This window comes from Spirosoma panaciterrae DSM 21099 (genome assembly GCF_000374025.1).
GTDB lineage: Bacteria > Bacteroidota > Bacteroidia > Cytophagales > Spirosomataceae > Spirosoma > Spirosoma panaciterrae.
The window spans coordinates 173,015-230,685 of record NZ_KB893172.1 but is presented as its reverse complement, the minus strand read 5'-3'; the positions used below and the strand labels follow the sequence as shown (position 1 = coordinate 230,685).

Genomic DNA, 57,671 nt, shown 5'->3' with positions numbered 1-57,671 from the left:
CCGGACGATTCTTCACCGACGCCGATACGCTGGGCTTCTCCAAAAAGATTCCATTTGAGCAACGCCGGTATGTCTTTGTAGCCAACGAAGCGCTTGCTAAATCGTTGGGGTATGCAAGCCCCGAAAAACTGCTGGGTCGCCGGGTAAAGATCGGCCTGAACGACATAACGGCTGAAATTGTGGGAGTTACCCGCGATTTTCACGCGAGCTCATTGCGCGAAACCATTCAGCCAGTCATCATGCTGAACTTCCCGGATTATTATTTTACTGCCGGTCTGAAATTGCAACCGACCAACCTCCCGACGACGTTGGCAGCCATTGAACGGGTCTACAAGCAGTATTTCCCCAACTCGCTCTTTGAAGCCGAATTCCTGGATCAGAGCCTGCAAAAGCTGTATGAAGAAGAGTCTCGTCAGTTTACGCTGCTCCGGGTCTTTGCGGGACTGGCCCTGATTATATGCTGCCTGGGGCTGTGGGGTCTGGCTACGTTCACCATCGAACGACGCACCAAGGAAATCGGCATCCGAAAGGTATTGGGTGCCTCAACGGCCAATGTCGTAACGCTCCTGTCAAAAGATTTTCTAAAGCTGGTACTGATAGCCCTGGTCGTTGCCTCACCCCTTGCCTGGTACGCCATGAACCAGTGGCTGGAAGATTTCGCCTATAAGATCAACATTGAATGGTGGATGTTTGCCCTGACGGGTGTACTGGCCGTAGCCATTGCCCTCCTGACGGTCAGTTTCCAAAGTGTCAAAGCTGCGTTGATGAATCCGGTTAAATCACTGAAAACGGAATAGGAGGGAGGAGAGGGAGTAAGGGGAGGAGGGGGAAGAAAGGGAAAAGAAGTTGGACCCCATAAATCCTTTCCTCCCTCTCTTCCCCTTACTCCCTCTCTTCCCCTTACTCCCCCTCCTCCCTTTCTTCCCCTTACTCCCTCTCCTCCCCTCTGCCCCATGCTTCGTAACTACCTCAAAATCGCTCTTCGCAATCTGGCGAAGCACAAAGTCAACACAGCCATTAATATGGCCGGTTTAGCGATTGGCATGGCCTGTTGCCTGCTGATCGTTCTGTATGTGACGGATGAACTGAGTTATGACCGACACTGGCCCAACGGTAACCGTATCTACCGCATGGCGCTGGAACGGATCTATCCGGGCCGCAGCACAAAATATGCGATCATTCCGCCTTCCTACGCACAGTCGGTGAAGAAGGAAATACCGGAAATTGAGCAGACGACACGGGTATTTACCTTCGGCAACAACCAGCCTACCTTACTCAAACTGAACGGGCGAACACTCGAAGAAAAAGGGTTTCTAGCGGTTGATTCTACATTTTTTCAGGTCTTCCAGATTCCGCTACTGCGGGGGCAGGCCGGGAAGGCGCTAAGCCGACCGAATACGGTTGTGCTGACCGAAAGCACCGCCAAACGGTTGTTTGGCTCAACAAATCCCATCGGGAAGATAGTTGAGATTGTGCAAGGGCCGAAACTCGAAGTGACGGGCATTTGTCCAGATCCTACGCACAATGCCCATTTTTCCTATAATTTCCTGTCGTCGACGCGCGGGTTCCCACTGGCCGAGCAGCCCAATCATATCAGTTTTGCCGCCCATACGTACCTGCTTCTGCGACCAAACACACGCCGGGAGGTTGTCCAGGCCAAGCTGCCTGCTGTCGTCGAGAAGTACGCGGCTGGCGAAATCGAACGCACTTTCGGGGTTTCGTATCGCGATTACGTGAAAGCTGGAAACGGGTATTATTATTTCCTGCAACCTGTTCCTTCCATTCACCTCGACTCACACCTGGAGGCCGAATACCAGCCCAATGGCAGTCGGTCGCTGGTGTCTATTTTCTCGATCATTGCCGCTTTTGTGCTGCTGATCGCCTGTATCAATTTCATGAATCTGGCCACGGCTCGGTCGTCGGAGCGGGCGCGGGAAGTCGGGATTCGTAAATCGTTGGGGTCAACTAAACAACAACTGGCCGCCCAATTCCTGACTGAATCCGTTTTACTGAGCTTATTTAGTCTGATCATTGCCGGATTACTGGTTTCTGCCCTGCTTACGCCATTTAATACCTTAGCAAGTAAGTCACTCACGTTAAGCTCGCTGGTACGCTGGGAAACATTACCCTTGTTGATCGGGGGCGCTGTTGCCGTAGGCTTATTGGCTGGCAGTTATCCGGCCGGAGTTTTATCGGCGTTTGAGCCAATCAAAGTGCTGAAAGGCAGGTTTTCATCAACCAAACAGGGACACTGGCTCCGAAATGGACTGGTCGTATTTCAGTTTGCCATTTCGGTACTCCTGATCGTCAGCACCATCGTGGTGTTCAGCCAGTTGAATTTTATTCAGCAGAAAGAGCTGGGCTTTACCAAAGAATCCGTCGTTACGATCAAAAGCGCCTTTTTTCTGGGCAACAATACCGAAGCCTTCAAACAGGAAGTTGCCAAACTGTCGGGCGTGGCCAGTGTGGGCGGTACCAGCAGCGCTCCGGGCGAAGAAGGCTTTTTCGGTATAACCTTCCGTAAGAATGGCGACAACGAGACCGTGACCGGAAAAGGTTGTGTGGTGGATGAACAGTATCTCCAGACCATGCAGATGACCCTACTGACCGGACGCCCATTCAGCCGACAGTTCGACGATTCGCTTTCGGTGATTCTCAATGAAGAAGCCGCCCGGCAGATGGGACTTTTCGACCCGATTGGCAAACAGATTACCAGCCCCGACAACTTCACCCAGCAGAATGGCCCACCCGTCACATATACCATCGTGGGTGTAGTCCGCAATTTCCACTTCGGATCACTGCACCAACGCATTAGCCCGCTATTTATTCTGAACAACCGGATTTTCCGCCGAACCGACAATCAGATGGCCGTCCGGGTCCGGGCCGATAATCCAGGCACCGTTGTTGGCCAGATTGAGCAGGTCTGGAAACACTACCTACCCGATCAGCCTTTTCATTACTCATACCTAACGGCCGACTGGAGCGACTTGTATAAATCGGAACAGGTAGCCCAGCGGATTTTTGGGGTGTTTGCCCTGCTCGCCATTTTCATCGCCTGCATGGGCTTGTTGGGGCTGGCGATGTACGTAATCCGGTTGCGGACCAAAGAAATCGGCATTCGGAAAGCACTGGGAGCGTCAACACCAGGGCTGGTTGCCTTACTCTCGAAAGATTTCCTGAAACTGGTCCTGATCGCCATTGTGATAGCATCGCCCATTGCCTGGTATGTAATGAATCGCTGGCTCCAGGAGTTTGCCTACAAAATCGATGTTGAATGGTGGATGTTCGTGGTAGCCGGACTGCTGGCCGTAGGTATTGCTGTACTTACTGTAAGTTTTCAGTCGATCAAAGCAGCGTTGGCGAATCCGATTACGTCTTTGCGGAGTGAATAAATATAATGGAGGAGCGGGAGGAATGGGGCAAAAGGGAGGAAGGATTTTCCAAATACCCTTTCGTCCCTCTTCTCCCCTTCCTCCCGCTCCTCCCTTTGCCTTATGCTTCAAAATTATTTCAAAATCGCCTGGCGGAATCTGGTCCGCAACAAAGCCTTTTCGGCTATCAATATTCTGGGACTGGCCATCGGCATTGCCGCCTGTGTGCTCATTCTGCAATATGTCTCGTTTGAACTGAGTTATGATGATTTTCATACCAGGGGCAACCGGATTTACCGTGTTCTGCAGGATCGGTACGACAAGGGCAAACTCAGTACGCAATGGGCGGGTGGTGCTCAGGCGGCTGGCAACTCGTTTAAGGCGGCCTTTGGGGAGGTTGAGGATTATGTAAAAGTGCTGAAACGTCGGGCAGTCATTGCCGACTATGGCGAGAAAAGTCTGAAGGTTGAGCGGGTCTTTATTGCCAGCGAATCGTTCTTCAAGATTTTTTCCTATCCGCTGATTGCTGGTGATGTGAATACCATACTGGCCGAACCGAATACCGTTGCTTTGTCGGAATCGGTCGCGCATCGGTTGTTCGGCAACGAAAATCCGATGGGCAAAACCATTCGCATCAATCAGGAGCGGGCCGTTAAGGTTACGGGTGTGTATCAGGATATGCCTGCCAACACACACCTCCATGCCGATCTGCTAATTCCGCACGTTACCTTCATCAAGGAGGTTGGCAAGGACAATAACCCCGACCAGGCCTGGATGTGGGACGGTGCGCTATCGTATCTGCTGCTTCGGCCCGATACTAACCCCAACGCCCTTGAAGCCAAATTTGCGCCCTATATTCAGAAAACTATTGGGGCTGAACTGAAGAAATACGATGCCGATGCGGTCTATAAACTTCAGCCCCTGCGCGACATCCATTTGTATTCTCATTTTATGGAAGAAGCCGAACCCAATGGCGACGGCAACACGGTCTATCTACTGCTGGGCATTGCGTTTTTCATCGTTGTCATTGCCTGGGTCAACTACATCAATCTGGCCACGGCACGCGCTATCAACCGGGCCAAAGAAGTGGGGGTTCGGAAAGCGGTAGGGTCGCTACGTGGTCAGCTCATTCGGCAGTTCATGACCGAATCGGTCTTACTCAATGGCCTGGCGGTGGTTTTGGCTTTGGGGATTGTTGCCGTATCGATCCCGCTATTCAATCAGGTATCGGGCCAGCAGATGTCGTTCTCCCTATTAGTGAGCCCCACCTTCTGGTTGCCTCTGATCGGACTGTTTCTCATCGGGGCTTTTCTTTCGGGACTGTATCCGGCGTTTGTGCTATCAGGATTTAAGCCCGTGGCGGTGCTGAAAGGGAAGGTTAGTACCTCATCGCAGGGTATTTTACTGCGTAAATCGCTGGTGGTGTTCCAGTTTGCGGCTTCCCTGTTTTTGCTGGTCGGTACGCTGGCCGTTTTTCATCAGATTCAATTCATGCGGGCGCAAAGCCTGGGCCTGAACATCGACCAGACGCTGGTCATTAACCCACCCATCGTCAAAACCGACTCTACCTTTATGCGACAGATGCTGGCGTTTAAAGATGAACTCCTGCGTCGTCCCGGTATTCAGTCCATTGCGGCTTCGACGGTAGTACCAGGTCAGGCTTCCGACTGGAATGCGGGCGGTATCCGGCTCAAGGGAACCGACGAAAGCAAAAGTCAACAATATCGGATTATTGGCGTCGACTATGATTTCCTGAAAACGTTCGATCTGAAATTACTGGCCGGACGCAACTTCGCCAAAGAGTTTGGCAGCGACCCCAAGGCACTCATCTTCAACAAAAAAGCTGCGCAACAACTGGGTTTCAACCGGCCCGAGGATGCCATTGGCAAACAGATTGAGTTTTGGGGCGAAACCTTTACGCTGGTCGGGGTTACGGACAATTTTCATCAGCAGTCGTTACGGGATGCCTACGAACCACTCATTCTCCGCCTGATTCCCGATGTGCGAGGCTATTTCTCCATCAAACTGGCTTCCAGCGAACTCAACAGCACCATCACCACCATTCGGACCGAGTGGAATCACTTTTTCCCCGGCAATCCGTTCGAATATTCGTTTCTGGATGAACGCTTTAACGAACAGTACCGAGCCGATCAGCGATTTGGGCAGGTATTCGGCTTGTTTACGGGACTGGCCATTCTGGTAGCCTGCCTGGGATTGTTCGGACTGGCTTCGTTCACTACTGCGCAACGCACCAAAGAAATCGGTATTCGGAAGGTACTGGGGGCTTCGGTCGCTGAGATTGTGCAGATGCTCTACCGCGAATTTGCCATCTTGATTTTGATTGCCTTTGTCGTGGCAACGCCGTTGGCCTGGTATGCGATCAGTCAATGGCTCCAGGGGTATGCGTTCCGAACAACGATCCAGTGGTGGCTGTTTGCCCTACCATTTGCCTTAGTGCTATTCATTGCGTTACTTACTGTAAGTTTCCAGAGTATCAAAGCTGCGTTGGTCAATCCCGTGAAATCACTTAAAACGGAATAGAGGGAGGAGCGGGAAGAAAGGGAGGAAAGGATTTTCGGGTCCAACTTTTTTTCCCTTACTCCCTTTCTTCCCCTTACCCCAAGCTCTCTGCCCCTTCCTCTTTGCCCTATGCTCCAGAACTACCTCAAAATCGCCTGGCGTGGATTACTAAAAAACCGCCTGTTCACTTCGTTGAACCTGCTTGGGCTGGCTACCGGATTAGCCGTTGCCCTGCTTCTTATGCTGTATGTGAAAGATGAACTTCTGTTCGACAAACACCACAGCAAAGCCGACCGAATTTTCCGGGTTGGATTAACGGCCACGTTCGATGGCAAAAGCATGAACTGGGCCAACGCGCCCAATGCCGTTGGTCCGGCACTTAAGGCCGACATTCCCACCGTTGAGCAACAGGTCCGCTTGCTGCGTCATAATTTCGGTGAGACGGCTTTCATCAAATCGGGCGATAAGAAATTTGCCGAAACTAATTTTTACTGGGCTGATGGAAGCCTGTTCGATATCTTCGACGTTGAGCTGACAAAAGGCAATCCCAAAACGGTGCTGGACGGCCCGCACAAGGTGGTGCTGAGCCAGTCAACGGCCGAACGGTATTTCGGCAGCGATAACCCGGTCGGAAAAATCCTGTACGTCGATAACCGAGACACGCTGGAAGTAACGGGGGTCTACAAAAACTTTCCTGGCACCTCGACGCTGGATGCCGACATGATCGGCTCGTTCAGCAGTGTGCGCTGGGCTCAAAATCCAAGCTGGAGCAATGCCAGTTTCGAAACCTATGTGCTACTCAGCCCGCAGGCCCAGGAAACCCAGGTCGAAGGTCAGATGGTGGGACTTGTGGACAAAAACGTACCCAAAGCCGAGCAATGGTACAAAATATGGCTCCAGCCGCTTACCGAAGTTCACCTGTACTCGGCCGATATGACCAATGCCAATACCACCCGCATCGGCGACCTGCGGCAGGTTAAAATTCTGCTTATTCTCGCCATCGTCATTCTGCTGATTGCGTCGATCAACTACATGAATCTGGCCACGGCCAAAGCACAGATTCGTTTCCGGGAAGTGGGTGTTATCAAAACGGTTGGGGCATCGGCAGGACATCTCATTACACGCTTTTATCTGGAAACTGGCCTGATGGTTACCCTGGCACTTACCCTGGCGATTGGCCTGGTTACCCTGGGGCTTCCGCTTTTCAATCAGATGACGGACAAGCAAATCCCTTTCGCGGCCCTGCTGACCCCCGAAGTGATTGTAGGTCTGTTGCTGATCGGTTTACTGATTACGCTCATTGCGGGCTCGTATCCCGCGTTCTACCTATCGTCGTTTTCGCCCAAATACCTGCTCAGCACCACCTTCCGCAACCAGTCGGGCGCGGGTTTGTTCCGGCGGTCGCTGGTCGTGATCCAGTTTGCTGCCTCGGTCATTCTGATGGTTTGTACGTTTATTTTCTATCAGCAGTTGCAGTTTATTCAGGCGCAGAAACTGGGGTATGAACCAACTCAGGTTGTGGCCGTCATGACCTCAGCCGCGAAGGACAAAACGCAGATCGACGCCCTCATGAACGATTACCGAAGCCTGAGCAGCGTGGTCGAAGTTTGTCGGGCGCAAACCTTTCCCGGACGCGGGGCAAGTGGCCGGACTCTCAGTCGGTCCGGCAGTTCGACTAATTCCAGCGAAGGCATGGCTATTCAGACCAATCGGGTTGGCAAGGAGTTTATGGATGTGCTGGGCCTAAAGCTTCTGGCCGGGCATACCTTACCAGCCATCAAAGATGAAAAAGATACCACTGTACAGGTTGTTCTGAACAAAAAAGCCGTCGACTACCTGGGCCTTACCCCACAGAAAGCCATCGGCCAGAAAGCCCATAATCTATTTGGCTGGGATCGGGCCGAAATCATCGGTGTTGTCGACGATTTTCACTTTCAGTCGCTGCATACGCCGATTGGTGCCTACGCCTTCCATAATGCCGATACCGAATCACGTCCGTATCTGCTGATTAAAACCCGTACGGCCCAATTGAGCCAGACCATGCGCCAGCTGGAAGCTGTTTTCCAGAAAGACATGCCCGATTCGGCTTTCGAATACACCTTCCTCGATGAGTTTCTGAATACGCTCTATCGGTCGGAGCAACGTACAGCCCAGGTGGTACTGGTATTTTCGGCACTGGCTATTCTGATTGCCTGCCTGGGTCTGTTTGGGCTGGCAGCTTTTACGGCCGAACAACGGACGAAAGAGATCGGTGTTCGGAAAGTGCTGGGGGCATCCGTTTCAAGTATCGTTACCCTCCTCTCGAAAGACTTCCTGAAGCCTGTACTAATCGCGATTCTGCTGGCCAGTCCCATTGCGTGGTGGGCCATGAATCAGTGGCTGGCAGATTTTGCCTACCGGGTCAACATTCAGTGGTGGGTCTTCGTGCTGGCAGGGTTACTTGCCATTGGCATTGCCCTTTTAACGGTCAGTTTCCAGAGTATCAAAGCCGCGTTGGTCAATCCCGTAAAATCACTTAAAACGGAATGAAGTGCATAGGGCATGGGGGTAAGGGTAAAGGGTCATTGCGACAACTACCCCCTTACCCTATGCCCCAGGCCCATCGCCCAATGCTCCACCTTGCTGTCCACCCCCGTACAAGACCTGTCCGATAGCGGACACCCCAAACAGGTTAACACACTACAAATCAGCAACTTAACTAGATGGCACAATCTTGGTAGTAGGTATTACAGCCTTACCTGTTGACGACAACCGAACGATGAAAGCACAACTAATCTTTCTTAGCCTCTTCCTAAAAGGATTATGTATGCTGTTGATTGCGGCACTTTGCTATCTGGTTAAACCACCTCAGGCAGATGATACGCAAAAAGCACAGTCCTGTTTAAGCCCTAAAAAGGGTGCACTGGCTTTAGATACCCAAAAGCACACTGGCCCGACGAAGATTAAATGTTAGCCAATCCGCTACCAACCATTCCTCCACTGTTTATGGGTATGCGTAACGTAACATTCATCATCGGCTTTCTGCTATACTCGCTGGTTTGTCGGGCACAACTCACAACGCCACCGATCGGCGGCAACAAAAAAGCATCGGTTTCTGAGCAAATCGGCCTCACGACTGTTACGGTCCATTATGATCGCCCTGGCGTAAAAGGCCGCGAAGGGAAGATCTGGGGAACGCCCATTGCACACTATGGTTTTCAGGACCTGGGTTATGGCCCCGGCAAACCGGCTCCCTGGCGGGCAGGTGCCAATGAAACCACAACGATTACGTTTTCCGACGATGTAAACGTGGAAGGCAAACCCCTCGCAGCCGGAACCTATGGACTGTTTATGAACCTGGGGGAGCAGGAAACCACGGTTATCTTTTCCAAAATCGTCGTTTCCTGGGGAAGTTTCTACTACGATCCGGCTCTGGACGTGCTTAAGGTTACGGTCAAAAATCAGTCGCTCGACCGATCCGTCGAATTACTCACCTATTCGTTCGTGAATCAGACCGATAGTTCGGCAGCCGTAGCGCTTTCGTGGGAAAAGCGGATGATTCCCTTTACCATCAGTGTCGATCTGGTGGGTCAGCAAATGGCGTCGTTCCGAAAAGAACTCCTATCGAAACCGGGCTTTACGTGGCCATCACTGGTGCAGGCGGCAACCTACTGTCTGGAAACCAGTCATGATCTGAATCAGGGCCTTATCTGGGCCGATCAGGCCATCAACGCCCGCTACATTGGCCAGAAAAACTTTCAAACACTGAGCACCAAAGCCGCTGTGCTGACGGCACTTAACAAACCTGACGAAGCCAAAGTGCTCATGACCGAAGCCATGCCGCTGGGCACCCTCAATGAATTGCACCAATACGGACGCAGTTTATTGGCCCAAAAGCGAAATCAGGAAGCCTATGCGGTCTTTAAAACCAACTACGACAAAAACCCAAATCAGTTTACCACAAATCTGGGCATGAGCCGGGCTTTGGTGGCTTTAGGAAAACCGAAAGATGCGTTACCCTATTTACAGGCCGCTCTGCCTCAGGCTCCTAATGCCCTGAACAAAACAAACGTGGAAGCCATGATCAAGGCCATCAACGAAGGCAAATCGAATTAAAAAGGAGCAGAGGGAGAAAAGGGAGGAGAGGGACGAAAGGGGGTGCTGAAGCAACTTTTTTCTCCCCTTCGTCCCTCTCCTCCCTCTCCTCCCCTTACTTCTGTTTCTTATGTTAACAAACTATCTCAAAATCGCCTGGCGGACCTTGCGCAAACAGCGGGGCTTTGCCTTTATCAACATCTTCGGATTGGCCGTTGGGCTGGGCTGCTGTCTGCTCATAACCCTCTATGTGCTGGATGAGCTTAGCTACGACCGTTACAATGAGAAAGCTGACCGGATTTACCGAATTCAGTCCGACATCAAATTTGGTGGCAACGACATGCGGTTTGCGGTTTCGCCCGACCCGGTAGGCCCCACGCTCAAAAAAGATTACCCACAGGTTGAACAATACGTTCGGCTGCACCAACGGGGTACGTGGCTGGTAAAACGAACAGGCGAAACCACCAATCTGCGCGAAGACAACGTCACATTTGCCGATTCTACGTTATTCGATGTGTTTACGCTGCCGCTTATTTCCGGCGATCCGAAACGGGCACTGGCAGAGCCCAATACGATTGTGATCAGCGAATCGGCGGCCAAACGACACTTTGGCAATCAGAACCCAATGGGCCAAACGCTACTGCTGGACAACCGGCTGACCTTTAAAGTATCGGGGGTCATGCGCGACATGCCGAAAAATGCCCATTTCCATGCCGACCTCATCCCAACCATGCTCAGCGACGAGTATCCGTGGGGGCAATGGTTGAGTAACAATCATCATACCTACATCCTGCTCCGACCCGGTACCGATCCAGCAACTGTTGACAGGAATTTCGATGCCGTTATCGAAAAATATGTGGGCCCACAGGTACAACAGATGATTGGCAAGAGTTTAGGCGAATTCCGGAAAGCAGGTAATAGTGTCCGGTACTGGCTGATGCCCCTGACCGACATTCACCTGCACTCAAAACAACAGATTGAGCTGGCTCCCAATGGCGATATCCAGTACGTGTATATTTTCTCGGCGGTAGCCTTATTTATTCTGCTGATCGCCTGCATCAATTTCATGAACCTGGCTACGGCTCGCTCGGCCATGCGGGCGCGTGAGGTAGGTGTGCGGAAAGTGATGGGATCGGAACGCCAGCAACTAGTCAGTCAATTTATGACCGAATCGGTACTGACATCGGTGCTGGCGATGGTGCTGGCGATCGGCATTGTCGCCCTGGCTTTACCCGGCTTCAACACGATTGCGGCTAAAGAACTAACCATTCATCAACTGACCTCGTCCTACCTGCTGCCTATACTGATACTGCTCCCCTTCGCAGTAGGTCTCTTTGCCGGGAGCTATCCTGCCTTTTTCCTGTCGTCGTTTCAGCCTATCAGAGTGCTGAAAGGCGGATTGTCGGCCCTGAAAACGGGAACAGGTTTTGGTGGTGCCAGTTTACGGAGCGGACTGGTCGTATTCCAGTTTATGATGTCGGTTATTCTGATTGTCGGAACCATCATCGTTTACCGGCAGATCACCTTTATCCAGACAAAAAACGTAGGATTTAACCGCGAACAGGTCTTGACGGTCAACGATGCCTATGCGATTGGCAAACAGGCCGAAACCTTTCGGCAGGAGGTGTTGCGGCTGCCCGGCGTACTGAATGGGAGTATATCAGGCTATTTGCCGACGCCATCCAACCGGAGCGACAATGCCTACTTTGCGGAAGGGCAGACCGATATGAACAAAGGGTTTAGCATGCAAACCTGGGGAGTCGATCACGATTACCTCAAAACGATGGGGATGCAACTGGTGAAAGGCCGTGAATTTTCGCGGCAGTTCGGTTCGGATTCGTCGGGCATTATTCTGAACGAAGCGGCCATAAAAATCCTGGGCTTTAAAGATCCTATTGGTAAGCGCGTCTGGCGATTCAATGATGGTGAAGGTAAAACCCGGAAGACGTACACGGTGATCGGGGTTGTTAAGAACTTCCATTTCGAATCGCTTCGTCGGAATATCGGGGCGTTGTCACTGGTGTTGGATTCAAACTCGGGGGCGGTATCCTTCCGGCTGAGTGGGGCTAATGTACCGGCGCTGGTTCGTCAGATTGAAGCAAAATGGAAGCAGTTGGCACCGGGTCAACCATTCAGCTATCAATTTATGAATCTAAGTTTCGACGAAATGTACCGAGCCGAACAGCGTGTTGGCACCATCGCCCTAACATTCGCGGCATTGGCCGTTCTGATCGCCTGTCTGGGTCTGTTTGGGCTAGCCGCTTTTATGGCCGAGCAACGCACGAAAGAAATTGGCGTTCGGAAAGTACTGGGAGCCAGCGTCACCAGCATTGTCGGTTTGCTCTCCAAAGATTTTCTGAAACTGGTGCTGGTGGCCATTCTGATCGCCAGCCCCATTGCGTGGTGGGCCATGAATCAGTGGCTGGCCGATTTTGCCTATAAAATCAACATCGAGTGGTGGATGTTTGCCCTGGCCGGGCTACTGGCCGTCGGTATTGCCCTGCTCACCGTCAGCTTTCAGTCGATCAAAGCTGCGTTGATGAATCCAGTGAAGAGTTTGCGGAGTGAATAAATAGCAAAGGGTATGGGGTGAGGGGCATAGGGTAAAGGGGAGTACTCCGTCTCGCTACCCTATGCCCCTCACCCCATACCCTTTGCCCTATACCCCATACCCCCAGGCTATCTACCGCCGAACGGGCAGATATACCCGAAAAGTGCTACCCTTACCGGGTTGGCTGCTAGCCGTGATCGTGCCGCCGTGCCGTTCCACAATTTTATGGCAGATAGCCAGCCCAATACCCGATCCGGTAAACTCACTACGCCCATGCAGCCGCTGGAATACCTGAAAAATCCGGTCCAGATATTTTTCATCGAAGCCAATACCGTTGTCGGCAATGGAAATCTCGACGAATCGAGCATCCGTTTTCTTCATTTTCACAGCCTTCCCGGAAGGTATCAATCCGACGGGGATGTCGGCTCCTTCAACCAGGCGGCCGCTTATATGCACACGGGGCATGGTGTCGTAGTAACAGAATTTGATGGCATTTGACAGCAGATTCTGGAAAAGCTGGCGCATCTGCAACTGATCGGCCGTAACGATTGGCAATTCTCCCAGATGAATCTCGGCTTTACGCTGATAAATCATTTCCCAAAGCTCATGTTCCTGCAACTCCTGAATCAAAGCGGCTATGTCTACAGGTTTAAATGAGTCCTGCCGGGTATCTACCTGCGAATACGCCAGCAGATCATGGATGAGTAAGCGCATGCGGATAGCCGATACATTGATCCGTCGAACAATATCAGCAGTCTCTTCGCTAAACTGACTGGCAGACTGCGTAGCCAGCATATCGGAAAAGGAAATGATTTTTCGTAGCGGTTCCTGCAAGTCGTGCGAAGCCACAAACGCAAACGACTGCAGGTTTTCGTTGGATCGTTTCAGTTCGCTATTGGCCTGTTCGAGCTGCTCCCAATACTGGTGAGCGGGGGTAATGTCCTGGGCGGCCAGCACGACCCCATCGCCAAACTTAACCACCGAAAAGTCATACCATCGATCAGCCCAGGGCACTTCCATCCGAATGGGTACGCCCGTTTCAATCACCTGCCTGCATTGCTCAAACAAAGGAGTTTCTACCGATCCAGGGATGTAGCGGGATACGCGCCGATATTGAATCTTGTCAATCGGATTTTGAAGAATATCGGCCGCCATCTGATTTAGCTTCATCATGCGCAGGTCAATAATTTCACCTGCTTCGTTCCGAATACTCCGATTCAGTACTATGGCTGCGGGCGTCATATTCATCACCTGCTCGAGCAGAGCCGCGTTCTGCTGCTGTTCCAGTTCAGCTTCCTTATAGGCCGTTACGTCGGTGTAGGTATACAGTATACAGCCATCTATACAGGTGAACGACCCATCAAACCAGCCCTTCATCCCATACGCTTCATAAAAGAAAACAATTCGTTGGGGCTGTTGGGTTTCGACCGCTTCGACATAGTATCGGAATAAATCTGACTCCTGCCAGCCTGGAAATAAATCGCCAACCAACGTTCCCGTCATCTCGGCCACCGACCGACCTGTCGTACGTGCATTGTATTCGTTGGTCAGGATGTACTGAAAGTCGATAATTTCGGCCTTTTCATTTCGAACAGGTCGAGCCAGTAATAAACCTGCCTGCGTATTGTCGACGACCTGCTGGTAAATGGTATCCCATTGCAACAAACTCCGCTGAGCCTGGTCTAAAGCGGTTGCTGCCGAAAGGTTTTCAATGCTTGCCGACTCAACAAATGGCGGCTGCTGTGTAGTCGTGCTTTCATACGTGACCCGAACGCCATCGTCCTGTTTCGTGACCCAAAGAGCATAGCTCTCCAGCTCGAACCGAACCGAACGTCCAAAATCAACAACCAGACCAAACTGCCGGATCAGGTATTGCCCAGTCGTTTCGGGTGCCAACCGGCTAATGAGTTGACCTACGCACTCGGATTGAGGAAGCTGCCACAACCCCGGCGCAGAACCGCTTACACGAACAAGTTGAAAATCGACAAGTTGCCCATTGGCATCGCGCTGAGTCCGATATATTTCTACGTAGGTAGCCGACGAACTCAAATCAGGATCCGTTGGCCGATTAGTCGGTGTAGAATAGGGTTCCATATCAAAAAGAGCAAGTTAACGGCAGATAAAGCGTAGGGTTGGCGTTGACAGAAAATTGGATAGCTATCTGGCTCACTACTTCTTACACACGTAAAGAAAACACCGTATAAATCTAACCTTTTTGGCTTATAACCTTGAAAACTTTATGAGGAGTGGAACTGAGTTCGTATAGAATGGCCTGAGCACCGTTTATTTTTACGCAGCAACCTCTACCCTTATTATTTCTGCAATCCATGTTCGTCAACTATGTCAAAATTGCCTGGCGGTCCATCCGTCAACACCGGCTGTATAGTCTCCTTAACATCATTGGCCTGGCCCTCGGTATGGCTACCTGCGGCTTGTTGATTCAATATATCCGATTTGAACAGAGTTACGACCGAAACCTGGCTACCGATAAGCCCGTTTATCGGGTAGAAAGCCTGTTTTATGGGGCAGGTCATAAAACCGATCACTGGGCAACCAGCACCAACGGCTGTGCGCCCGCCATGAAAGCCAATTTTCCGGAGGTGCAGGGCTACACCCGTATTTTCTGGCGGAATTCGGAGCGCGTGGTTCGGTACGAAAATCAGAAATACCGCGAACCGCACGTATGCCTGGTCGATTCCAATTTCTTTACCTTCTTCGATTATCCCGTTCTGCTGGGCGACCGCCGAACCTTTCTGAACGAGCCGAACACGGTGGTCCTGTCCGAATCGGCTGCTCGAAAATATTTTGGATCGCAGAATCCGCTTGGCAAGACACTCGAAATCAGCACACTGGCCAACAAGCAAACCTGTCAGGTTACGGGTGTTTTTGCCGACCTGCCGATCAACTCAACGATGCAGTTCGATATGCTGATCTCTGGCCGAACAGCTTCGGCCAAATTCTGGAATTTCTGGTATCAGCACGCCAGCTACACGTTTGTTCAGCTTAAGCCACAAGCCGATCCGACCCGGTTGGAAGCCAAATTCCCCGCCCTCGCTGAGAAGTACAAGACCGAGCCGACCATGAAAGATGTGACCTGGGGTATCAAACTGGTTCCGCTTCAGGATCTGCACCTTAACCCGGCTACACCCAACGAAATCGAAGCCAAAGGCAACCGAACGGTGGTCCGATTCCTGTCGATCATCGCGCTGGTTATTTTGCTGATTAGCTGGGTCAACTACAGCAACCTGACCACGGCCCGCATTCTGTATCGTGCCAAAGAAGCGGGCGTTCGGCGGTTGATCGGCTCCAGCAAACGAATGCTGCTGTTCCAATTCATTGTCGAATCATTGCTGGTACACGGCATAGCGTTATTGGTTGCCATTCCGATGTTGCTGCTGGCGATACAACTCCTGCCCGATTCGCTCCACCTGCACACAGCACAGGTTATCTGGGCGGCCCCCGTCGTTTGGGCTGGCCTTCTGGCCCTATGGGTAGCAGGAGTTCTGATTACAGGTATCTATCCGGGCTTTGTTCTGTTACGGCTTTCGCCCGTTTCGGTACTGAAAGGTCATTTCCGATTTTCCAGGGCCGAACAAACCATGCGGCAGTCGCTGGTGGTAATTCAGTTCGTTGTGTCGGTCATTCTGATGGTGAGTACGGTGGTCGTATATCGGCAAACCGCCTATATGATGCAGCAGCGGCCGGGCGTGCTTACCGAACAAGTCATTGTGCTTAAAGCCCCGGTCAATGCCCCCAATTATTACGACAAAGTAGAACGCTTTAAAAACCAGGTCAAAGCCCTGGCCAATGTATCGGGAGTGACGGGCTCGGGGGCCGTTCCGGGCAAAGAAGTGGGGCAGTTTCTGGCAAATCGACGGTTCGAAGCAGCCGAAGCCAGCAATCGGCTGTTCGAAATGCTGACCGTCGATTTCGACTTCATGCCTACCTACGGGCTCCAGTTGATCGCCGGACGAGGTTTCGATAAAAACCGCCCTGCTGATTCAACGGCACTGGTTCTGAACGAATCGGCCGTCAGGCAATTTGGGTTCACCTCGCCTGAGCAGGCCATTGGCCAAAAAATAGCTTTGGAAACAACGCCTAACCGCGCCAACGAAATTATCGGTGTGATAAAGGATTACCACCAACGCTCGCTCCACCAGCCCTTTACACCCATCGTTTTGTTTATGGACCCGGCCTTCCGCTGGATTCCGACGGAGTACTATTCGATCAAGTTTGAGACGGCCAATACCCCGGAATTAATGAAGCAGGTAAAGGGAATCTGGGAGAGTACCTTCCCCGAATCGTCGCTGGATTATTTCTTTCTGGATGAACTCTATGCCAGTCAGTATCAGGCCGATCAGCAATATGGATTACTGTTCAGCCTGTTTGCAGGACTGGCCATATTTATCGCCTGTCTGGGTTTGTTCGGCCTGGCCACCTTCAGTGCCCAGCAACGTACCAAAGAAATTGGCGTTCGGAAAGTGCTCGGCTCGTCGGTTACGGGCATCGTCGCCCTGCTTTCCAAAGACTTTCTGAAACTGGTGCTAATTGCCATTGTGATTGCCTCGCCCCTGGCGTGGTGGGTTATGAGCAACTGGCTGGTCGATTTCGCCTACAAAATCAACCTCGAATGGTGGATGTTTGCGCTGGCTGGGCTAGCGGCTATCCTAATAGCCCTGCTCACCATCAGTTTCCAAAGTATCAAAGCCGCCCTGGCCAACCCCGTAAAAAGCTTACGCAGCGAATAACGCGTTTTAGAAGGACTACGATTAGCATCGAAACCGTATTCTATTCATTGGCCTATTCCTCATTTTGTCATGGCGACGAAGGAGCCATCTTCGTAGAGGGCGTTTCCCGCCTGTTTCTGAAGATGGCTCCTTCGTCGCCATGACAAAAAAATATCGCTTAGGCCTGATCATCTTAAAAAACTGGTCATGATTTAGAATCAGGCTCATATTGTATTTGGAGTCAAGCCAACGCCTGTCGCCGACCAATACGAGCCTTTTGCCTGATTTTTATCATAGGTCACTGACCATCATCCGTCGTATCATTGCCACATACTAGCTGAACCGCAAGGACGCGAGGCCTATGTCTAAAAATCCTTGCGCCTTCGCGTCCTTGCGGTTCAATTTAATACTTGCCGTATCTAACGTTTACCGATTTGAATACCGTCGAAAAAACAGATGCTTTCTGGACGCAGACAACGGCTCACTGGTCGCAACAACTCAGCAGTTCCGAACAAGGGTTAACTGAACAGGCCGCTCAACAACGGCTAAAAGCAGCGATAGGAAAACAACCCGAATCGGCTCTACAAAAAGACATTCGACTGTTTGTTTCTCAGTTCAAAAGCCCCCTGATGCTCCTGCTCATTGGGGCCGTTCTGCTGTCTGCTTTTTTAGGCGACACCTCCGATGTATTGATTATCCTGTTCATCCTCCTATCGACGGGATTGATTAGTTTCTTTCAGGAACGGAATGCAGGGCGGGTCGTGGAAAAACTACAAGCGCTGATCACCATTAAAAGTACAGTTCTTCGCGATGGTCAGGAACAAGAAGTCCCCGCTTCGCAACTGGTACCGGGCGATGTCCTCCTGTTCAATGCGGGGGATGTGGTTCCGGCCGATTGCCTGCTCATCCAGGCGAATGAACTGCAAGCCAACGAAGCCAGCCTGACGGGCGAATCGTTTCCGGTACGCAAAGAGCCCTGTATTTCGGAAGCGAGCGCAGCTTTATCACAACGCCCGAATTGCCTGTGGGAAGGCAGTAGTATCGTCAGTGGCAGTGGCAAAGCTATGGTTATCCATACCGGACAGAATACCGTATTTGGTAACGTCGTTCAAAGCGCCAGTTCGGTAATCGAAACCTCGTTCGATAAAGGCTTGACGGATTTTGGGTTCATGCTCATGCGCATCACCCTAGCGTTGAGTGGATTCATACTGATCATTAACCTGGTCAATCAGAAGAGCCTGATCGAATCGGCACTGTTTGCGCTGGCGCTGGCCGTTGGCATGGCCCCCGAATTGTTACCGGCCATCACCACCATTGCGATGAGTGCCGGTGCCAAACGCCTGCTGGATAAGAAAGTGATCGTCAAAAAACTGAACTCCATTCAGAATCTTGGCGAAATCAACCTGCTCTGTACCGACAAAACAGGCACCATTACCGAAGGAGCGATTCAGATCAACGGCATTGTCGATGCGTGGGGGCAGTCCAGCGAGTTTGTCAAAACGAGGGTGCATTACAATGCCCTGTTCGAAACAGGTTACTCCAATCCCATCGACGAAGCCATACGCGCCATTGCCGTCGATACGCCCGTTGTGAAACCGACCAAACTTGGCGAAATCCCCTACGATTTTACCCGCAAACGGTTAAGCATTGCCATCGACATCGGCACCGAAAAGCAGCTCATCAGTAAAGGTGCCTTTACCGAATGCCTGGCCATCTGCACAACCGTACGAATGCCCAACGGATCCACCAAACCGATTACCGACTACCGACAAGCCATTGAGCAGCAGTTCGAGCAGTTTGGGCAAAACGGTATGCGAGCCATTGCGGTGTGCTACAAAAACAGCCAGCAGACCATCTTTACCAAAGCCGACGAAACGGATATGACGTTTGCGGGTTTCGTACTGATGAAAGACCCGATCAAAGCGGGCGTTGTGGAAGCCATCGATGCGTTAAAACAACTGAACATCGACTTTAAAATTATTTCGGGCGATAACCGAATCGTGGCCCAGGCCATCGGTCGGCAGATCGGCATCGATAATCCGGTCGTGATAACGGGTAACGAACTGCTCGGTATCGACGCTACCGAACTACCCCAAAAAGTCAAATCAGCGCATATTTTCTCGGAAGTTGAACCACAACAGAAAGAGCACATTATTCAGGCACTGCGGCACTCGTACACGGTGGCCTACATGGGCGATGGCATCAATGACGTACCTGCCATCAATGCCGCTGATGTAGGCATAAGCGTCGACAATGCGACCGATGTGGCTCGCGATGCCGCCGATTTTATTCTGCTCGAAAAAGACTTATCGGTTATTGCCGCGGGCATCAGCGAAGGTCGAAAAACGTTTGCAAACACGTTGAAATACATCTACATCAGCACAGGCTCCACGTTCGGCAATATGTGCAGTGTGGCGCTGGCTTCGCTGTTTCTGCCCTTCCTGCCGATGCTGCCCAAGCAGATTCTGCTCACTAACTTCCTGACTGACTTCCCCTTCCTGAGCATCCCATCCGACAATGTCGACCAGGAGCAACTTGCCAAACCCGGCAAGTGGAATATTCAACTAATCAAACGCTACATGCTGGTGTTCGGAATTCATAGTTCGTTGTTCGATGTTATCACGTTCAGTACGCTTCTGTTCGGATTCCACTTAAAAGAATCGGGGTTTCAATCGGGCTGGTTCATCGAGTCAATCCTGACTGAGCTGCTCATTTTCTTTATCATCCGTACTCGCAAAAATTTCTTCAGGAGCCAACCCGCCCGATGGATCAGTGTGCTTAGTATAGTATGTATTCTGATAACGGTATTTCTCCCCTATTCGCCCTTTTCGGCCACGTTTGGCCTAACTCCTCCCCCCTTGCACCAGCTCGCAGCTATCCTGCTGATTATCTTAGGGTATGTAGTTACCGCCGACATCCTGAAGGTCTGGTTTTTCCGACGCTATAAGGGGGAATGAAGGGGGGACAGGAACGAAAGGCAGGGACGGTAACTCTTCCCTTTATTCCTCCTCATCCCTCTCCTCCCTTTATTCCCCTTCCTCCCCCTCCTCCCTTTATTCCCCTTCCTCCCCCTCCTCCCTTTATTCCCCTCATCCCTCTCCTCCCTTTATTCCCCTTCCTCCCCCCTTAACATTTTTTAACAGCCTGTCAATCAGATAAAAAGACAAACAAAACACGATAGTCGATACCTTCACGGCATCAAATACCATGTCGCGCAAATCGTTTGTCTCATGCTCCAGAATTACCTTAAAATCGCCCTTCGCAATCTACGTCAGCGTCGGTTCTACGCGCTGGTTACGCTCCTCGGCCTCACGGTTGGTATAACATTTCTGCTCCTGATCGGCAACTACATTCAGGGCGAACTGGCCGTCAATAAAACCCTGCGGAATGTGGACCAGCAGTATCTGGTGAAGAGTCGCTGGAAGGAGGAAACGATGGGCATGGACATCACCAGTCTGGGGCTGCTGGGGCCGACGCTCAAGCAGCAATACCCCGATCTAGTCGCGAATTATTACCGTTTCTACGGCGTCACGGCGATTGTGTCGAATGGCGACAAGCACTTCCGGGAGGGTATTGAAGTTGGCGACTCGACGTTACTATCGATGTTTGGGTTTCCACTGGCCTATGGCGATTCGAAAACCGCTATGCTGGCCCCTAATTCGATCGTGATTACGGAAGCTATGGCGCAAAAACTGTTTGGCCGAACCAACGTTTTGCGGCAGCCGCTTACCGTTCAGACGCCCATCGGCGGCAAACAGATTTTTACGGTAACGGGTGTGTTGCAGGAACCGCCCCGCAATAGTGTCCTGGACTTACTACCCAATCGTGATCAGATTTTCATTCCGATGCGCGATGTGGGATATTTTACGCCCAAAGCCGGTATCGACTCCTGGCAAAACCAGTACATCCCAAACTATCTGGAACTCCAACCGGGCGTCACTGCCGATCAGCTCACAAAACCCCTTACGGATGTACTGGCCAACTATGCCCCAGCAGGTTTTAAGGAAAATCTTCATCCGTATCTGAGTCCACTGACTGTCCACTACCTGAAAGCCAACAACGGGCTGGTCGAGAAAATGGTATTGACCCTGACCCTGATTGGCGTATTTATTTTGCTGATGGCCGTAGTCAATTTCATAAACATCACCATTGGTATGTCGGCTACGCGCATCCGTGAAATCGGCGTCCGCAAGGCACTGGGTGGACTGAAAAACCAGTTGATTGGTCAGTTTCTGACCGAGTCGCTTTTACTTACCGCTGGTGCAACGATACTGGCGCTGGGCTGTCACGAAATTTTCCGGCCGATGTTTGCCAGCATTCTGGATCGACCTATTTCCTCATTCATTAGCTGGTCGCCATTGACATATGGGACACTTGTTGGGCTGGTGCTGTTCATTGCCCTACTGGCAGGTAGTTACCCAGCTTTTGTCCTGTCGAATCTTCCCTCAGTCGAATCTCTGAAAGGCAAGCTGACAGCATCGGTCCAGAAAGGGATTGGCCTGCGCCGGGCTCTGATCGTCTTTCAGTTTACGGTAGCCACTTTCGTGTTTGTCGGTGCGATGGTCGTCGGTCGGCAGGTGACGTATTTTTTCAAGAAAGACCTGGGCTATACCAAAGATCAGATCCTGACGGTGGCCTCGGTTCCGCGCGACTGGTCGCCAGCGGGTGTACAACGTATGGAAGGCATCCGCAATCAGTTGGCGCGTATTCCGGGCGTAAGCGATGTCAGTTTTTCATTCATCGTTCCCGATGGCCGAAGCAGTGGCAGCGGTCAGGTATTTCGGCATGGGCAGGACAGTACGAAAGCAGCAACCATAGAAGTCCTCACCTCCGACGAACGATTTGCTCAAACGTATGGGCTGAAACTCCACTCAGGCCAGTTTTTCAATGCCAGCGGTGGCGGCTATGACTCAACAGAAGTAGTCTTGAACGAGTCGGCGGTCAAAGCCCTGGGCTGGAACGATCCCGCCAAAGCCCTCGGCCAACTGGTACGGTTTTATGGGGGAAGCAATCCGTTACGGATAGGTGGCATACTCAAAGACTTTCATTTTAATTCGCTGCACCAAACGATCAAGCCCCTTATCTTCCTTAATGCTCGGTCGAACCCCGTCTACCGCTATTTTTCGTTCCGGCTCAAGCCGGGTCAACTACCCGAAACCGTAGCCGCCATTGGTCAGGAATGGGCTCGCTTATTTCCCGATGCGCCGTTTGAGTATTCGTTCATGGACGATACGCTTCAGAAGCTTTACCAGACTGAACTCCAATTACAGAAAGCGTCCCGATTAGCTACGACATTGGCTCTGATTATTGTGTTGCTGGGTGTACTGGGGCTGGTATCGCTCAATGTAACCCGCCGAACCAAAGAGATTGGCATTCGGAAGGTACTGGGTGCCAACACCATCGGCATCGTCAATCTGTTCATGAAGGAGTTTGTGCTGATTCTGCTGATTGCCAACCTGATTGCCTGGCCGCTGGCTTATTATCTTTTGCACAACTGGCTGACGCATTTCGCCTACCGCATCAACTTATCCTGGTCGCCATTTGCGCTGGTAGCGATTGCCCTGGCCTTGCTGACCGCGCTGGTCGTCAGTACACAAGCCATCCGGGCCGCCCTCGCCAATCCGGTAAAAAGTTTACGGAGTGAATAAATCTGAACCGGGATTTTTAGGATTTAACTGATTTGCAGGATTTTGCTAGGCTCTTCTTTGAAGCGAATTAATCCTAAAAACCAATCAAATCCTAAAAATCCCGGTTCAGACCAACTGATTAATAAGCAGTTGTAAAAATATATAGACAAAAATATACAAACCGTTTATGGTTCGCAATTACCTCAAAATCGCCCTTCGCAACCTACGCTCCCAACGCACCTATACGCTTCTGAACGTGGTAGGGCTGACCATTGGCATGGCGGGCGGGCTGCTCATTTTTCTGTTTGTCCGGCACCATATCAGCACTGACCGGCACCATACCAACTTCGACCGGATTTACCGAATTGTCCTGGATCTTCACCTCGACGATGGATCTGTAGAGCATTATCCTGAAGCGCCGTTGCCCATGGCCCAAGTGCTCCGAACCCATTACCCACAGGTGGAGCAGGCGGCTTTCCTGATGGTCAATCGCTCCTTAACGGTCAGCGTTCCACAGCCGGGTCTGGCCCCCAAACGGTTTCTGGAGCATGAAGGTACGGCTCTGGCCGAGGGTGAACTGTTTCAGATTTTCGATTACCAATGGCTAAACGGAGATGCGAAAACGGCCTTACGTGAACCGAATACGGTGGTCATGACCGAATCATGGGCCAAACGCTATTTTGGCACAAGTAATCCCATCGGTCGTACCCTCGAACTAGATCACAAGCTTACGGCCACCGTAACAGGTATTGTTGCTGATCCTGTTGAACCGACCGATACGCACATTGGCCTGTATATTTCCATGCCGACCATTCGGCAGTTTGACCCCGAGTTTAATGTGACCGAGTGGGGCCAACTGAACAGCAACTATCGGCTCTATTGCACCTTAAAAGACAATACACCAGCTACAGCGCAACGGGTTGAAGCTACTTTTTCGGACTTATCGAAAAAGCATTTCGGTGATGTAGCTCACGTTTTTCAATTTCATATTCAGCCACTGGCCGATGTCCATTTCGATGTCGACCGGGTGGGTGGCGTTATTCGGCCTTCATTGCTCTGGTCACTGGAGTTGATTGGCCTGTTTCTGGTGCTGACCGCCTGTATCAACTTTGTCAATCTGGCAACGGCACAGGCTTTTCGACGCGGCAAGGAGGTGGGCGTTCGGAAAACCCTGGGCAGTTCACGCCTTCAACTGGCCGGGCAGTTTCTGCTCGAAACAGGTTTAATTGTGACGGTAGCAACTGTACTGGCTATGCTGGTAGCCTGGCTGAGCTTGCCCTTATTCAACAACTGGGTACACATTCAACTTTCGGTTAAACCCGATGCTTCCATCCTGTTGTTTATTAGCCTGCTATCGCTGCTGGTCATCGTACTGGCGGGTGGGTATCCGGCGTTTGTTCTGTCGGGGTTCAGCCCTTGGGCCAGCCTGCGAGGTAAACTCACAGCGGCTTCGGTGGGAGGCTATTCGTTGCGGAAAGGCCTGGTTGTGCTGCAATTCATTGTGTGTCAGTCACTAGTGGTAGGTGCGCTGGTGGTCATGAAGCAAATGAACTTCGTTCGACAAACCGACCTCGGCTATCGGCAGGACAATATCCTGATTGTGAATCTGCCACTTTCGGAAAGGAAGTCGTGGGAAGCCTTCAAAAACGACCTGCATCAATATCCCGACATTAAATCGGTAACGTTGCAATACCGTCCGCCCTCCTCCAAGGTTATGAACGGCGGCTCCGTCAAATTCGGTGCTAAGAACGACTGGACTAACTTCCCGATTCGGGAACGACTCGCCGATGCCGATTACCTTAACACCTACAATTTACAGCTTGTAGCGGGTCGGAACATTACAGAGGGCGATTCCATCCGGGAGTATGTCATTAACGAAACCCTGCTCCATAAACTCGGTTTCCGCAATCCACAGGCCATTCTGGGCAAACGGATGCAGTATTACCTGTCGTCGGTGCCCCTGCCGATTGTAGGCGTGGTCAGGGATTTTCATATGAAATCGCTGCACGAAGTAATTGCCCCCTGCTTTATTGCCACCTACCCCAATATGTACAAACAGGCAGCTATTCGGCTATCCGGGCCTTCATCGGTCCAGACACTGGCACACATTCGGACGGTCTGGCAACGGCTGTATCCGAACGATGTATTTGAATACGAATTCCTGACCGACCAACTGGCGCAGTTCTACGAAACCGAAACGACCATTTCTAAACTCGTCAATACATTTGCGCTCATGGCGATGGTCATTTGTGGACTTGGCCTGTATGGACTGGTAGCCTTTACAGTTGGCCAGCGCACCAAAGAAATCGGCATTCGGAAGGTGCTGGGCGCATCCGTTGCGAGTATTGTGACCCTGCTCTCCAAAGATTTTCTGAAACTGGTGCTGGTGGCTATTCTGCTGGCTTCGCCCCTGGCCTGGTATGCTATGAACGAATGGTTATCCGGCTTTGCCTACAAGATCGACATTGCCTGGTGGGTCTTTGTGCTGGCGGGTACTTTCGCCATATGTCTTGCCTTACTCACCATCAGTTTTCAAAGCATCAAAGCCGCTCTCAGGAACCCGGTGAAGAGCTTGCGGTCAGAGTAGGCGAACGAATAATCGATCCCTCATCTTGCTATTCGCTGACAAAATAGAGCAGTAACCAAACAGAGCGACAGGTACTTACCCATCGCTCTGTTTGGTTATTTTACGTTAGACCCAAAACGGCCTTTGTCAGGCTGGAATTCGATCGGGCCACTAAACACGCCTACCCTGAATCACGCGAAAGAGGATAGCAATCACAGCAATGACCAGCAGGATATGAATTAAACCGCTACTGGCAAGGCCAGTGCCTAAAACGCCCAGAAACCCAAGTAGCCAGATAATGACCAGGATAACAGCAATTGTATACAGAAGATTACCCATACGTAGAGTATATATATAGTGAATAATTACTCTAACTCATCACCCCCTATAAATGTTAATGATATAAATTGATAAAGTACTTAGTTTTATCCAACGCAAAGGACAACCCTGTACAGGTAAACTAATTTATTAATTTACTTATTTTGGAAACATAATGTTACTTATAGTGCTTTTAAAAAATACCTATCTATATTTTGCACTAAATTCCTTTTCCCTTAGGCTGAACGCAGCATAGGCCCTAAATAAGCATCTTCAGTGTATAGGATCGACATTTCGGTCATCACCAGCCATATTCCTACAGCCGTTAACGGATCATTCACTACACCTAAAGACTAAATGGAGCAGTTTCAAAATTTCTTTGACCTTTCCAATGACCTTCTCTGCATAGCGGGAACCGATGGGTATTTTAAACGGGTCAATCCGGCTTTTGAAAAGATTCTTGGGTGGGAAAAGAATAGCTTGCTTAGTACATCTTTTTGGGGCCTGGTTCATCCCGACGACCTGCAGGCTACTCAGCAGGAAATCCAGAAACTGGCCCAGGGTCAGCACACCATCAATTTCGAGCATCGTTTTCAATGTAAAGATGGTCTTTATCGGAACCTTCAATGGGTCGCAACACCCGATACCACAACCGGATTGCTCTATGCCATTGCCCGTGACGTAACGTCAGAGAAGCAAATCGAAATTGCCCTGCGGCAGTCAGAGAGCCGGTTTAGGTCGTTCTTTGAGAATTCACAGGGCTTCATGTGTATTCATGACCTGACCGGCCAGTTTCTGACGGTCAATCAGGTGGGTGCCAACTCGCTGGGCTATGAGCCCGCAGAATTTGCCAACCTGAACCTATTTGATATTGTCCCTACTGAGTTCCATGATGAGATCAGCGATTATTTGCTCACGATTCAGAAGAACAAGAAAGCCAATGGCTTGATGGGGGTGCTCCACCGGAATGGGGCACGCCGTATCTGGTATTACAACAACATCATTGAAATAGGCTCTGACAATGAACCTTATGTGATTGGGAATGCGATTGACATTACCGAACGCCACCAGCTTGAAATCGACCTGAAACACACGTCCGAAATGCTTGAACAGACCAATCTGGTGGCCAAGATCGGAACCTGGGAGGTCGATTTAGTCAACGACAAGGTGTATTGGTCAACCGTAACCAAAGCTATTCATGACGTACCCGACGATTACCAGCCTGAATTATCGACAGCCATTTCTTTTTTTAAAGGCGTTTATCATGATCAGATTGTTGCCTTATTCAACCGGGCCGTCGACGAAGGAGAAAGCTATGACGCTGAACTACAGATCCATACAGCCCTAGGCCGCTCGGTGTGGGTGCGGGTGATTGGTACACCCGAACGCAGGAATGGTAGAATTGTTCGAGTATTTGGCGCTTTCCAGGATATTGATGACCGAAAAAAAGCAGAAACCGAATTACTGAGTGAAAAGATGCGGCTGGCCGCTTTTGTCGAACACGCCCCGGCCGCTGTAGCGATGTTCGATAAAGAGGTTCGGTACCTGGCCGTCAGCAAACGATGGCTTGAGGAATACCGAATAGAGGGCAATATTATTGGCCGCTCCCATTACGAGGTATTTCCTAACCTGACAGAAGACTGGAAACAGATTCACCAACGCTGTTTGCAAGGGCAGGTAGAGCGCTGCGAAGAAGATATATGGACTCCTCCGGGATGGCACCAAAATCAGCATCTACGGTGGGAAGTAAGACCCTGGTATACATACGATGGATCGATCGGTGGCATTATGATGTATACCCAGGATATTACCGAAACTTGTTTACAGCGTGAAGAATTGACAAACGCTAAGCGAATCGCCGAAAACGCCAGCAAGGCGAAATCTGAATTTCTGGCCAATATGAGTCATGAAATCCGAACCCCGTTGAACGGCGTTATCGGCTTTACAGATCTGGTTTTAAAAACCGATCTGAATGCCACCCAGCATCAGTACCTGGCCATCGTCAACCAGTCGGCCAGTACCTTGCTCAGCATCATCAACGATATTCTGGACTTCTCAAAAATAGAAGCAGGCAAGCTGGAACTCGCCACAGAAAAGACTGATATATACGAGATTAGTAGCCAGGCGGCCGATATCATTACCTATCAGGTTCAGCACAAAAAGCTTGAAATGCTGCTTAATCTGCAGCCTAATTTACCCCGCTTTGTATATGTCGATTCGGTCCGGTTAAAGCAAGTGCTGGTCAACCTGCTGGGCAACGCGGTGAAATTTACCGAGAAAGGCGAAATAGAATTAAAAATCACGGTCAATGAAGAAAGGCCCGAAGGCACCCTGTTTCATTTCGAAGTACGGGACACGGGCATTGGGATTACGGCTTCCATGCAAAGCAAAATCTTTGACGCGTTTTCGCAGGAAGACCCATCAACGACCAAACGATATGGAGGAACCGGGCTTGGCCTGACCATTTCCAACCGATTACTGGGCTTGATGGGTAGCCGTTTACAACTGAAAAGTGAGGTCGGAAAAGGGAGTACTTTCTACTTTGACCTCCTGCTCAAGGCTGAAGCAGGCGACCCAATTATCTGGCAGGATGTCAGTAACATAAAAAATGTATTGATCGTAGATGATAACGAGAATAACCGACTCATTCTCCGCCAGATGCTATTGATCAAGCAAATTGCAGTTGAAGAAGCCAGCAATGGCATTGAAGCGCTTAAAATTCTGGCCCATAATCCCAAAGTTGACGTTGTCCTGATGGATTACAATATGCCCTTCCTGAACGGTCTGGAAACGATTGAGAAAATCCAGGGGCATTTTGGCAACTCATCCAACGACCAACCCATTATCCTTTTGCACAGCTCATCCGATGATGACGAGATCCTGAAAGGTTGCGAGCGTTTAGGGGTTAGCCACCGCCTGGTGAAACCCATCAAAATGCAGGAGTTATATTATGTCCTTGCCCGACTAAAACCCACTGAAAATCAAACTATTCCACCCAGAGACAAGCCCTCACCAACGCAGTCTGCATCTGACTTGTCGATAAAAGTTTTAGTGGCCGAAGATAATCGAATCAATCAGTTGTTGACCCGATCGATTTTAAAACGTATTGTCCCGCAGGCCACTATACTGGAAGCTTTAAACGGTCAGGAGGCTGTCGAGCTTTACAAAACGGAGAAACCGGATCTTATTTTAATGGATATCCAAATGCCGGTTCTGAATGGCGTGGACGCTACCCGACAAATCCGGGCTTTGGAGCAGGAATCTCATATTCCTATTATCGCATTGACCGCCAGTAGTACACTGGAAGAAAAGCAGCGGTGTATTGACGTCGGGATGGATGATTTTTTATCGAAGCCGATTGTCGAAGAATCCCTGATACCCCTCTTCAATCAATGGGGCCAGAGCTCTTTTAAGCGGTCATGAACGATCAGGATTTTTTTAGAATACCTGCGTGTCGTCGGATGTTTCCATCTGACGACACGCATATACCAATTTGATTTAATGTACAAACCAGCTATCGGGAATATCCATTGGCTCGGAGCCGTTCAGGCTGTACTTCAGCTTAAGCGTAAAGCCGCCCCCGCCTTCGATGAAATCCGCTTCGAATGGGTGGCTGCCTTTCTGTAAGGCAACCTGTCCACTTTTTTCAATGGGAAAATGGTTCCCGTCGTTGTCGACCACCATCCGGTCGGCAATGCGCAGAATACCTCCATCATCGCAGGTATAAAAGAAACTGTAAACACCCGTTTCAGGCACCGTCAAATACCCGCGAAACTGGATACCAAAGCTAGGTGCGTTGACCGATTTTGGAACCACCACGTTACTGATCGTGTAAGTACTGTCGGCCGTTCGCTGTTTCATCAAGTTCGTTTCCTTAAAATACGCTTTGAAGTAGCTGCACTGCAAACCAGATTTCGGATTAGCCAGCGGAACAGGCGTTGCATAGGCTTGCTGTTGATAACGCAGTGCATATACGTCGCCACGTACACCCGATGGTGTAAAAGCCGCTACCTTAACGGTTTGAGGTTTGGTAATGATTAATTCCGCTGGTAGTTCCGGTGAGGTTGGCTGGGGTAGCAACCCGTCGGTCGTATACCGTAGGGTATAGCTGTCCAGTGGCTTTTTGATGCGAAGCGTAGCCTGATCGACAAACACGTTCTCTTCCGCAAATCCCGTCAGGTCGGGCAATCGGTAATGGATCCCCATTTTTTCCATCCGCAGGAAGTGTGGGAGAATCCGTTGCTGAAACGACGTAAAATCCTTTTTACCTGTCCAGACCACTTCCGAAAGCGCCGTCATGCGGGGCATACTCATGTAATCGACCCGGTTTTCGGTAGGAATATATTCCGTCCAGATATTGGCCTGTGCCCCCAGAAACTGCTTTGTCTGCCCAGACGTAACCCCCGCAGGAACTACTGCCAGATTATACACATTCTCCACCGACCGAATGCCGGGAGGGCTGTCGAAATAGAGCGTGCTAACGGGTGTCATGACCACATCATTTCCGTTTTGAGCGGCTTTCTGGGGCACATCCTTCACCCAGCTGCGCCAGTACATAACGGCCGTCGACGGCTTGAGGCCGCCTTCGAGCGCATCGTCCCACACCATCAGTTTCTTTCCCTTCGACTGCACAAACGTTTCGATCCGATGCACAAAGTAACTCTGCAACTCCTCCACATTTCGAATACCTTGCCGCTTCATCAGTTCCTGACAAGCCTGCAATTGCGCCCAGGTTGATTTCTCAACCTCATCGGCTCCGATATGTACGTATTCGCTGGGAAACAGGGCCATCACTTCGCTCAGCACTGTTTCCATAAACGTATAGGTCGGCTCGTTGCAGGGGCAAATCGGCACCGAAAAGGTTTTACCCCACCCCTCCTGACCAGTGCAACTCAGAAACGGATACGCTTTGATAGCGGCTGTCAGGTGGCCGGGCATGTCGATTTCAGGAATGATCGTGATGTGTCGGGCGGCCGCATAGGCGATCAAATCACGCATTTGAGCCTGCGTATAAAACCCACCATACTGAGTCTGTCCGTTCTGGTTACGGATGAACGGCTTCGGCAGATCAAAGTCCGGATCGGAGACAGCCCGTTTCAGGACGACCGAATCCTGATTATTGAAGGTTCGCCAGGCGCCTTCTCGTGTCAGTTTAGGGTATGCCTTGATTTCCAGCCGCCAGCCCTGATCGTCGGTCAGATGCAGGTGAAACGTATTGAACTTGTACAACGCAAGCCGATCAATGAATTTGCGTAAATAGTCGATCGAATAGAAATGGCGCGATACATCCAGGTGCATTCCCCGCCACCCATACGCCGGTTGGTCCTGAATCTGAACCGCCGGAAGGCTAAGCGACTTTTGTGGCGTTCCAGCCCCTTCAATAGCTACGGGCAGCAACTGGCGAATGGTTTGAACGGCCCGAAACATACCGGCTGGCTCACTGGCTTTAAGCGTAACCTGCTGTGGAGTAATAACCAACCTATACCCTTCGGCGGCTGTAATGGCGGGGTCATGCAGCATCACCATTCGGGGGCCGTTGCCATTGGTTAAAAGTCGTTTACCCAGACCCTGCTGAATCAACGCCTGCAACTGGCTGGCTTCGGCAGCAAATCGGTTATCCTGAACACGCAGTACGGTCTGGGCCGTTATCACAAACTGCCCCGATGCGGGCGTGAGCGAGGTTGGATACGGAATAAGCGGATACCGCTGAGTGAGTTCCTGAGCTTGCAGATGTAACGTGATAAGCAAAGCAAACCACAGGAAAGAATATCGAATCATTAGCATGTAGGTAAACGTGTCTGTTATTTGGTCAGGAGGCTTAGCCTATTTGCTTCCACTCATCTGGCCATTGACAACGAAATGTTCTGGTGTTAACTCCCAGTTGTTTGTGTAAAAACCGGCCATCCGAACCCCCTTGCTGCCATCCCGAACCATATCGAGTCCGAAAATCATGAAGTCAGGGAAACCGCTGGCTCCGGCAAAATACTGGTTAGCCGAAGCGGCTTTCATCCCTTTTAGTCCGGTTCCGCCAATAACCGCTACCGATGCCCTTTTCGAACCCTTAATAGGCCAAACGAAATAGGTGCCCAGGTCGTCGCCCTGCCATTGCTGGCTTCCTGCCCGGATCTGGTTACGCTCTACCTGAATAGGGCAGTCGGCCAACAGCGACTGCCAGGCTGAATTGTTGGTCGCATTGCCAAACAGAATAACCCCCCGATCCGCATATTTGGTGGGCGAATAATCGGTATCGGCAATGATGTCGATGGCCCCATTGCCCCGATACAACCAGGTTTCGGCATCGTAGCGGGCTTTCTGGATGTTCCAGTCATTTTCGTCCCTGGTACCCTTTGTGCCGTACACAAACACCATCCGGTTGTTGAATGCCTCTTTAAACGTACCATTCCGGTGTGGGCCTTTCTGCCAGGCATCCGGCTGTTTCGCCTGAACCCACCGACCACTTTCCCGACGTAGGAACAAGGTATCCTGCGCACTGGCTGTGGTGTAGGCTATCGCTGGCGTACCGTCCAGCGTAATCGTTATCGGTGTTTGGGCTCCGTATTCATTCAAAGCCAGTTTGAGAAGTGCAACATTGGCCGTTGTGCCAGTAATGGCCTTCCCCTGACGATTCAACTGTAGGCGACTGTAGAGAAGGGGTTGGGTTTGCTGTTCAATGGACGCCCATCGGTAAGCCGAGGAAATACCGGGATTCGCGGTTGTGAAATCAATAGCGTTCACGGCCGAGTCAACGGGAATCTGGTGCCATTTGAAGAAATCGAACAGGGGCTTCCAGTCCACACTGTGATCACCGAACCAGTGGCTACCACCGGGGTATTCGTAATAACTCAGATCGGGTTGCGACTGTCCTAACAGTTTACGCATCTGACGGGCATAGGTAACAGGCACCGTACGGTCGGCATCACCATGAAATACATAAACGCCCAGTGGTTTATAATTGGCGGTTAGTTTTAATACATCGCTCTGATTGCCCGACCGCAGCAATACCTGTTCCAGCGGGTTGCTGCTGGAGTCTGGAATGACCCCATCGGCCGAGCCGTATTCTTTCAGCGTTGGGTAGCCCGCGCAGGGAGCGATAGCGGCCCATTTGTCGGGATAGGTGGCCCCCAAAAACCAGGTACCATGACCACCCATCGAATGGCCCGTCAGGTATATGTGTTGCGGGTCGGGTTTAAACTGATTCTTCGCTATGGTCAGCACTTCCAGCGCATCGAGCCGCCCCCAGTCTTCCCAGTTAAATCCGCGTGGCCGACGATTGGTAGCCGCCACCAGATTCCCCCAGTCTTTGGGTTTATACGCCCGCGCCTGCCCACTGGCTTCAACCCCAGCTCCATGCACCGACAAAAACAAAGCGGATGAAGCCGTATTTCCCGACGATTGGGGCGTTACGGCATAATATTGCAGACTCCCATCAATGTGACTGACGAATGTTTGACTATACGACGCACCGGGCGGCACAGCCTCGACCGAAATACGCCCGGCATCAAGCACCTTTCCTTTCTGAACCAGGCTTACCTCACAGGCTTGTGCTCCTTTTTCGGAAACCCCACTCCCATCGAACCCAAAGGCCACTTTCCGGCTCGATAAGGGCAGAATAGTCGGCAGGGCGGTCGTTTGGGTTTTCCCCGCCAGCTTACTGGTGATTTGCAGATCGGTCAGTGGTTTGGCTGATGTATTGATAACGACCAAAGCTCCCTGAAGTGCTGCATTCGATTCGCCTAACCGGATACTGGGTAACGTGGGGTCATCGGTGCTGAGCAAGGCAGCTTTCGTTGGGAAATCCAGCGTGGCCGTGAGCATGATGCCCCGCACATAAAACTCATTTAGGCCTTTGCGAAGCTTTATCGGAATGTGCAGATACCCCATGTTGTAGGCATCGCCCATGTGCAGTTCGCCATTTACATAGACGTTGCTGTTTCCCTTTATGGTCAACAACGCTACCTGTTCGCGCGAGGCTGGATAGGTCAGATAGGTATACCCGCCACCGCCACCGATTCCTCCCCGGAGGCTGCCCGCCACCACACCCGGTCCTGCCGGGGCTCCTCCATTACCCCGGTTGTTGCCCCGCAGCCGAATCCGGTTCAGGCTATCAGCCTCAACAGCAATCCATTTAATCTCACGACCCTGGTCATCGCGGCCAAATACGCTCCCCTCCTTTGGTGTTTGTACGTTGCCGGCATACAATTGATAGGCTAGCGGATCGGTGTAAATCGCTTCCCGTCCGTAGCGGCTGCCTGTCAGCGCTACCAACCCTTTGGTAAATGTGTACGTGTTGGGCGATGTCAGCGCAGGACCAGTCTGGGCCCATACTTGGCTGATTGAAAAGAACAAAAGGGCCTGTCTGGCAAGTAGTTTTTGCATGGTTAATTGAGCTAAACGAGAGGTCCGGGAATCATAATAAGGTTACCGCTCCGATACTTTGAAAACCCAGGCGGGTTGTGACTGTAGCCACTGCCGGGCGGCCTCAGGCAGCGTAACCACAAAGCCTTCGGGCGATTTACTGAATTTGAGCGGTTTGGCGTACCCCAGCAGTTTAATGGCGGGTTTGCTGGCCTTACCAATTGCGTTGAGTGTCAGGGTAGCGGGTGGTGTTTCCTGCTCGGCGGGTAGATAGGTCTGATAAATGGCTGAACCATTCCCCGTGTAGGCCCATTGTTTCTGCCGATAAGGTGCAACGGGTTTGGTATCATAAATCGACTCACCATTGACGCGCAGCCACGCCCCGATTTCCTGCAAACGCTGGTAGGCCTCCGGGTGCCAGTCGCCGTTGGGGCTGGGCGCAATGTTCAGCAGGAGGTTGCCGTTCTTGGCAACAATGTCAACCAGCGTGTGGATTAACTTACGGGTCGGCTTAAAGTTCTCTTTGGGAATGTACGACCACGAATCGCCCATGGTCATACACGACTCCCACGCGATAGGCATATACGAATCAGGAATAGACTGTTCGGGGGTTACGTAATTTTCGAACTCACCCGTTACGGTACGGTCTACCACCAGCAAACCCGGCTGACGGCTACGCCCCATACGAGCAATACGCGCCATATCGATGTCCTGATCGTAGGGAATGGTACGCTGCCAGCTAATGGTTGAGTCGATGGTGGAAGCGGGGCGTACCCAACCTCCATCGAGCCAGAGAATATCGATTTTACCGTAATCGGTCATCAGTTCCTGAATCTGATTGTAGGTAAAGTCTTTGAATTGCTGCCAGCGCTCCGGGTATTTTTTAGGCGCATACGATACATTGCGGTCTTTGGGTGGGAAGTAGGGGTCCCAGTAGTAGGGCGTATGCCAGTCGGGTTTCGAAAAATAAGCCCCTACCATGAAGTTCTGAGCCCGAAACGCGTTGAACACTTCTTTGGCCACGTTGCTACGCGGATTCGATGAAAAAGGCGATTTCGGATCGGTAATTTTGTAGTCTGTCTGTTTGGTATCGAACATGCAAAACCCATCGTGGTGCTTGGTCGTAAACACCACGTATTTCATACCAGCCTCTTTAGCTGCCGTAGCCCAGCGCTCAGGGTTGAACTCGGTTGGGTTGAAGGTGGTCTGAAGGTTTTCGTAGGCCCGTTTGTAGTCGTACCAATTGGCTGCGTATGGTCCCCTCCGTACGCACCAGCCCTCATCTTCGGGACATAGCGACCAGGATTCGACAACACCCCACTGGCTATAGGTTCCCCAGTGCATCAGGAGTCCAAACTTAATTCCCTGCCACTGAGTAAGTTTCTGACGAACCAGACTATCTTTTGGGGGTACATAGTGCGTATGATTCTGTTCGGAATGCTGTTGAGCCAGCAACATACCGGGCAGCAGGCAAATGACCAGCAACCAACCGTACCTTTGTGTGTAAAACGGATTTTTCTTCATAGTATCGTTTGCCAGGAATTGCGTTAGTTCAGGCCGTTCACAACGGTATCGAGCAGGGCTTTGTGTTTCAGATCGTAAATGTATTCCCAGAACATGATACCCCCTAATCCCTTCTGCTTCACATAGTTGAGTTTAGGAATAAATGATTCGGTATCGGCGTATGAAATGAACTTTCGCGAGGTCGGATTCCACAGATACGGTGCTTTGGCATCGGCATCCCAGTAGCGCACAAAGCCATTTTTGTTGATGTACTTATCCACCAGCTCATCGTGGCTGATAAACGAATGTTTGCCCGTCGATGGCTGGTACAGGCCATTATCAACAGGCCGTACATCGGACCAACCGCGTCCGTAAAAAGGGATACCCAATACGATTTTACGGGCCGGAACTCCCGCCTTGATATGCCCCTCTACGGCCGACATGGAACTGTTGCGTGATTGATTCCCTTTTTTCGACTGCGCCAGTGGACTGTGGTGCCCCGTTACTTTGTCGTTGCCGTGATAGAGGTCATACGTCATGATGTTTACGTAATCCAGATACCGCTGTGCTTCGCCCAGGTTGGTGTGATTCACAAAAGCGGTATCACCCCCAGTTGCGGCTGTCAGCAGGTAATGATTAGCTCCCGTACGCTGATCGCGTTGGCCCTGTTTGTCGAGCTGGTCACGAATCGCTTTGAGAAACAGGGTAAAATTGCCCTTGTCTTCAGGACGAAAAATGTTTCCAGCGCCAATCTGAGCGGGATACTCCCAGTCGATATCAACGCCATCGAGCTTATATTTTTTCAGGAAAGCCACCGCACTGGCCGCAAATTTCTGCCGGGAAGCGTCGGTCAAAGCGGCATCGGAAAAATACTTGCAGCCGCCCCAGCCCCCAACCGAAATCAATAGTTTCAAATCCTTATTGATGGCCCGAAGCGACGTCAGAGCCACCAGGTTAGCCGAGTCTTTGGGCGAGATGGGAGCCAATTCACCGTTTTGAGCCGGAACAGCAAAGGCATAATTGATGTGGGTCAGTTTACGGGCTTCGATCTGCTCTTTGGTCCATCCGTTACCACTCACATACCCAATGAGCACGTATCGTTTGGAACTGGTCTGAGCAAGTACCGCTGAAGAACCGACGAGAAATAGGCCGATCAGGCAAACGGCCAACGAATTAACTAGGATCTGAAAACGTAACTTCACTTTTTTTTGGTCAAGATGAGATAGAACAAAGATACCGAGATTTTAAATTTTTTATAAAATACAGCCTTATTAAGAAAAATATTTATTAACTATGTTATAGAAATGCCATAATTGCTGCCCGACGTTATGTAATTGGTAAGTTTTTGGAGTTTATCAATAGAAATGGCACGCTTATGTCTTATAAACCACAGGACTTGTTCGCTTCTAATTGAACGACCGCTTTAAGAAGGAGTCGTTAACGTATATGCTCTCATCTGCCACCCCGGAAGGAAATCTTCTTGCCACCAAACGCTCCATTGTTGCTTTCAAAAAAAACCAACAGGTAAAAAAGGCGCTTCTCCATCTCTATCAGGAAGGCTCTTTAACGCTGGCCAAGCTAGCCGAATTACTGAACACCAGTATTCCGTCGGCCACTCAGATCATCGACCAGTTGACGGACGATGGCTGGGTCAATACCGTCGGAACGGTATCAGGCAATAACGGTCGGCGCCCAGTGTTGTTCAGCCTTAATCCAGCGGGCCACTACGCGGTTATTCTGGACAGTAATACGCATGGAACAACGGTATTACTCGTCAATCCCTTACGGGAGATCATTTTCCAGCAGAGTGTCGATATGGCCCTGGAAGACACCCCTCGTTTTTCAGAATTTCTGGTATCGCTCGTCAACGAAGCCATAGCTCAATCGGATATTGATAAATCCAGCATCATTGGCGTTGGGTTGTCGTTACCGGGCCTGATCGATTCACAGCATGGGCTAAACCTAAGCTACGCGAATCTGGCTTTACCCGAGCAGTCACTTACAGCCTGGCTGGAACAGCAATGGGGTTTGCCGGTTTTTATGATCAACGATACCAAAGCCACGGCTTTAGGCGAGCATCGATTTGGGAGCAGTGTGGGAAAACAACACGCGCTGACCATCAATATCGACTGGGGTGTGGGCTTAGGGATCATTATCAACGGGGAGGTTTTTCATGGGGCTTCGGGCTTCGCGGGCGAACTGGGGCATATTCAGGTAGCCCCCCAGGGCGAGTTATGCTACTGTGGTAAAATAGGCTGTCTGGATACACTGACCTCCGCTTCGTCGCTCGTCAAACGGGTACAGCGGGAAGTACAGGCCGGACAGGCGACCAAACTAGCCGTCTTCCACGACGATCCGAGCCAGATTACCATCAGCCATGTGATTCAGGCAGCTACGCAGGGAGATACCTTTGCCATCGACCAACTGCACGAAACCGGGTATCAGCTTGGTAAGGGACTGGCGATTGCCGTTACGTTGTTCAATCCCGAAATCATTGTGATCGACGGCGTTCTGGCCGAAGCCTCCCTGTTTATCACCAACTCCATTAAGCTGGCCATCAACAAACATTGCCTGAGTGGATTCCGTAATGATTTACTGGTCGAGGTTACGCAACTAAATGGGGCTGCCAAATGGTTAGGTACGCATGCGCATGTGCTCGAAAGCCTGTTTGCCGATACCTGATGTTTCTATTTACTTTTCGTAAACCCATTGCCTGATGTTTTCCTCAAAAACGGGCCTGCTACTATTCCTGGCTGTCGGTATGGCTTCTTTTGCCAGTATTGACCCAACTGTTGCTCCGGTGCGTCAGGGCGCAGTAATAAAGGATTCGGTCTTAACCGGAAAACAACTGGCATCGCGATACTGCGGAAACTGCCACCTGGCTCCAGAACCTGAGTTGTTGGATAAAAAAACCTGGACCAGCCGTGTTTTGCCCATCATGGCTATGCGACTGGGGCTCAAACTGCCCGGCCAGGATACCTTACAGTCGCTTTCGCCCGAGGAAGAAAACGCCATAAACTCACTACATATTTACCCGGATACACCCGCTCTATCGCTGAGCGACTGGGAAAAACTAGTAGACTACTACCAGCGCACTGCCCCAGAAGAACCGCTGCCCCAGAAGTCCCATGCCCCTATAACGAATACGCTCCCGTTGTTTACGGTAAAAGCCCTGTCCATTGGCGATAAGTCGGTCCCCCAAACAACCTTGTTAAAATATGATAGCCGGAAGGGTCAATTGTATGTGGGTGATGCCCAAAATGCATTGTATGTGCTGGACAAAAATCTCCAACTGGCCGATACATGGTGGATCGATACCCCACCGACAGACATCGATTTCCCGGAAAATGCTCCTCCCCGACTGCTCACCATTGGTGTATTCGCTCCATCCGATCAGCACTTGGGCCGACTTATGACCCTGGAACGATCGGCCAAGTCGGGCTCCTCCCCGATCAATATCAAAGGCTTGCCCCGCCCCGTTCGGTTTGTGGCCAGCGATCTGAATGGCGATGGCCGACAGGATGTCCTTGTTTGCGGCTTTGGGAATAATGCCGGAAAGCTTTTCTGGTACGATGGATTCGACCTTGCTAAAGAGCATGTTCTGAAAGCACTCCCCGGTGCCCGAAACGTAGAAATTGCGGATTTCAACCACGACAAAAAGCCGGATATTATGGTTCTGATGGCCCAGGCGCGGGAAGAAGTGACGATTTTCTATAATCAGGGAAACGGTCGATTCTCCGAAAAAACGGTCCTGCGTTTTTCGCCTTTGTTTGGTTCCAGCTATTTTGAGCTTGTCGACTTCAACAAAGACGGGTTTCAGGACATTTTGCTGACCAATGGCGATAACTGGGATTATTCGGCCATCAACAAGAACTATCACGGCGTGCACATCTACCTCAACGACCGGAAAGACAACTTTAAAGAAGCCTGGTTTTTCCCCATCTATGGAGCCAGCAAAGCCATTGCCCGCGACTTCGACCAGGATGGCGATATGGATATAGCGGCTACAGCCTTTTATACAGCTCTGGAGCAACCTGAGCAGAGCTTCCTTTATTTCTCAAACGAAGGCAAGTTAAACTTCAAACCCTTCAGTACGCCCGAAGCCGCTTATGGCAAATGGCTAACCCTCGAAGCCGCCGACGTCGATCAGGATGGCGATACCGACATCGTTCTGGGTTCTTATTTTCATACCGTTGGCGAAATGACCCAGCTCCTGTATAAAGGCATTACTACTTTTCCACAGCTTCTTGTTCTCGAGAATACGCATCAACAAAAATAGGCAGGCCAATGGCCCACCTATTTTTATACTAACCAAACCTACTCTAATCTTAACTATTCTGTTACTGTCTTAAGGGCTTATTATAACTCTTTCACTTTACCCCAACCCCCTAAAGGGAGCCAAGCCAGACGATTCTCAACCTAAGCCCCCTTAAAGGGGTTGGGGGTAAAACGCAGAAGCCAGTTAAATTCAGTATAATGGATTATTTAACATCCCAGAAAACCTTAGTGGTCAACTTATCAGAAGCACGCACGGCATCGTAATTGGCGGTGTTGTACGTGATTTCATTACCAGGAATGGTCCACTTCACCGGCGGCAACGTCTGGTTGTTCGAGTTATCGGTCCAGAAGCTCAGTACGGGATAATCCAGCCGACGAACATCTGACCAGTTCTCATAAGGCTGAACCAGGTTATAGTGCAGCCATTTCTGGGTAGCAATCAGCTTCAGTTTGTCGGCACTGGTAGCCGCTTTGGCCCAGCTTACCCCATTTCCTGCCAGGTAGGTAGCGATAGACGCATCGGTAGCAGGTGTAGGCTTAGCCGAACCCGTGATCCCCGTTGCGTTTGAAAGCGATAAAAGCCCGTTATAGAACTGAACCGACTGGGTGATAGCCGTTTCGTAAGCCGTTTTGGCAGCCGCATCGTTGTTGGCACGCAGGTAGTATTCCGCCTTGATCAGATTAACCTGGGCCGCATTGATCAGGATACCTGGGAAGAACTGGTTACGGCTCAGCGTGTAGCGGTTATAGATCGCAATCTGACCGCCATTGATTTGGGCGGTTTGGGTAGCCGACGTAGCCAGCGGGTCTACACCTACGTATTTGCCACCGGCATTGGCACCTGGCTCAAACAACAGCGGCAAGCGTGGGTCACTGTTGGTATTCATGTTGTCGATAATTGCCTTACCTGCCGTATTACCATACCAGCCATCGCCTTCAATACCACTCTGAAAGCCTTTGGAGTTAATGTCTGTGTTGATATCATAGACATTCATCTGGATGTTCTGCGCGTTGGTTTCAACCACCGGATACGTATTGGGGTTGCCCAGGATCTCAGCGATTTCAGAGTTTGAACGCGACTTAAACGCATCCACATCCGAAACTCGGTTCAGCAACCGCAAACGCAGCGAGTTGGTGTACCGCTTCCAGAGCGTCAGATCGCCCTTGTTCAGGAAATCCTGGGTCTGGAACGACTTCTGATAGCCAGCGTTCAGCGTGATTCCGTTCATTTCGGTAGCAATGCTTTTCAGATCGTCCAGCAGGAAGGTATAAATACCATCCGCTGTATCGAACTTAGCACTCGACGCCTGGTAATCGCCCCCGTTTGTACTTAACAAACCCGCCTGGCTGAACGGAATGGGCCCGAACAGGTCGACCAGTTTTGCCGTGTAATCGTAGACAAAAACCGCTGCGCTCAGCATGAATATGCGCAGCTCTTTCTGCTGATCGGTCGGCTTTGCCGCGTAGACTTTCTGTAGCTCGCGATACTGCGCCAATACGTTGTAGTAGTTGTACCAGACATCTTCTACACCCGACGACCCCGGTACATACTGACCCGATTCATTAGGCCAGCCTACCGCCTGGTTATAGCGGTTCAGCGATGTCCGCAGCGTAACGAAGTAGAACCGATAGCCCGGAAGTACATAATCGCGGCTGGCATACAGAACCCCGGTGAATTGCTTTTCAACCGTAGTGGTCGAAATTTTGGAAGGATCAGGATAGGCTTCTGTAAACTCTGAGTCCTTACAGGCTACGTTTGCCAGGAGCAGTCCTGATAAAAGCAGTAATGATATATGTTTCTTTTTCATGATTGCATTAAGATTTAGAAGCTAGCCCGTAGCATGACGCCCATTGTACGGAAAGATGGGTTGTTACCTGCATTGCTGATGTTGTCGGTCCAGCGGGTTCCGGTGTTGGCCTGTTCAGCATCCATATCTTTGATGGTTCTGTAAATGAAGAACAGGTTCCGGCCGAATACTGACAAGGTCAGGTTCTGCGTACCGATTTTACGGGTAAGAGCAACAGGTAGTCGGTAGCCGAGCGAGATCTCCCGCATTTTAATGTAGGTGTTATCCTTCACGTATAGCTCATACCGTGCGCTACCATACTGTGGGCCACCCCAGTTGTAGGTAGAGTTGTAGTAAACGGCCTGCGACACAATGTTGGTGTTCTTTTCGCCAGTAGCCAGCACACCATCCATCAGCATACCATCGTGGTAAACGGTTTCGCCGTTCGGTCCGGCCGCACCCGTTGTCTGTACGCCTTTGCCATTGGCATCGACATAGTAAGCTAACCCACCATGCTCAGCATCCATAGCCGTCAGGCTCTCTTCGGTCAAACCCCGCGAGGTCATCCAGTTAATACCCGTCGGCATAATGGCTCCGCCAAAACGGAAGTCAGCAATCACATCCAGGGTAATCCCTTTGTAGGTGAAGTTATTCAGCAAACCGCCGGTCAGCTTCGGCATGGCATTACCAGCCTTGATCCAGTTGTTACCGTCCAACTGATAAATCCCGTTCGGTCCTACAACTTTCTGTCCCTGCGCATTGGTCAGGATACCGTGCACATAGATATCGCCCATCGGCTGGCCTACTACCGACCGAAGCTGAGCAGCATTACCGTCGTAATCAGCGTGTAGCAATTCGGTAGAACCATTGGCCAGTTTCTCTACTTTGTTGGTGTTTTTGGCCAGGTTCAGGGTTAGATCCCAGTGGAAATCAGCAGTCCGGATGGGGGCAATGTTCAAAGCCATTTCCAGACCCTGGTTGCGCAGTGTACCAATGTTGGCCAGTACCGATTTAGCACCCGACGAAGCGGCAATGGTCAGTGGCAGAATCTGATCTACGATTTGAGCATTGTAGTAGGCCAGGTCGACCCGTAAGCGATCTTTGAACAGACGGGTTTCTAAACCAAACTCAAACTCGCGCTTTTGTTCAGGACGAATTTTGTCGTTACCAAAATCACTGCTGATGTTGGTGTACAATACAGAGCTACCACCCGACTGCTGTACATTCAGGTTGCCCTGTGTATATGCGTTGTTGGCCCGGTAGATGGAGGGATAGTTCCCCACAATACCATACGATGCGCGCAGTTTCGCGTAGCTGATGGCGGTGGGCAGTTTGAACAGGTCGCTAATGATGAACGACGAGTTTACGGATGGGTAAACGAACGCGTTGTTGCCCGGAGCCAGCGTCGAGGTTTTATCCCGGCGCAGGGTTCCCTCTACATACACAATGTCTTTGTAGTTGAAATTCAACGTACCCAGGAAGGCATCCCGAACCCAGCGATCCCGTGAGCTGCTTCCTCCTACGGTGTTTACCGATGCCGATAGGTCGAAGAAATTCTCTGTGCTCAAGCCACCGTTGGTCGACCGGGTCATCAACGTATTCAACTGTTTGTAGGCGTTATAACCTCCCATAGCCGACAGCGTGATGTCGTCATTCAGCTTTTTGGTATACGACAGCAGCACGTCGGTGTATACGTTGCTGTAGAGGTTATTGCTCAGGCCAAACGAACCCGAGTAGCCGAACGCCAGCGGAATTGAACTCCGTTGCTTATCTTCAATACGCTCAGAGGTAAAATCGGTACCCAAACGACCACGCAGGTTCAGGTTCGGTACGATTTCCCAGTTCTGGGTAATGCTGGCAATGACCCGGTTGCTGTATTCATCGTAGGTATTCGCCCGTGTACTCCATACGTAATCGCCGATGTCCGTTTTGAATCCGTTCCGAATAATGTTTTCGTTCGGTGTCAGGCTCTGGTTCGTACCCGTTACATACTTATACCCAAGGCTGGTCTGATACTTATTGAAATACCAGTCGGCCGATTCAAAGCGGTTCATCATACCGGAGAAGTTGTTGATCATCCGGTCTACTTTATACGGGCGGTTGTGCGTGTATTGATTAATGTAGTTCACAACCAGATCCGTCTTCAGATTTTTGCTCTCATTGAAGCTGGCATTCAGGTTCATGATGTTCTTCTCGTTTTTCGCTTTGTAGCTAATCATGCCATTATCCTGGCGGGTATACGAAAAACGAATCGCCGAATTCTCAGTAGCTTTCGAAATCGAGAGGTTAATGTTGGCACTGTTGGCACTCTGGAACAGGTCAGCATAGCTGTTGTTCGATGCCGAGTAGGGACGAATAACCCCATCGAATGCCATCACAGGCTGTCCATCGAACTTAGGTCCGAAGTTAACCGTAGCATTCAGCAGTCCGCGCGTATCGCCTTTGCCATCCCCATTGGTATCGTAATAAATGAAGCCATTGGCATCCTGACCGCCATTGTTGTAGTTCAGCATGTAACCAGGGCCACGAACATTCTGGTAACGAGGCAGGTACGCAATTTTATCGACGCTGTAGCTGGCGCTGAAATCAACCCCCAGCCCTTTCCGGCCTTTACCACTTTTGGTCGTAACCAGAATAACCCCGTTCACCGCTTCAGAGCCATAAAGCGCGGCTGCCGAAGCCCCTTTCAGGATCGACAGGTTTTCGATATCGGCCGGGTTCAGGTCCAGAATACCATTTCCCCGAATCCGCTGGTCGCCCCAGTAATCGTTGTTCCGGGCTTCACCGTTCCGAATGGGGATACCATCCATTACGATCAGTGGCTGCGTATTCCCCGTAATCGACGACAGCCCCCGAATATTGATGTTTACCGCACTGGTAGCCCCACCCGGCGTCGCGTTGATCGTTACTCCAGGCGCTTTACCATACAGCGCAGTGGCAAAGTTTGGCGTAGCCGTTTTCACCAGTTGATCGTTGTTGACAATCGCTGTGGCGTATCCTAATGCCCGTTCGTCTTTTTTGATGCCTAATGCCGTCACGACAAATTCATTCAGCATGGTCGCATCTTCGTCCAGGGTTACATTTACCGTGGTCCGGTTGTCGATGGCTACTTCTTTGGTTTTGTAACCAATGTACGAGAACACCAACGTTTTGTTTCGAGCCGATGCAATGCTGTATTTCCCTTCAGCGTCCGTCACGGTACCCGAATTCGACCCTTTTACCACAATGGAAACACCCGGCAGGGGCTGTCCATCCGTTGTTGTGGTAACTTTACCCGAAATGGTCTGCGCCAGTACGGGGCTACTTATTACCAGCAGTAGGATAATAAGCCTAAGTACAGTTTTTGCCATAGAAAAATCTGTTAAATCTTCAGTTAAGTTTAATTACAGACAATATTAATATATTTTTTTAATTACCTGAAACAAAATAAATTTTTTTAATAAATAACCTGATTAATTAAAATAAATTAGACAAAGCTGCTATTGGAGTCAAGTTTGAAGCTATGATCAATCATTTTCCATAAAAACAGGCCTAATTCGTCTAGGCGCTCACTTGTTAACACAATCAGGCTTATTTATCGCTACCGTATCCATAAAGCCTAAATCAACTACCAGAAAATACATTTACGAACCATGATGCCTGACCCTATACTTTATAAGATAATACCCATCGAAGCCCCCATTTCAGCCGTATGGGATTCGTTGACGAACCCTGATCAGATAAAACTATGGATGTGGGATGCCGATGTTTCTATCGATACGGACTGGAGCGTCGGAAGCCCAATCCGTATCCAGGGCGATTTCCACGGGATTTTTTTTGAAACCAGAGGAACCGTCCTGCAATACCTACCCAATCGCACGCTTCAGTATACGTATTGGAGTACATTATCCGAAATCGCCGATGTGCCCGAAAACTATTCGGTCATCGAATTTCGAGTAGAGGCCCATGATGATCGGACGACGCTTACATTTCGACAAAGCCAGTTTGCCACCTACGCCATTTACAAACACTTCGCATTTTACTGGAATACAACTCTTCACATCCTGAAGCAACGACTGGAAACCGATCACTCAGTCGATCAGCCTTATCCAGATAGCTAATTGAATGTACTTGATGGGCATACTGACTCTTGTTCTCTTATCAGTTGCAGGCCTGTCCCTCCAATCGAAAATAGTGGACTTTTACGGGGGCTACTGCCGTTGAATCGACATAGCCTTTGAGGGCAAACAGACCTATATATTTTGGTGAGATGCCAAATTCATAGGTAGCCAGCTCCTTAAACGAAAAATTGTCGACCGGACTGGCCGAGTAGAGAATCCGAAATTTTCGTCCCTGTTTTTCAACCCGGAAAGCAAAGTTTTTCAGGTTGGTGTCGGCAATCCGACGATCGTCGGCATTACTGATGTGAAACAGGGGCTGATGAATAAACTCTTCCAGGTTAGCATCCGCCTTTCCATACGATGAAATGGCCTGAATCAGGATCTCGGCCGGGCGATGAAAGCCTCCGAAAAAATCGTTGTACGAGAGCGATAACCGAATGCTTTTACCCATAAACAGGGTATCTTCCAGCAGCAGCAAACCCGCCTGCTGCCAGTTGCCTCCCGGAACAAAATCAGTCATGTGCATTTCGGCCCGGAAACAATCGTTCCTGATTTCACGAATGAGCAGGTTCTGCACGCGCGGTGTCTCACCAGTTTTGGGCCAGTTATCGCCCCTGAGCGTAAACAGTGTCAGGAAGCCGGGGTTTTCAGTTCGTCGTTTCCAGTACGATTCATTTCTGTGCTGTACTATCCAGCCGTTCTGACTAAGATATGTATCGGTCGGGTTACGAAAATCGTCCTGAATCTGCTCCAGATTCGATTGATGAAAAAAGAGGAAGCCTAAAACCAGTACGATCAATACCAACGCAATAACGAGCCAGCCATCCTGTATTGAGGACGGTTTACGGTACGATTCTTCAGTTCGCATCGGCATACCAACCTGCTCCCGATACCGAAACCAGTACGAAACATTCTCGCCTGATTTTTTACGTTCGGCTTCTGTTGTGCTCGGTGCGTCGAGCACATACCGCGCCAGGGTATCGAGCGTCGCCAGGGATGGGTTTTCCTGCTTATCAGGTGATGGGTTGAGCAGAAACGCCGTGTAATTTTTTACGCTTCGCCAGCCGATTACCAATCCGGTTCGTTCTTCGATCTCTGCGCTTAGGTGTTTACTTTCCGGCTCCGACAACGAACTGCTGAGCGGATGACCAAAACATTTTCTGGCCACCGCGTCCATCAGTTCGGCAAACGCCCGCCGATCGAAGTCGTCTCTATACATACGCTAGTTGGTCATATCTATTGCAGTGTGTGATGTTGGCAACGGAATTCACATTTCCGTGACGTTTCCGTCCTGATTCCGCCCTGTTCATGCAATACGACGAAGTTTTGCCAAAACAATTCTGTCGTCAATGAAGACTCTACTTCTGCTTTTTTTGTGTTTGATTGCGCTGGCTGGCAACGCACAACAACTTCAACTTCATTATGATTTCCGCCATTCGCTCGACCCGGCTTTGAATCGAACGAACTTTGCCTCCCTTTCTTTTGAGTATTTCAAAAACAATGACTCGACCGGCTCATTTCTCCTGAAAATGCAGACCGACTTTTCGGGCGAAAATAACAACATTGGGCAGCTTTTTGTACAGGTGTCCCGGAATCTGCGGTTCTGGCGTCCGAAGGTGTACCTGGCGCTCACCTACAGTGGGGGTCTGGGGGTGGCTCCGCCATCATATGGCTATTATCTCTCCAATACGTTTGGTGTTGGAGCCGCTTACCCATTTCAATGGCGTGGTGCCTGGTTCAGTGCGAGTCTGGTGTATCGGTACAATGCATTTCCGAAGCCAAGCTACGACCCACAGGTTACGTTTTATTTCGGGAAAGGTTTTTTCAACTATCGAATCATGATTGCTGGAAGTCTGGTGGCCTGGAGCGAAAACCGGAATCAGGGCAACGATTTCACCCAAGGGCTGATCGGCAAAAAAGTAGCCTTCTTTGGTGATCCGCAATGCTGGGTTAAAGTGGGGAAGAGCCTATCGGTTGGTTCGCGCATTAACCTCTTTTACCACACGCTAACGAATGAAAACCGGATGCAGGTGTACCCGACTCTGGCGTTAAAGAACCAGTTTTAATTTCTATTATCTGCTATTCAGATAAAAATTGCTTAAGCAGGGAGCAAAAAGCGTCGAACGCTAGTATATCAATTTTAGGAAAAGGAATAGTAGATACGTGCTCAAAATGCCCGTCGTTTGTGACTATATAATCAGCATTCCCAATTACTGCGGCATCGATGAATTTGTTGTCGTCAGGGTCATTGGGAATGAGCAGGAACCGAAATGCGGGTTCCACCCGAATCACTGTCGGAAAATTGTCTAAAGCTAACAGAGTCCGTTCGGCAAAAATGGCTGAATACTGGCGTTCGAGTACTTCAGCGTACTCAGCCAAAATCTCGGTTGAGACCACTAATTCAAATCGACCTTCCTTCAGCGCATCATACACCCAGCGATAAGCAGAAAAATAAGGGGTAATGACCAGAAGAATATTCGTATCGAGTAAGACCCTCATTATGGTTTGTAGGAAGTACGCAGGTGCGCCGTTAACAGGGCATTCAGATCGTCCTGAGTCATTGGCTTTTGTTGTTGTAGCCGCTCCATTTCTTCATCGGCTTTTCTGACAAAATAGTCAGCCAGCAAGGCCTTGATGTCCTTGAGTTCATTTTGGCTTAGATCATGTGAGAACAATTGCAGTAGATGTAATTGTACAGGGTTAAGTTTTGTCGTCATTTCCGTTGATGGATGGTCTCCGTATCAAAGTTACAGAATCTATAGAATTAGTCCTTACTCCCTTGTCCGTAACTGAACTCGCCAGCGTCCATTAACGGACACTCGGCCACAAACTCACAATAAATACAACTAACAATCAGGCACTTATCTTTTTGGTACGGCATTTGGTCGTGTTTTACGGGTAAACTTCAGATGCTGATATGCTACGCAACTATCTGCTCATCGCTTTTCGTAATCTGCGGAAGCACAAAACATTTGGTTTCATCAACATAGTAGGTGTGGCTGTCGGGCTGGCCTGTTTTCTGCTCATTGCTCTGTATGTACAGGACGAACTCAGCTATGACCGTTACAATACCCACGCCGACCGAACTTACCGGCTTACGCGGACATTTCTTACGTCGGACGGATCACCTTCGCTGAAGCTGGCGCAGGCTGCACCGCCCTTCGGTCCACTGGTTAAACAGGACTTTTCGGAAGTTGAACAGGTCGTTCGAACGCTGGATTTAAGCAATGGACTGCTACGCGTAGGCGAACATTCGTTCAATGAGCCGGACATTTTTCTGGCCGAAGCGAATCTGTTTAAGATACTTGATTTCGACATTACGAGCGGCAATCCAGATCAGGCGCTAGTCAACCCGTTTTCGATTATGTTTTCCCGGCCGATGGCCCAGAAATATTTCGGCAGCGAAAATCCTGTGGGTAAGACCGTCCGGTTCAATAACCAATTTGACCTCACGATTACGGGTGTGTATGAACCTCTACCGGCTCAGGCCCATTTTCACCCCGGCTTTCTGATTTCATTCTCTACCCTGAACGACAACCGGATTTATGGAGCCGAAGGTTTGCGTACCAACTGGAGTAATAACTCCTTTAATACCTATGTGCTGCTAAAACAGGGACAGGACGGTACTTCGGTCGATCCCCGACAGCTCGAAGCGGCTTTCCCGGCTTTTCAGGACAAATATGTTCCGGCCGAGGAGGGTCGTAAAGCATCGACCTGGTCGGTGCTGAATTTGCAGAAACTGACAGACATCCACCTACGGTCGCATACCGATTCGGAAGTGGAGCCAACCGGCGACATTACCTATATTTATCTTTTTTCGGCCATCGGTTTATTCATTTTACTGATTGCCTGCATCAATTACATGAATCTGGCCACTGCCCGTTCGGCGGGGCGAGCCAAAGAGGTTGGTATGCGCAAGGTTGTAGGGGCCTTGCGCAACCAGCTCATTGGGCAGTTTTTGAGCGAATCGCTTGTGCTGGTACTTCTGGCGCTGGGTGTTGCTATTTTTCTGGTCATGCTGGGCCTGCCAGCCCTTAACGATTTCACCAGCAAGCAACTGGCACTCAGCCAGCTAATCAATCCGGTTTTTCTGGCTGTTCTGGTCGGCATAACGCTTCTGACAGGGCTGGTAGCCGGAAGTTACCCCGCCTTTTTCCTAACCTCGTTCCGGCCATTGGGTGTACTGAAAGGACAAATTGCCTCGACCTTGCGAAGCGGAAAACTGCGGCAGGTGCTCGTCATTACCCAGTTCTCTATTGCTATTGTTCTGATCATCAGCACGGCCGTGGTCTACAACCAGATGAAATACATCCAGGAGTATCGGCTGGGTTATGCCAAAGATCAGGTGCTGATTCTGCGGGATGCGGGTGATTCGACAACGAATTACGAAACTCTGAAACAACAACTGGTTCAAACCGGGTTTGCACGTGATCTGGGCCGTTCGTCGCGGATACCATCGGGGCGGCTGCTCGATTCATACGGGGCTATGGCCATGAAAGGCGACACCATGGCACCGGTCAAAATCAACCTGCGGGGACTAAGCGTCGATTACGATTTTATTCCGGCCTATCAGATTAGCATGGCTGCCGGGCGCAACTTCGCCCGCTCCTACTCGACCGATACGGCAATGGTTATCCTGAACGAAACGGCCGTTCGGCAACTGGGCTGGACACCAGATCAGGCCATTGGTAAACCCTTTCATTACGGCCCCGCCAAAGGGCAGATTATTGGTGTCACGAAAGATTTTCATTTCGAATCCCTGCACCAGCAAATGGCGGCTCTGGCGATGATTCTACGTCCCGGACAGCTCAACTGGCTGTCGATACCCCTGAAAGGCAACACAACGGAAGCCGTGCAACGGGTCGAGTCGGTATGGAAACAGTTTTTCCCGCAGCAGCCGTTCGATTACAAGTTTCTGGACGAACGTTTTGATCGGCTGTATGCCCGTGAGCAAACCCAGCAAACCCTGTTTAGTATCTTTTCCGGCATTGCCATCCTGATTTCGTGTCTGGGTCTATTTGGGTTATCGATGTTTATGGCTGAAGCCCGTACGAAAGAAATCGGCATTCGAAAGGTACTTGGAGCCTCAGAAGTTAGCCTGGTAGCCCTTTTCTCGAAAGACTTTATGAAGCTGGTGCTGGTAGCGCTGGTGATTGCGTCGCCTGTTGGCTGGTACGCTATGCATAAATGGTTGAATGACTTTGCTTATCGCACCGATATTCAATGGTGGGTATTTGCGCTGGCTGGGGGCCTGACAGTCCTGATCGCCCTGTTAACGGTCAGTTTCCAAAGTGTAAAAGCTGCGCTAACGAATCCTATTAAATCGCTTAAATCGGAGTGAATAGCATAGGGCAGAGGGTAAAAATTCTGTCTCACGCCCTTACCCCTTTGCCCTAAACCCTCTGCCCTACTTTTTATGCAAAAATAGCTGGCAAATGTAGTTCGAATCCAGTATTTGGATCGTGTAATACATCAGCTTCGTAGAAAAACTGATAATGACCAGGACGATCATAAACGAATATACCCTGCACAGCAGGTGCCACAATCCAACAAGATTTTACGCCAAAGTCGAAGTACATCGTTGTTTTATCAACCATTTGTTCAAGACTCTGTGAAGGTGATTGTATTTCAATACAGACCAATGGGGCATCTGTTCGTTCGACAGGTTCATGCAGGTACTCTAACGTGATCGCAGGATAAATAACCACATGGGAAGTATTAGAAGCAGGCAGTGTAGCGAGTGTCACTTCGCTGGCAATTCGGTACTTAGTTCGATAGGCTGTCTTAAGTTCGAACACCAGATTAGCCTGAATAGCACCGTGAGTAAGATTGGGCATAGGTTTACCGCACGGTCCGCCGTTGCGGTTCTATTTCATAGTCAGATAATTGCTCTGTAATTGCTTCCATGTCCGAACACGTGTTTTTTACCAAAGTTAACCAAAACGCTTAACAATGCTTCTCAACTATCTTAAAATCGCCGTTCGGAATCTGCTGCGAAGTAAGTCGTTCTCAGCGATCAATATCTTTGGACTTTCGGTCGGTCTGACCTGCTGTATGCTGTTGCTGCTGTACATCCGCAGCGAACTATCGTACGATAAGCATCAGGAACATGCGGACCGACTGTATCTGATGGCGCAGGAAACCATCATTGGTAAGGGGAACAAAGGAGCTGGCATGGAGAAGAATGCAAACGCATCGGCTCCGTATGCGTTTGCGCTGAAATCCGAATTCCCGGAAATTGAACAAGTGGCCCGCCTGTGGATCAATCTGATCGACGATAAGGCGTTGTTGCAGGTACGGGAAAACGGCAAATCAGTCAAGGCATTCTACGAAACAAAAGGCTACCAAGTCGATTCGACATTTTTCGACCTGTTTTCGTATCAGTTTACCGAAGGCAATGCCCACACGGCCCTGATCGATCAGCATTCAGTGGTGCTGTCGGAAGAAATCGCCCGTAAGTTATTCGGCAATGGCCCCGCCCTCAATAAACTGATACGAATTGGTGGTACATCGGGCAGTGGTGAAGATTTCAAAATCACAGGTGTTTACCGCGACGAAAGCGCCCGTTCACACATCGACGCCAAATTCTTTTTGCCTCTTAGTGCCGGTTGGGTAGGCGGTTTTCTTCGAAATGCCAAGCTGGACTTTTGCTGCAACAACATGTTCGTTACGTATCTGAAGTTGCGCCCCAATACTGATCCGGCCCGGCTGACCCAAAAATTTCCGGCCTTTATGGCGAAGTATGCCGCCAACGGCCTAAAAAATGTGGGCTTCGACAAAAAGCTATTTCTGATTCCGGTGCCTGCTATTCATCTCTACGATCAGATCAATACCATTGTTACGCCGACCAACACCACAACCTATCTGTACATTCTGGCGTCGATTGCGCTGTTTACCCTCCTGATTGCCTGCATCAATTTTATGAATCTGAGCACGGCCCGATCAGCCAAACGAGCCGCCGAAGTGGGGGTTCGAAAGGTAATGGGAGCCGAGCGGGGTTCATTGATCGGACAGTTTCTGGGCGAGTCGATGATCCTTTCCTTACTTGCTCTAGTCATTGCCCTGGCACTGGTCTCAGCCTCGTTGCCTATCTTTAATCAGTTGACCAATAAGGCGTTGCAGTTGCCTGAACTATTCGAGCCGCGCATCGTCCTGACGTTTATCGGCCTTGCTCTGCTGACGGGTTTACTGGCTGGGAGCTATCCCGCTTTCTACCTGTCGATGTTCAATCCGGCGCAGGTTCTGAAGGGTAAATTTGCCAATACCTTATCGGCTGTGGCCCTGCGTCGGGGGCTGGTAGTGTTCCAGTTTGTGATTTCAGTAGGGCTGGTGCTGGCTACATTCGTGATTCAGGAACAAATGCGGTTTCTGCGCAGCACACCCCTCGGCTTTACCCAGGACCAGCAAATTGCCGTTGCCCTGACCAGTAAAGAATCCCACAATGCGTACAGCGCTTATCGCTCTGAAATTCTCCGCAACAATCAGGTTACGGGCGCTGCCGGAACCCAATACTATCCGGGTATCAACAACGCCAGCGATTTCTTACTATACCGGCCCGACCAAGGCCCCATGAACGCCGATCAGGTCAAAACAAACTGGGTCGATTACGATTTCCTGCCCACGATGGGCTTCAAACTGCTGGCAGGCCGGATGTTCTCCCGGCAGTTTCCGGGCGATACCAGCAATCGGCTCGTCGTCAACGAAGCAACCTTACGCAAATTCCATATCCCCTTAAACAAAGCCATCGGACAGAAACTCCAGTTCGACTGGCAGGGACAAACCCATAAGTATGAGATCATGGGGGTGCTCAAGGACTTTCATTTCGAGAATCTTCGGCAGAGCATTGAACCTTATGCGTTTCTGTTGAGCGGCCAGCCCAATTACAATTACATCATTGTGCATGTCAACACCGCCAATATGGAGCAGGTGCTGGGTTTTCTGGAACAGAAGTGGAAAGCCCTGCGCCCGGAAGAGCCGTTTACGTACACCTTCCTGAACGAAGATTTTCAGAAGAATTACGAAGCCGAAGCTCGTACCTCCCGAATTGTAAGTTATTTTACCATCATCTCCATTCTGATTTCGTGTCTGGGCCTGTTCGGACTGGCCGCGTTTGCCGCTCAGCAACGAACGAAAGAAATTGGCGTGCGGAAAGTGCTGGGCGCATCGGTTACCAACATTGTGCTGTTGCTGGCCAAAGACTTCCTGATTCTGGTGGTCATTGCCATTGTGATTGCGTCGCCTATTGGCTGGTATGCCATGAACAAGTGGTTGCAGAATTTCGAATATAAGATCGACATCCCCTGGTGGATTTTCGCCCTGTCGGGTATTCTGGCCATTACCATTGCGTTCATTACCGTCAGTTTCCAAAGCATCAAAGCCGCGTTGATGAATCCGGTGAAATCACTGAAAACGGAGTAGAAGGAGGAAAGGGAGGAGGGGGAAGAGCGGGACGAAAGGATTTACGAGCCCAACTTCTTGTCCCTTTCCTCCCGCTCCTCCCCCTACTCCCTCTCCTCCTTGACAAACAACTATGAAAACACTGATCACTACCCTACTGGCGCTAACAAGCTCGTTGGCTATAGCGCAGAAACATTCATCGCTCAGCACGAGTATCAACGACGATGAGAAAACGCTTTCAATTCGTGTAAACGGTACAGTCGATGGGCAGAAGATCGATTATGATCGCCGTTTCGACGTATCGGGTTTAAACCTGGCCGAACGCAATGCCCTCCGTGAACGGATTCTGGATTCGCTGCACATTAGCAGGCCCGAGCCGCCCATTCCGCCTAAAGAGCCCGCAATGAGTATGGCTGCTCCTGTGGCGCCAAAGGCTCCCAAAGCGCCCAAGCCTCCTCGTTTCGATGGTAGTGAGTCGATTACGATTATTAGTAGCGATGACCCGACCGTAACGAGTAGTCATGGAGAAAAGCAAGCCGTAGCGGTTGGTGGTAAAAATCCGTATACCAAAGAGGTGACTTACGATCAGGAATCGGGGAAGTTGTTCCTGCGCTATCGATTCCAGAAAGACGGCGAAGACATCACCTACGAACGAACGCTCAACGCCCGCGACAAGTCGCAACAGGAAAGGCAACAGCTAATTGAGCGGATCGAAAAAGAGATTGGTGTACCGAAGAGCGGGAAGTAATTATCCCTCAAAGATTTCGCTTAACTGGATTTGAATACCCGTAACGGGGTCAGTTATAAGGCCATTCGAAAAATTAAGCTGCCGACGGTCGGGCAACAAAATCGAAACGGTTTGGACAGTAGGCACCACCAGCCAGACCGATTTGACCCCCGCCGGGAAATGCTTTTTGTAAATGCGATCGGTCAGGCTGTTCAGGCTTTGTTCTGGCGATAAAATCTCAATCGTGGTTAACGGAACGTCCTGTACAACAATTTCATCAGCTAACCAATCTATTTGGCGTTTTGGAAATATACAAAGATCTGGCCGAGTCTTGCCAGACGCAAATTCAAGATCAAGTTCAGTAAAAACACTATACTGCTGCCGATAGGTCAGCATGAATAAAAAAGCTAATCGGCTTTGTAATTCAGAGTGATTTAGACTCGACATTTTTTCGTCTTCGAACTCGGTGGGTTGATCAATGACTGCCTCCATAACGCAACGAAGTTTTTTTACCAAAGATAACAAAAAGGCCACAAGATGCTCCTTAACTATATCAAAATCGCCTGGCGGAATCTGGTTCGCAACAAAGCCTTTTCGGCCATCAATATTATTGGCCTGGCGCTCGGGCTGGCTACCTGTCTGCTCATCAGTTTGTATCTGTTCAATGAGCTCAGCTACGACCGCTATAGCGAAAAAGCCAACCGGATTGTGCGGGTTGTATTTCAGGCCATTACAAATGGGGGGCAGATCAATGAGGCCAATGTAATGCCACCCGTTGCGTCGACGCTGAAAGCCGATTACCCGGAAGTGGAAGAAGCGACCCGTATCCGGGCTGCTGGTGCGCCATCGATCACAGTTGGTGATAAAACGTTTCGGGACGATCAGGTTGCCTTCGTCGACTCCAATTTCTTCCAGGTCTTCACCTTGCCACTGATTCAGGGCGATGCCAGAACGGCACTGGTACAGCCCAACACAACAATCGTTACACGGGCGATGGCGCGGCAACTTTTCGGTACTGAAAACCCGATTGGAAAAACCATTACCATCAAAAGCTGGAATGCCCTGTTTCGGGTAACAGGCGTTATCGACAGGGTGCCCGTCAACTCACACTTCCATTTCGATATGTTCGTGTCGATGGCTGGGGATTCCGAAGCCAAATCGCCCTCCTGGATGACATCGAGCTATCATACGTATCTGGTGCTGGCGAAAGGGTACGATCCGGCCAAGCTGGAAGCAAAACTGCCGCAATTAGTCAGCAACTACATTGCGCCACAACTCCAGCAAGCTTTTGGTATGACGCTGAGCCAGTTCCGCCAGAAAGGCAACGACGTTCGTTTCCTGCTGCAACCCCTAACCGACATTCACCTGCACTCAAACCTGACGGGCGAACTGGAACCTAATGGCGACGCTCAGTACGTCTATATTTTCGGGGCTATTGCACTGTTCATGCTGGTGATTGCCTGTATTAATTTCATGAACCTGAGTACCGCCGGAGCCTCAAAACGGGCAAAAGAAGTCGGGATTCGGAAGGTGATGGGTTCGGTACGCCAAAGCCTGACCAGCCAGTTCCTGATTGAGTCGCTGCTGCTGACGGCTATTGCTCTGGTGCTGGCTGTTGGGCTTGTCTATCTGGCGTTGCCCCTTTTCAATCAACTGGCCGGGAAAGAACTTACCTTCAATTTTACGACCAATCCCTGGCTTCTGCCAGGTCTGTTGCTGCTGGGTGTTGTAGTGGGGGTACTGGCCGGAAGTTACCCTGCCTTTTTCCTATCGTCGTTCCGACCCGTTCAGGTATTGAAAGGCACCAAGTTTACGGGCGATCGGAAGAGTATTGGCCTGCGGAGCGGTCTGGTGGTCGTTCAGTTTTTCATTTCGATCACGCTCATGATCGGCACAACGGTGGTATATCGGCAGCTTGGCTACATCCAGAACAAACGGTTGGGTTACGATAAAGACCAGGTACTGGTGTTGCCCGACACATGGCAGCTCGGTAAACAAGCCGAAGTATTCCGCAATCTGGTGATGCAGGACCCTCGGGTGGTCAATGTCAGCACATCGGGCTACCTGCCAGCCGGGCCGAGCTATAATAACAACTACATGAGCTACCCCGAAACCAATTCAACCCAGTTGGTCAAAACGCTTCGGTATGAGGTCGACTACAACTACATTCCAACGTTGGGGATGCAGATGGCGTACGGACGAAATTTCTCCAAGGCCTACGGCACCGATTCATCGGGGGTAATTCTGAACGAGACAGCCGCCAAAACCTTCGGCTGGAACGGCAATGCACTTGGGCATACCATTACCCATACCGAAAACGACGGCAAACGGGGCACCTATCGGGTAATTGGTGTCGTCAAGGATTTTCATTTTCGCTCCATGCACGAAGCCATCGCACCCCTGATCATGGTATTGGGTAGTCATTCCGGGGCTGTCATCGTGAAGATCAAAACCAAAGACATCAGTGGATTACTGGCAACGCTGAAAAAGCAGTGGGAGCAACTGACTACCGAAGCGCCTTTCGCCTACTCATTTCTGGACGAACGCTTCAACAGTACGTATCTGGCCGAACAGAAAACCGGGCGTATTCTGGGTATTTTCGCTGGACTAACTATTTTCGTAGCCTGCCTGGGCCTGTTTGGGCTGGCGACGTTCATGGCGGAGCAACGCACCAAAGAGATCGGCGTTCGGAAGGTGCTGGGGGCCAGTGTGCCGAGCATTGTCGGGCTTCTTTCCAAGGATTTTCTGAAACTGGTTGCCATTGCCATTG

Annotated in this window: 33 protein-coding genes (2 of these 33 running past the window's edge); 20 read left to right on the top strand and 13 right to left on the bottom strand. The window is 50.4% G+C overall.

Going from position 1 to position 57,671, the window contains the following annotated elements:
• The 7 genes from B153_RS0100860 to B153_RS0100830 all read left to right on the top strand — a co-directional run.
• Positions 1-797 carry the end of an ABC transporter permease gene (locus B153_RS0100860; RefSeq protein ID WP_020594756.1) on the top strand. It extends 1,624 nt beyond the left edge of the window, so the window shows 797 of its 2,421 coding nt (coding positions 1,625-2,421); its start codon lies off the left edge, out of view; it ends in the stop codon at positions 795-797.
• A 156-nt stretch (positions 798-953) separates the two neighbouring features.
• The gene (locus tag B153_RS0100855) at positions 954-3,392 is read left to right on the top strand and encodes an ABC transporter permease (protein WP_020594755.1); all 2,439 of its coding nucleotides are present in this window, start codon (positions 954-956) and stop codon (positions 3,390-3,392) included.
• Between the two features lie 102 nt (positions 3,393-3,494).
• Positions 3,495-5,912, top strand: coding sequence for an ABC transporter permease (locus B153_RS0100850; protein ID WP_020594754.1), 2,418 nt, complete (start codon positions 3,495-3,497; stop codon positions 5,910-5,912).
• A 108-nt stretch (positions 5,913-6,020) separates the two neighbouring features.
• Complete coding sequence (locus tag B153_RS0100845) at positions 6,021-8,420, top strand: ABC transporter permease (RefSeq protein ID WP_020594753.1); 2,400 nt, start codon at positions 6,021-6,023, stop codon at positions 8,418-8,420.
• Between the two features lie 229 nt (positions 8,421-8,649).
• A complete protein-coding gene (locus B153_RS38155) occupies positions 8,650-8,844 on the top strand; it encodes a hypothetical protein (protein WP_020594752.1) in 195 nt (64 codons plus the stop codon).
• 38 nt (positions 8,845-8,882) lie between these two features.
• Positions 8,883-9,986 carry a DUF2911 domain-containing protein gene (locus tag B153_RS0100835; protein WP_040760674.1) on the top strand — a complete coding sequence of 368 codons (1,104 nt, stop codon included), beginning with the start codon at positions 8,883-8,885 and terminating at the stop codon, positions 9,984-9,986.
• Positions 9,987-10,095: 109 nt separating this feature from the next.
• On the top strand, positions 10,096-12,537 hold the full coding sequence (locus B153_RS0100830) for an ABC transporter permease (RefSeq protein ID WP_026261817.1): 2,442 nt from the start codon (positions 10,096-10,098) through the stop codon (positions 12,535-12,537).
• A gap of 111 nt (positions 12,538-12,648) precedes the next feature.
• Here B153_RS0100830 and B153_RS34435 read toward each other — a convergent pair whose 3' ends face one another.
• Complete coding sequence (locus B153_RS34435; RefSeq protein ID WP_020594749.1) at positions 12,649-14,610, bottom strand: sensor histidine kinase; 1,962 nt, start codon at positions 14,608-14,610, stop codon at positions 12,649-12,651.
• Positions 14,611-14,843: 233 nt separating this feature from the next.
• On the opposite strand from B153_RS34435, the gene B153_RS0100820 reads away from it, so the two are divergent.
• From B153_RS0100820 to B153_RS0100800, 4 genes are all read left to right on the top strand, one after another.
• Positions 14,844-17,264, top strand: a complete 2,421-nt coding sequence (locus B153_RS0100820) for an ABC transporter permease (RefSeq protein ID WP_020594748.1) — start codon at positions 14,844-14,846, stop codon at positions 17,262-17,264.
• Positions 17,265-17,677: 413 nt separating this feature from the next.
• Positions 17,678-20,200, top strand: coding sequence for a magnesium-translocating P-type ATPase (gene mgtA, locus B153_RS0100815; protein WP_040760671.1), 2,523 nt, complete (start codon positions 17,678-17,680; stop codon positions 20,198-20,200).
• A 273-nt stretch (positions 20,201-20,473) separates the two neighbouring features.
• Positions 20,474-22,891 (top strand): ABC transporter permease, encoded by a 2,418-nt coding sequence (locus B153_RS0100805; protein WP_020594746.1) that lies wholly within the window; start codon positions 20,474-20,476, stop codon positions 22,889-22,891.
• Between the two features lie 166 nt (positions 22,892-23,057).
• Positions 23,058-25,457 (top strand): ABC transporter permease, encoded by a 2,400-nt coding sequence (locus B153_RS0100800; RefSeq protein ID WP_020594745.1) that lies wholly within the window; start codon positions 23,058-23,060, stop codon positions 25,455-25,457.
• A 150-nt stretch (positions 25,458-25,607) separates the two neighbouring features.
• Here B153_RS0100800 and B153_RS37510 read toward each other — a convergent pair whose 3' ends face one another.
• Complete coding sequence (locus B153_RS37510) at positions 25,608-25,775, bottom strand: lmo0937 family membrane protein (protein WP_020594744.1); 168 nt, start codon at positions 25,773-25,775, stop codon at positions 25,608-25,610.
• Positions 25,776-26,111: 336 nt separating this feature from the next.
• On the opposite strand from B153_RS37510, the gene B153_RS0100790 reads away from it, so the two are divergent.
• Entirely contained in the window at positions 26,112-29,177 is a 3,066-nt protein-coding gene (locus B153_RS0100790; RefSeq protein WP_020594743.1) for a PAS domain S-box protein, read from the top strand.
• Positions 29,178-29,252: 75 nt separating this feature from the next.
• Here B153_RS0100790 and B153_RS0100785 read toward each other — a convergent pair whose 3' ends face one another.
• The 4 genes from B153_RS0100785 to B153_RS0100770 are packed head-to-tail and all read right to left on the bottom strand — an operon-like array spanning position 29,253 to position 36,814.
• On the bottom strand, positions 29,253-31,532 hold the full coding sequence (locus B153_RS0100785) for a family 20 glycosylhydrolase (RefSeq protein WP_020594742.1): 2,280 nt from the start codon (positions 31,530-31,532) through the stop codon (positions 29,253-29,255).
• A 45-nt stretch (positions 31,533-31,577) separates the two neighbouring features.
• Positions 31,578-34,130 carry a carboxylesterase family protein gene (locus B153_RS0100780; protein WP_020594741.1) on the bottom strand — a complete coding sequence of 851 codons (2,553 nt, stop codon included), beginning with the start codon at positions 34,128-34,130 and terminating at the stop codon, positions 31,578-31,580.
• A 42-nt stretch (positions 34,131-34,172) separates the two neighbouring features.
• Positions 34,173-35,633, bottom strand: a complete 1,461-nt coding sequence (locus tag B153_RS0100775; RefSeq protein ID WP_020594740.1) for an alpha-L-fucosidase — start codon at positions 35,631-35,633, stop codon at positions 34,173-34,175.
• A 23-nt stretch (positions 35,634-35,656) separates the two neighbouring features.
• Positions 35,657-36,814, bottom strand: a complete 1,158-nt coding sequence (locus tag B153_RS0100770) for a glycoside hydrolase family 18 protein (RefSeq protein WP_020594739.1) — start codon at positions 36,812-36,814, stop codon at positions 35,657-35,659.
• 244 nt (positions 36,815-37,058) lie between these two features.
• On the opposite strand from B153_RS0100770, the gene B153_RS0100765 reads away from it, so the two are divergent.
• A complete protein-coding gene (locus tag B153_RS0100765) occupies positions 37,059-38,294 on the top strand; it encodes an ROK family transcriptional regulator (protein ID WP_026261815.1) in 1,236 nt (411 codons plus the stop codon).
• 34 nt (positions 38,295-38,328) lie between these two features.
• Complete coding sequence (locus B153_RS0100760) at positions 38,329-39,891, top strand: FG-GAP repeat domain-containing protein (protein ID WP_020594737.1); 1,563 nt, start codon at positions 38,329-38,331, stop codon at positions 39,889-39,891.
• A 202-nt stretch (positions 39,892-40,093) separates the two neighbouring features.
• On the opposite strand, the gene B153_RS0100755 is transcribed toward B153_RS0100760, so the two are convergent.
• Both B153_RS0100755 and B153_RS0100750 read right to left on the bottom strand, forming a co-directional pair.
• Positions 40,094-41,698 (bottom strand): SusD/RagB family nutrient-binding outer membrane lipoprotein, encoded by a 1,605-nt coding sequence (locus B153_RS0100755; RefSeq protein WP_020594736.1) that lies wholly within the window; start codon positions 41,696-41,698, stop codon positions 40,094-40,096.
• A gap of 14 nt (positions 41,699-41,712) precedes the next feature.
• Complete coding sequence (locus tag B153_RS0100750; RefSeq protein ID WP_020594735.1) at positions 41,713-45,027, bottom strand: SusC/RagA family TonB-linked outer membrane protein; 3,315 nt, start codon at positions 45,025-45,027, stop codon at positions 41,713-41,715.
• A gap of 282 nt (positions 45,028-45,309) precedes the next feature.
• Between B153_RS0100750 and B153_RS34430 the strand changes: the two genes are divergently transcribed.
• Positions 45,310-45,777, top strand: coding sequence for an SRPBCC family protein (locus B153_RS34430; RefSeq protein WP_020594734.1), 468 nt, complete (start codon positions 45,310-45,312; stop codon positions 45,775-45,777).
• A 40-nt stretch (positions 45,778-45,817) separates the two neighbouring features.
• Here B153_RS34430 and B153_RS0100740 read toward each other — a convergent pair whose 3' ends face one another.
• Positions 45,818-46,996, bottom strand: a complete 1,179-nt coding sequence (locus B153_RS0100740; RefSeq protein ID WP_020594733.1) for a hypothetical protein — start codon at positions 46,994-46,996, stop codon at positions 45,818-45,820.
• Positions 46,997-47,126: 130 nt separating this feature from the next.
• Here B153_RS0100740 and B153_RS0100735 point away from each other — a divergent pair, with 130 nt between their 5' ends.
• Positions 47,127-47,843 (top strand): DUF5020 family protein, encoded by a 717-nt coding sequence (locus B153_RS0100735; protein WP_020594732.1) that lies wholly within the window; start codon positions 47,127-47,129, stop codon positions 47,841-47,843.
• A gap of 13 nt (positions 47,844-47,856) precedes the next feature.
• Here B153_RS0100735 and B153_RS0100730 read toward each other — a convergent pair whose 3' ends face one another.
• Positions 47,857-48,276 carry a putative toxin-antitoxin system toxin component, PIN family gene (locus B153_RS0100730; RefSeq protein ID WP_020594731.1) on the bottom strand — a complete coding sequence of 140 codons (420 nt, stop codon included), beginning with the start codon at positions 48,274-48,276 and terminating at the stop codon, positions 47,857-47,859.
• A complete protein-coding gene (locus tag B153_RS0100725; RefSeq protein WP_020594730.1) occupies positions 48,276-48,494 on the bottom strand; it encodes a hypothetical protein in 219 nt (72 codons plus the stop codon). The genes B153_RS0100730 and B153_RS0100725 overlap by 1 nt, the downstream gene beginning before the upstream one ends.
• A gap of 200 nt (positions 48,495-48,694) precedes the next feature.
• Here B153_RS0100725 and B153_RS0100720 point away from each other — a divergent pair, with 200 nt between their 5' ends.
• Positions 48,695-51,118, top strand: coding sequence for an ABC transporter permease (locus B153_RS0100720; protein ID WP_020594729.1), 2,424 nt, complete (start codon positions 48,695-48,697; stop codon positions 51,116-51,118).
• Between the two features lie 73 nt (positions 51,119-51,191).
• On the opposite strand, the gene B153_RS0100715 is transcribed toward B153_RS0100720, so the two are convergent.
• Complete coding sequence (locus tag B153_RS0100715; RefSeq protein ID WP_020594728.1) at positions 51,192-51,614, bottom strand: Uma2 family endonuclease; 423 nt, start codon at positions 51,612-51,614, stop codon at positions 51,192-51,194.
• A gap of 115 nt (positions 51,615-51,729) precedes the next feature.
• Here B153_RS0100715 and B153_RS0100710 point away from each other — a divergent pair, with 115 nt between their 5' ends.
• Both B153_RS0100710 and B153_RS0100705 read left to right on the top strand, forming a co-directional pair.
• Positions 51,730-54,195: an ABC transporter permease gene (locus B153_RS0100710; RefSeq protein WP_020594727.1), complete on the top strand. Its 2,466-nt coding sequence runs from the start codon at positions 51,730-51,732 to the stop codon at positions 54,193-54,195.
• Positions 54,196-54,307: 112 nt separating this feature from the next.
• Positions 54,308-54,922 carry a hypothetical protein gene (locus tag B153_RS0100705; protein WP_020594726.1) on the top strand — a complete coding sequence of 205 codons (615 nt, stop codon included), beginning with the start codon at positions 54,308-54,310 and terminating at the stop codon, positions 54,920-54,922.
• On the opposite strand, the gene B153_RS0100700 is transcribed toward B153_RS0100705, so the two are convergent.
• Positions 54,923-55,393: a Uma2 family endonuclease gene (locus B153_RS0100700; RefSeq protein WP_020594725.1), complete on the bottom strand. Its 471-nt coding sequence runs from the start codon at positions 55,391-55,393 to the stop codon at positions 54,923-54,925.
• 45 nt (positions 55,394-55,438) lie between these two features.
• Between B153_RS0100700 and B153_RS0100695 the strand changes: the two genes are divergently transcribed.
• Positions 55,439-57,671, top strand: the 5' portion of a protein-coding gene (locus B153_RS0100695; protein ID WP_020594724.1) for an ABC transporter permease. It continues 191 nt past the right edge of the window; the window shows 2,233 of its 2,424 coding nt (coding positions 1-2,233); it begins with the start codon at positions 55,439-55,441; its stop codon lies beyond the right edge, outside the window.

Coding starts and splice junctions, on each gene's coding strand:
- B153_RS0100730 (WP_020594731.1), bottom strand. CDS start 48,276: ATGAGGGTCTTACTCGATACGAATATTCTTCTGGTCATTACCCCTTAT.
- B153_RS0100780 (WP_020594741.1), bottom strand. CDS start 34,130: ATGCAAAAACTACTTGCCAGACAGGCCCTTTTGTTCTTTTCAATCAGC.
- B153_RS0100790 (WP_020594743.1), top strand. CDS start 26,112: ATGGAGCAGTTTCAAAATTTCTTTGACCTTTCCAATGACCTTCTCTGC.
- B153_RS37510 (WP_020594744.1), bottom strand. CDS start 25,775: ATGGGTAATCTTCTGTATACAATTGCTGTTATCCTGGTCATTATCTGG.
- B153_RS0100835 (WP_040760674.1), top strand. CDS start 8,883: ATGCGTAACGTAACATTCATCATCGGCTTTCTGCTATACTCGCTGGTT.
- B153_RS0100750 (WP_020594735.1), bottom strand. CDS start 45,027: ATGGCAAAAACTGTACTTAGGCTTATTATCCTACTGCTGGTAATAAGT.
- B153_RS0100850 (WP_020594754.1), top strand. CDS start 3,495: ATGCTTCAAAATTATTTCAAAATCGCCTGGCGGAATCTGGTCCGCAAC.
- B153_RS0100715 (WP_020594728.1), bottom strand. CDS start 51,614: ATGCCCAATCTTACTCACGGTGCTATTCAGGCTAATCTGGTGTTCGAA.
- B153_RS0100775 (WP_020594740.1), bottom strand. CDS start 35,633: ATGAAGAAAAATCCGTTTTACACACAAAGGTACGGTTGGTTGCTGGTC.
- B153_RS34435 (WP_020594749.1), bottom strand. CDS start 14,610: ATGGAACCCTATTCTACACCGACTAATCGGCCAACGGATCCTGATTTG.
- B153_RS0100705 (WP_020594726.1), top strand. CDS start 54,308: ATGAAAACACTGATCACTACCCTACTGGCGCTAACAAGCTCGTTGGCT.
- B153_RS0100805 (WP_020594746.1), top strand. CDS start 20,474: ATGCTCCAGAATTACCTTAAAATCGCCCTTCGCAATCTACGTCAGCGT.
- B153_RS0100845 (WP_020594753.1), top strand. CDS start 6,021: ATGCTCCAGAACTACCTCAAAATCGCCTGGCGTGGATTACTAAAAAAC.
- B153_RS0100700 (WP_020594725.1), bottom strand. CDS start 55,393: ATGGAGGCAGTCATTGATCAACCCACCGAGTTCGAAGACGAAAAAATG.
- B153_RS0100710 (WP_020594727.1), top strand. CDS start 51,730: ATGCTTCTCAACTATCTTAAAATCGCCGTTCGGAATCTGCTGCGAAGT.
- B153_RS0100820 (WP_020594748.1), top strand. CDS start 14,844: ATGTTCGTCAACTATGTCAAAATTGCCTGGCGGTCCATCCGTCAACAC.
- B153_RS0100740 (WP_020594733.1), bottom strand. CDS start 46,996: ATGTATAGAGACGACTTCGATCGGCGGGCGTTTGCCGAACTGATGGAC.
- B153_RS0100785 (WP_020594742.1), bottom strand. CDS start 31,532: ATGATTCGATATTCTTTCCTGTGGTTTGCTTTGCTTATCACGTTACAT.
- B153_RS0100725 (WP_020594730.1), bottom strand. CDS start 48,494: ATGACGACAAAACTTAACCCTGTACAATTACATCTACTGCAATTGTTC.
- B153_RS0100755 (WP_020594736.1), bottom strand. CDS start 41,698: ATGAAAAAGAAACATATATCATTACTGCTTTTATCAGGACTGCTCCTG.
- B153_RS0100760 (WP_020594737.1), top strand. CDS start 38,329: ATGTTTTCCTCAAAAACGGGCCTGCTACTATTCCTGGCTGTCGGTATG.
- B153_RS0100830 (WP_026261817.1), top strand. CDS start 10,096: ATGTTAACAAACTATCTCAAAATCGCCTGGCGGACCTTGCGCAAACAG.
- B153_RS0100735 (WP_020594732.1), top strand. CDS start 47,127: ATGAAGACTCTACTTCTGCTTTTTTTGTGTTTGATTGCGCTGGCTGGC.
- B153_RS0100855 (WP_020594755.1), top strand. CDS start 954: ATGCTTCGTAACTACCTCAAAATCGCTCTTCGCAATCTGGCGAAGCAC.
- B153_RS34430 (WP_020594734.1), top strand. CDS start 45,310: ATGATGCCTGACCCTATACTTTATAAGATAATACCCATCGAAGCCCCC.
- B153_RS38155 (WP_020594752.1), top strand. CDS start 8,650: ATGAAAGCACAACTAATCTTTCTTAGCCTCTTCCTAAAAGGATTATGT.
- B153_RS0100720 (WP_020594729.1), top strand. CDS start 48,695: ATGCTACGCAACTATCTGCTCATCGCTTTTCGTAATCTGCGGAAGCAC.
- B153_RS0100800 (WP_020594745.1), top strand. CDS start 23,058: ATGGTTCGCAATTACCTCAAAATCGCCCTTCGCAACCTACGCTCCCAA.
- B153_RS0100765 (WP_026261815.1), top strand. CDS start 37,059: ATGCTCTCATCTGCCACCCCGGAAGGAAATCTTCTTGCCACCAAACGC.